Raw genomic sequence first — 57,671 nt, 5'->3', positions numbered from 1 at the left:
TGAAGCGGTGAGGTGGCCGTCCGTGTACCAGAGGACGTCGGACGTCGGCCCTCACCCCGACGCGGCGGCGAACCGTTCCTGCAGCTGGTACTTGAGAATCTTGCCGGTGGCGTTCCGGGGTAGCTCGTCCACGGTCTCGAGTTGTTCCGGGATCTTCTGCACAGCCAGGTCCTGGGCTCTGAGGTAGCCGACCATCTCGTCGAACTCCAGCGGCTTCGCCGGATCGGCGACCGTGACCACCGCGCAGCACCGTTCCCCGGTGCGGGGGTCGGGGAGACCGATCACGGCGACGTCGGCGACCTTCGGGTGCTGGTAGAGCAGGTCCTCGATCTCCTTCGCGCTGATGTTCTCACCCTTCCGGATGATGATCTCCTTCAGCCGGCCGGTGATTCTGACATAGCCACTGTCGTCGATCACCGCGAGATCACCCGAACGGAAGAAGCCTTCGTCGTCGACGGCCGCCGCGTCCAGCGAGGAATCAAGGTAGCCCTGGAACAGCTGGGGAGCCTTGATGCACAACTCGCCCTCCCGGCCTCGCGGCAACGTCTCGCCAGCGGGCCCCCTGGTCACCATCTCCACGCCGGGGCAGGGCAGCCCCTCCGTCGCCCGGCGCGCCTCGTCGGCGTCGCCCAGAAGGCTGTGCGTGACGATCGGTGCTTCGGTCGAGCCGTACGCCGACAGCAGGCCGGCGCCGCCGAACTCGGCCTTGAGCTCGTCGTGCAGCCCCGGTGGCTTGCCGGCGCCACCGCCCACGAACATCCGCACCGCGGGGAGGAGAGGCCGTCGCGGTTCGCGCCGCTGCCGCTCCAGGTAGTGCAGGCAGAAGATCGTTCCGCCGCCGGCGATGGTGAGCCCCTCGCGGGACAGGAAGTCGATGCTGGCCTCCGGGTCGAACGCCTCCACCACGAGATGACGGCACCCGGTCATCAGGCCGGCGGTCAGCCACACCAGACCGCCGACATGCGTGATCGGGAACACGAGCGCCTCGGAGTCGTCGGCTCGGAGCTCCATTCGGCTGGCAAGAGCCCGGCCCGCGGCCATCAGTGTGGAGTCGGTGTGCCGGACACCTTTCGGCTCGGCGGTCGTCCCGGAGGTGTAGTAGAGCCAACGGGTCGGCGCGCAGCCGGCGGCGGGCCCGGGGAAGGGTGGCAGCCCGTCGGGGTCGGATTCGGGTAGTCGCGCGCCGGCTGTGACTACCCGCAGACCAGGGACGTCAGCCGCGACCCGCTGGGCCAGCGCCCCGTAGTCGAACCCGCGCCACATGCCGGGCACCAGGAGCAGGGCCGTCCCGGCCTGGCGGGCGATGAACGTCATCTCGCGGCCTCGGTAGACCGGCAGCATCGGGTTCTGCACCGCGCCGAGGCGCGCGAGCGCGGTGGCCAGCACCAGCGACGTGATCCTCGTCGGGAACTGCCAGGAAACGACGGTTCCCTCCCGGACACCCAGCTCGTACAGTCCCGCGGCGACCCGCTCGGCCCAGTCCCGGTACTGCCGGAAGGTCAGGCTCACGCCTGTGTCGTCGAGAGCCGTCACGGCGTCCGGGGTTGCCGCGGCCCGCCTCTCGACCAGCTGCCACACGGTCGGTGCCTCGATCCCGCACCAGTCTGGGTCCTGACCACCTCGCTCGCCTGTCACCCGCGGCCCCTCGCTCCCACGATCGTGTGTTGCATCGGCATGATCAATATCATATATTGAATTCGGTTTTGCAGCCAAGGTCACATCCGGGGCTCGCCCCCCTCGCCAACACACCTGCTCGATCCAGGTCCAAGATCCGGTCGATGCCCCGGTCGTGATCGCACAGGCGAGGCTGACCGCCTGGCTGTCGGCCGGTCCTGACCAACCGGCAGGTACGCCGACAGCGGTGTGCAGATGAGCTGCATCCGCAGACGACACGAGATGATGGAGTTAAGGGTGAAGGGTCTGTTACGTAGGGCCACGGGTCTTGTGGCCGTGGCCGCAGTGCTGGGAATGACGTCCTGTAGCAGTGGCGGCGGCGGTGCGACCGAGCCGTCGCGTTCCCCGTCGGTGCCGGAGAACGCGTTCGCGGCCGGGCCGACCGACACCTGGAGTGATGCGGGGTTCAAAGTCGATCCGACGAAGCTCGCCTGCGGGGGCGCCGCACAGAACCCGACCCGGGGGATCACCGACACGTCCGTGAAAGTCGGCGGACTGGCCTTCCTGACCAGCCCGAACGGAAGCTCGCTGGCCGGCGCGGACGTCGGTGCCAAGCTCCGCTTCCAGCGCGCGGACGACGAAGGTGGCGTCAACGGTCGCAAGATCGACTTCGTCGGAGTCAGGGACGACGGTCAGGATCCGACCCGCAACGCCCAGCTCGCCAAGTCGCTCGTCCAGCAGGACCAGGTATTCGCCGTCGCGCCGCTGATGACTCTCAACACCGGTTATCTCGACACCCTCTGCAAGAATGTTGTGCCGTTCTTCGGCTGGACCACCAACACCGGCTACTGCGGCAACCTGATCGGCTTCAGCATCATTGGCTGTGGGACGCCGTCCGAGGCGGTCTCCAAGCAGGTGGGCACGCCCGGGATCGGCCTCCTGATGCGAAACCTGTTCAAGGGTGAGACCGGTCGTACCCTGGCGCTGGTCGGCTTTGATACGGAAGTTTCCCAGGTCTCCGTCCGGAACTTCGCCAAGCAGGCGACGCTCGCCGGCTACAAGGTCGTCTACAACAAGACGCCCATCCCCGTCTCCGGACTGACCGACTCGACGGCGGTCGTCAACGCGATCACGACGTCCGACGGCGGCAAGGCGCCGGACGCGATAGTCGACCTGACCGACGTGGCGACCACGGTGAAGCTGACCCAGGCACTGCGAGCCAGCGGCTACAAGGGTAAGCTCCTTGAGCCGGCCGCCTACGACCCACGCCTCAAGGCTATCTCGGAACTCGACGACACCAACGTGATCCTCAGCTGGGCCCCGGCCGAGTCCACGTCGCCGGCTATGACGCGGCTCAAGGCCGACTTCGCCAAGTACGCTCCTGGTCAGCTGCTCACGGTCCCCGCAATGGCGGGCTACTGGTCTGCGGACATGTTCGTCAACGCATTGCAGAAGGCGGGGCGAAAACTGACCGTCGACTCCTTCTTGAAGACGCTCAACAGCGGCTCGTACACGTACGGTGTAGACGACGCGCTGGCGGCGACCAAGTGGCCCCTCAACCACGTTATCCAGAATCCCTGCACGGCGATGGTGACGTTTACCAACAAGCAGTATGTGGAGACCCAGAAGCTCGCCTGCGGTAGTCTCATAAGGCCGTGACGTTCGGGTGTTGGTTACGGGTGATCTGACGATCTCTCGAAAGCCCCGGGCGGTGGACCGGAATCTTTCGGTGGCCGCCCGGGGTGGCCATGCGTCAGATTCTGATACGCGGAATCCCGGCAGGACATCGATGAGGTCGCGGTCGGAGCCGGGGCTCGTGTGGATAAAATATCGAGTATTAGAAATGGGTGATCACGGATGACGCCTGGTGCACTACTTGACGGCAAGGTCGCTGTCATCACTGGTGCGGGTTCGGGGGTGGGTCGGGCCGCGGCGCTGCTCTTCGCGGCTCACGGCGCCCAGGTCCTCTGCGGCGATGTTCGCCGTGCGTGGGTCGACGAGACGGCCCGGCTGGTCGCCGACGCGGGTGGTAAGGCCCTCGCTGCGGTCTGCGACGTCACCGAGGAAGCGCAGGTCCGCGCGCTCATCGACACGGCGGTGAGCGAGTTCGGACGCATCGACGTGGTGTTCAACAACGCCGGCGTCTCCACCCCGGGCCTGTCCATCGGGGACCACGCCGACAGCGACTGGGACCGCCTGACGGGGGTCAACCTCCGAGGTGCGTTCTACGGCTGCAAGTACGCCGTAGAGGTGTTCAAGGAGCAGGGTGGCGGCGGAACAATCATCAATACCAGTTCCGTCGCCGGACTGGTCGGCTTCGGCGGCGTCGTCTACGGGATCACCAAGGGCGGATTGAACGCGCTGACCAAGGCACTCGCCATCGAGGTCGGACCCCACCGCATCCGCGTGAATGCCATCTGCCCGGGGCCGATGCTGACGAACCTGACCCGAAACGAGAACGACGCCTTCACGGCGGCCACCGCCGAGGAACTCACCCGCTATGGCGCGTTGAACCCGCTTCCCGTGGCGGTGATGCCGGAGGACGTGGCCAACGCCGCGCTGTTCCTCGCCTCCGATCTGAGTACCGCCATCACCGGCGTCACCCTTCCCGTCGACTGCGGCTTCACCGCGCGCTGAAATCTCCATCCACACCCCCTGAAATCGAGTCATAAGGAATCACAAGAGGAGTCCGCACGATGTCCCGTACATACAAGGTCATCTCCTCCGACGGCCACCTCGAAGGGCCGCCGGACGACTTCCTGCCCTACGTGGCGCCCAAGTACCGGGAACTGGCGCCCCGTCGGGTGCCGACCCCCGGCGGCGGCGACAGCTGGTTGATCGAGGGCCAGCCGCTGTGGCACACCGGGACCAATCTCGCCGCCGGCGCCAAGCCAAAGCGGCGAGGAAAGTCCTACTGGAACGAGGACGGCACCCGGTCCACCGGCGCCGGTGACGCGGTGCAGCGTCTGCGCGAACAGGACCGCGACGGTCTCGACGCCGAGGTCCTCTTTCCGCCGATTTTCGCGGTCGAGGCGTTGACCGGCATCTCCGACCCCGAGGCGTACCTCGCGATCGTGCAGGGCTACAACACCTATCTGGCCGAGGCCTACTGCCCCGTCGCCCCCGACCGTCTGATCGCCAACGGTGTCATACCCGCTCGCAGCATCGACTCGGCACTCGCCGAACTTGAGCGCTGCGCGCAGCTCGGCCTGCGGACGGTGACACTGTCCGCCTTCCCGAACGGCTCCCCGCACCCGAAGCCCGAGGATGACCGCTTCTGGGAAGCGGCCCTGGCCCTCGGCATGCCGGTATCGGCCCACATCTACTTCGGTGCCCCCTTTCCCCCGACCGTGACCGGGCAGGGGCAGCCGGGGGCCAGCCCCGACGCGATCGCCCTCGCCACCCGGCAGTCGATCGAGCGGCCAACCTACACGCTGGCCCAGGCCATGGTCGCCGGCGTCTTCGACCGCTTCCCGGATCTGAAGCTGTACTTCGCCGAGACCAACGCAAGCTGGCTACCCATCGGGCTTCAGCAGATGGACGAGAACTACAAGCTCTACGAGCACACCTTCGTCCGTAGGCTGCAGAAGCTCCCCAGCGAGTATGTGCGCGACCACGTCTACTTCTGCTTCATCCAGGACCTCGCCGCTCTGCGGATGATAGATATGCTGCCCAGCGACAATCTGATGTGGGGCACCGACTTCCCGCACTCGGTCACCTCGTTCCCGAACTCCCAGGCCTGGCTCGACAATGCCTTCGCGGGCGTTGACGAGGGTGTACGCCGGAAGATTCTGCTGGAGACGCCCGCGGCGTACTTCAAGCTCGACCTCTCGGCGACACTCACCCCGACCCCGGTGGACGCCCCCGCGGGCGTCTGAGAGGGAAGTGCTCTTCGCTCACCGGCGCCGGACCGCCGCGGCGGGGCTCCGGCCATCCGCACGAGGAGAGCACCGACCCACCGGAACGTCGTAAGCATCGATCTGCCGTGAAAGGAGCGGGTGTGGTATCCACTGGACTGAATCACGCTGTCGTCATCGGCAGCAGTTTCGCGGGCATCACCGCCGCGCGCGTGCTCTCAGATCATTTCGCCCGGGTCACCGTGGTGGAACGCGACGAGCTCACCGACGAGAGTGCGGTACGTCGCGGCGTGCCGCAGGGCAGCCACGTGCACGGAATCCTGAAGCTCGGCCGGGAGATCCTTGATGATCTTTTCCCCGGCTTCGTCGAGGAGACCCAGCGCGAGGGAGCGGTCTTCATCGACCAGATCGCCAACGGAGCCGGTTGGACTCCGCACGGCTGGTCGATCGCCCGCGGTCCGACCAGCCTGAAGGGCTACGGCGTCCGCCGGCCGCTGCTCGAGCTGGTGGCCCGCCGACGCCTTTTCGCACTACCTCGGGTGGAGCTGGTACAAGGCCGGGTGCAAGGACTGCGGGCCGCGGGCGGTCGGGTCTGCGGAGTAGTCCTGGACGGTGCCGACGACGGCTCGCGGACGCTCGATGCCGACTTCGTCGTCGACGCGTCCGGACGTGGCTCCGTCGCCCCCGGATGGCTGGAGGAGGCCGGATTCGAGGTCCCGACCGACACGGTAGTCAACGCCTTCGGCGGTTATGCGAGTCGGCTGATCCGCGTGCCCGACGTGTGGCCGGACGGTGTCCGCTTCGCGGCCGCACTTCCCGCGCCCGGCGCCACCAAGGGCGCGATCGTCTATCCGCAGGACAACGGCCTCTACATTGTGTCGCTGTTCGGCCTGTCACGGGACTACCCGCCGGGCAACGAGGAGGGTTTCGACGCCTTCCTGCGCGGCTGCCGGATCCCGCTGATGCACACGATCGTGTCCCAGTCGGAGAAGGTCAACGCGATCCGCACCTCGCGATCCACGGCCAACCGCTGGCGGCACTACGAGAAGCTCGCCGATCCGCCCGTCGGCTTCGTCGCCGTCGGCGACGCGGCCCTCGCCGCCAACCCCATGTACGGCCAGGGGATCTCGACCGCCTGCCTCGGCGCGGTCACACTCGGCCAGACGATCGTCGATGCCGACGGTGACCTCGCCAAGGTGCCGCGTGACTTCTTCGCCCGCCAGGCCACGAACAACGTCTTCCCCTGGGAACTGGCGATCGGCTACGACCTGCGCTTCCCGGACACGGTCGGCCAGCGTCCGCCCCCCACCCCGGAGCTCCTCGAGCGCGGCCGCTACCTGGACACGCTCTCGCAGGTCGCGACCGAGGACCTCGAGGTCAGCGAGGCACTGCTGCTCTCGACACACATCTACGACCGGAGCCGGCTCTTCGAGCCCGACTTCGTGGCCAAGGTGGAGGCCTGGCGGGCCGCCGGCCGCCGCCCACGCTTCACCGACCCCACCCGTCCACCGTGGGAGGCGGCGGCATGAACGGCCTCGTCCCGTCGAGAGCCCCCGCCCTGAGCGGTGAGATCGTGCCCTTCCACGTGGCCGTTCCCGACGACACGCTGACCGATCTGCGCGAACGGCTCGTTCGCACCCGCTGGCCCGAGGCGGAAACGGTCTCCGACTGGTCGCAGGGTGTCCCGCTTGAATACCTGCGGGAGCTGTGCCGCTACTGGTCGGCTGAGTACTCGTGGCGGGCCTGCGAGAAGCGGCTCAACTCCTTCCCTCAGTTCCGCATCCGGATCGACGACGTCGACGTCCATTTTCTGCACGTACGCTCACCGGAGCCGGATGCCCTCCCGCTCGTCCTCACGCACGGCTGGCCGGGCTCGATCGTCGAGTTCCTCGACGTCATCGGGCCGCTCACCGATCCCGCCGCTTACGGCGGCGACCCGCGGGACGCCTTTCACCTGGTCATCCCCTCCCTCCCCGGATTCGGTTTCAGTGGCAAGCCCGAGCGCCCCGGTTGGAATCGCGAGCGCATCGCCGACGCCTGGGCCGCCCTGATGGCTCGACTCGGCTACGACCGGTTCGCGGCACAGGGCGGCGACTGGGGAGCGAGCGTCACGAACCACCTTGCGCTGCGCTATCCGCGGCACCTCGCGGGCATCCATCTGAACCTCGTGTCCGTCAGCCCACCCGCCGACCAGTCCGGCTTCACGGCACAGCAGCGTGCCAGCCTCGCCGCGTATCAGGAGAGGCAGGCGCACCACGCCAGGTGGGAACTCGGGTACGTGCACCAACAACGCACCCGGCCGCAGACGCTGGGCTACGGTCTGACCGACTCGCCCGTCGGCCAGTGTGCGTGGATCCTCGAGAAGTTCAAGGCCTGGTCCGACTGCGCGGACGACCCCATCGGCCCGTTCGGGATCGACCGGATTCTGGACAACATAACCGTGTACTGGCTGACCGCCACTGCCACGTCCTCCGCCCGGCTCTACTGGGAAGCCCAGCCCGCCGGCTTCAGCACCCGGATCGACGTCCCGACCGGAGCCACGATCTTCCCCAAGGAACTGACCCGGCCGCCACGGAGCTGGGCGGCCGAGGTGTACACCGACCTTCGTTACTGGAACGAGGTTGACCGTGGTGGGCACTTCGCCGCGTTCGAGCAACCCGAGCTCTTCGTCGGTGAGCTGCGTAACTGCTTCCGGCTGATGCGTTGACAGGGGTGGGTGTGGAAGCCGCTGATCGACCCGCCGTGGGCGACATGACCGCCGTGATCGCTATCCAGCAGCTCTGTCATCGATACGCGCTCGCGGTGGACTCCCGCGACATCGAGGGCATCGGACGCCTGTTCATCCCCGAGGTACGGGTCGGGCGGAACATGACCGGACGCGCTGCGCTCCGCCAGTCGTTCTCGGCGATGCTCGCGACCTGCGGCGCAACAATCCATTTCATCGGCAATCATACCGTGGACTTCATCGACGACACCCACGCAACGGGGGTGGTCTATTGCCACGAGGAGGTCCAGCCGCTCGGCGGAACCTCCTGGCAGGTCGGCATGCTGCAGTACTGGGATGACTACGAAGCCCGCGACGGCGCATGGCTCTTCGTGCGGCGGCGAGTTCATCGCTGGTACCGGCAGTTTCCGTCCCAGACAGCTACGGCCCAGATTGTTCCCGGGGCGGCCGACTCCACGGAGCGGTCCCTCCCCGAATCATTTCCGACCTGGCAGCGGTTCCACGGGGAAGTCCGCGAGCCTGACCATCACGAAAACGTCTGACAACCATCGAAGGTGAGCAGGAGACCATCATGGAGCTGACTCGTGACGTGAACATCGCGCTGCGATCTCCGGACCGTTTCTACATCGGCGGCGAATGGGTCGAGCCCTCGACGAAGGAGATGTTCGAGGTCATCCAGCCCGCGACCGAGGAGATCTTCCTTCGGGTCGCGATGGCGGGCGCCGACGACATGGACGCCGCGGTCGCGGCGGCACGCGTGGCCTTCGATGAGGGTCCGTGGCCGCGGATGAGCCCGGCCGAACGCGGGCAGTACCTGGCCGCGCTGGCCCAGGGCCTGCGGGACCGCGCTTCGGATATCGCGCTCGGGCATACCAGCGAAGTCGGCGTGCTGCATTCGTTTGCGAAGTACGGCGGTCCCGGTGCCGGCAACACATACGACTACTACGCGAAGCTGGCCGGGGAGTTCTCGTTCATCGAACAACACGCGCCGTCGGCCGGCGCGGAGGTCGCGCTGCTGGTCCGCGAACCCGTCGGTGTCGTGGCCGCGATCATCCCCTGGAACGCCCCGGTGTCGGCGGCGGCCTTCAAGGTCGCTCCGGCGCTTCTGGCGGGCTGCACGGTCGTCCTCAAGTCCTCTCCGGAGGCACCGAGCGCGATGTACGTCCTGGCCGAGATAGCCGAGCAGATCGGGCTGCCTGCCGGCGTCCTCAACTGCGTCACCGCGGACCGGGAGGTCTCCGAACGGCTCGTCACCGACCCGCGCGTGGACAAGGTCGCTTTTACCGGTTCCGTCGCGGCCGGTCGCCGGATCGCCTCGCTGTGCGGAGATCGCATCGCCCGCTACACCCTCGAGCTCGGCGGCAAGTCTCCCGGTGTCATCCTCGACGACTACGATCTCGAGGCCGCCGCCGCCTCGCTGTCGATCTCGTCGCGACGCATGTCCGGCCAGACGTGCGCCTCCCTCACCCGCATCATCGTGAGCCGGCACCGCCACGACGAGTTCGTCGAGCTGCTCGGCGACAAACTCTCGAAGATCCGGGTCGGCGACCCGTTCGACCCCGCGACCGAGATGGGGCCGCTGGCCATGCGTCGCCAGCGTGACCGCGTCGAGCACTACATCTCGAAGGGCCTCGAGGAGGGGGCCCGACTCGTCACCGGCGGAGGCCGGCCCGCCCACCTGCCGCGTGGCTTCTACATCGAGCCCACAGTGTTCGCCGACGTCGACAACTCGTCGACGATCGCGCGTGAGGAGATCTTCGGGCCGGTGCTCAGCGTCATCCCGGCCGATAACGAGGAGCACGCCATCCAGATAGCGAACGACACGCCTTTCGGGCTCAACGCGGTGGTGTTCACCAGTGACGCCGACCGGGCGTTGGCCGTCGCCCGGCGATTCCGTGCGGGAACGGTGGGCCACAATGCCGCCATCTACAATTTCGAGGTCGGGTTCGGCGGCTTCAAACAGTCTGGCGTCGGCAGGGAGGGCGGGCGCGCCGGTCTGCTGCCCTACCTGGAGAGCAAGACGGTCCTGCTCGCAGCCGAACCCACGTCGATCGATTACTGACCAGCGCCGAGGCGCAGCGGCCAGACCGCCGACGAGGCAGACCGCCGACGAGGCAGACCGCCGACGAGGCAGATTGCGGTCTGGCAGCCCGCCGCCGCGGCGAAACCTCGACCGGGGCCGGCCGCCTTCGTACGGCAGACACCGGCCAGGACGGTGGACCAGGATGAGGGACACTCCAGGCGGGATGCGCTGTTCGGCCTCGGCCCGCCATCAGGCGGTCGAACCGGCCGGCACGGCGGGCACCTACGACGGAATCGTGCTCGCCGAGTGGCCGCTGCCGTGGCCCCGCGATGTCGGAGCGATCCCGGCGCTGACCCGGCGGCACCACCGGGCCCAGGCCGCATACGGCGGCCGCTGGCGGCTGCAGGCGATCGTGCCCGTCCCCGCGACCGGCGGAAGTCCCAGGGCATCCGAATCCGGCACCGACTCTGCGTCCGGCACCAACTCTACCGGACCAGGACCCGTGGATTCCACGGAAGTGCTTTGGGAAACCGGTGACGTGCGATTGTACCGGCGCCCGCCAGGGGCATTCTCCGGCTTCGAGCCCGTGGACGCCGGCACCGCCGATCGGGAGGTACTGGTCTGTACCCATGGCAGTCGCGATCGGTGTTGCGGTTCCTTGGGCGCGGCGATGTTCAACAAGCTTCCGACAATTCCCGGCGTTCGGTTCCGGCGAACCAGCCACACGGGCGGGCATCGCTTCGCGCCGACCGCGCTCATATTGCCGGAGGGAACCAGCTGGGCCTATCTCGATGAGGAGAGTCTCACCGCCATCGTGGCGCGGACCGCACCGCTCGACGAGGCGGCGCGACACTACCGAGGTTGCTTCGGACTCGACGGGCCGGAGCTTCAGGTCGCAGATCGAGAGGCGTTGCTCAGGCACGGCTGGGCCTGGCTGGACGCGCCCCGGTCAGGCTCTGTGGTGGCGCGTGACGGCGACCGGATCGGCGTCCGGATCGAGGCTCCCGGCATTGCCCACGAGGTCGAACTCAAGATCCATTGGTCGGCGCCGGTGGTGCGGTCCTGTGGCACGCCGCTCGAGTCCGCAGCCAAGAACGAATCGCAATGGGAGGTCGTGGCCTTCGGATGAAGATCATTCTCTCGATGCGATGCACGGTGTCGCCGACTCGTGCGGACCAGCTGAGAACCTCGCCTTCCCGGCGATGGGTCTGCTGCGCAAGGACGCGGACATCCTGGCTGCGGTCGCTGCCGACGCCGGCATCGACCTCGGCGCCCTCGGGCATGCCACGACCGCCATGCTGAGTCGCGTCGACCCGACGGAAGGAAGAACCCTCGCCCCGTTCGGCCCCCCGAAGGGGTAGCGTGTATCGAACGATAATCGTTCGATACTGACGGACTGACGGGCACGGGCGTGGGGAACCACCTCGCCGCTGCGACCGCGCGCCGGTCCGGCCGGTCCCGTCCAGGGAGCCTGACGAAAGGACGTCGCGATGGCGCGCACGCTCAAGCAGGCGATCGACGAACACAGGCCGCTCGTCGTGCCGTCGATCTATGACGGGATCTCCGCCCTCCTGGTCCGCGACCTGGGCTTCCACGCCGCCTACATTGGCAGTTACGCCACCGGGGCGGCCAAGTACGGCGTCCCCGACATCGGCTATATCGGCCTGGAGGACATGGCGGATCAGGTGCGCCGGCTCGCCCCGGTGGCCGGTGTGCCGATCATCGTGGACGGCGAGGGCGGCTGGGGCAACCCACTGCACGTCGCGCGGTCCGTGCAGGTGCTCGAGCGGGCGGGGGCGGCGGCGACCCACATCGAGGACCACGTCTTCGGCAAGCACCTCATCGGCAAGTCCCACATCCTTCCCGTCGGCCAGGCGGTGGACAAGATCAAGGCGGCGGTTGACGCCCGGGACTCCACCAATTTTATGATCATTGGGCGGACCGACTCGTTCCTGACCGAGGGGCCGGCCGCGGCGGTCGACCGGGTGCTGGCCTACCAGGAGGCGGGGGCCGACGGCGTGTTCGTCGCGGGCTACCTCGATGCCGAGAACCAGTCGCGGCTGCGCGCCGAGGCCCGGGTGCCGATCTTCACGGTCGATCTCCCGACGCGCAGCGCGGCCGATCATGGTGCCGAGGGCGCCGACGTGGTGCTCTACTACGCACTCGCGCACCAGGCGGCAATCAATGGCATCCGGGCCGCGCTCGAGGTCCTCGCCCGCGAAGGCTCGACGACCAGCATCGAAAAGGAACTCGGCTCGGTGGTGGATCTCGACGCCTTCCTCGGCATCGGGCCGGCGCGGGAAAAGGCGCGCAATTATGGGCTTCTGGACTGACCCGGGGCCCGGGGCAGTCGGCGTGGGCCGGCGACGGGCATGATCGAGGAGTCGGCTGCCCGTCGCCGCGGCGGTGGGCGGCCCCGAGACGAGGGTCTGCGGCTGCGGGTTCTTGAGATCGCGGTCGACGTCTACGCCGAGCATGGCTGGAGCGGCTTCAACTTCGAGACGGTATCGAGTGCCGCCGGCGCGGGACGACCCGCGCTCTACCGGCGTTGGGCGGACCGTTCCGCTCTGCTCACCGATGCCATCCTCAGCACCACCCCCGAGGTCGTCGACGTCGATCTCGGCTCGTTGCACGACGAGCTGCTGCGAATCCTGCGCGAGTACCTGCAGGTCCTGGGGGGCAGCCGCGGGCGTGCCGGCCAGCGTCTCTACCTCGATCGCGACGCGATTCCCGACATCGTGGCGGCCGTGCACGAACGGCTCATGGGCCGCCGATTCCAGGTTGTGTGCGCCGCGATGCGCCGCGGCGCGGACCGGGCGGGGCGGCCCGCCGCGATCCCCGATCGGCTGGCGTTCGCGTTTCTGCTCGGCGGCGCACTGATGTGGGGGGGCGGCGATGACCCGCGGCCTGCGGCTGACGCCGAGGCGATCGTGGCCTCGGTCGTCGCGCTGACCGGATTCACCGAACCCTAGCCGTACTCGGTGGTACTCGGGATCCCGCGGTCCGGCCCACCCCGATCTCCATCGGCACGATGAAAGGCGAAGCCATGAGCTCGTCCACGCCCACCCTCCTCCAGGGGGCCCGGGTCCTCGTCGGCGACGGCCGCACCGTGATCGACGATGCGGTGATCCTGGTGCGCGACGGCCTGATTGCCGAGATCGGCCCGGCCGGCTCCGTGGCCGCCCCCGCCGAGGCGGAGCGCGTCGATCTGCGCGGGAAGACCGTCATGCCGACGATCGTCAATCCCCATGGGCACATCGGGTATCTGAAGGGAGCCGTCGCGTCGAAGGAGAACTACTCCCGGGAGAACGTCCTCGACCACCTGCGCCGGCTGGCCTACTACGGGGTCAGCGTCTTCCAGTCCCTCGGCACCGATCGCGAGGACATCGAGATCACGCTGCGCGACGAGCAGCGTGCGGGCACGCTGACCGACCCCGAGCTGGCGCTTCTGCTGACCGCGTCCAGAGGCCTGGTCGCACCGACGCCCGGAAAAGAAAACGGGGGCGCGTTCTTCGCTCCCGACGCGATCCTCGAGGCCGGCACGGCGGACGAGGCACGGGCGCTCGTGCGCGCGGTCGCGGCGAAGAATCCCGATGCGATCAAGTTCTGGGTCGACGACCGGGGGGGCACCAAGGCCAAGTTCGGTCCGGAGGTCTACAGCGCGATCATCGACGAGGGGCACCGGCTGGGCCACATCGTCATCGCTCACATCTTCGAGCTGGCCGACGCCAAGGGGGTCGTGCGGGCCGGGGTCGACGCCATCGCGCACCTGGTCCGCGCGCCCGGCCCCGACGCCGAGCTGATCAAGCTGATGAAGGACCACGACGTCGCCGCGTTCACCTCGATGGGAATCCAGAAGGGCCTGCCCGACATCGCCGACTGGATCGACGAGCCCGCGCTCGCCGAGACGGTTACCGCCGAGGCCCGCGCCGCGCTCCGCGCGCAGGTCATGGCCATGACGGGGGGCGGTCCCTCGGAGGCTCTGACAACGATGAACGCGGCCCTGGACTTCGGCGTGCGGGTCTTCGTCGAGAACGGGGTGCGGGTGCTGATGTCGGCCGACACCGGGGTGCTGATCCAGTTCTTCGGGTTCTCGGAGCATCGCGAGATCGAGGCGATCGTCGACGCCGGCGTGTCCCCCTACCAGGCCATCGCGGCGGCGACCAAGCTGCCCGCCGAGTTCCTCCACCTCGACGACCGCGGCACCCTCGACGTCGGCAAGCGCGCGGACCTGCTCGTCCTCGACGCGAATCCTCTCGACGACATCACCAACACCCGGAAGATCGCCGCCGTCTACCTCGCCGGAATTCCCCTCGACCGGGCGGCACTGCGCGCCCGTTGGGCTGCGGAAGGCACCTGAGTCGGCGACGGAGAGTCAGCGGCGTTCTCGTCGACGCCCTGGCCATCGGCCACCCGCGGGGGCCCGCTGGGTCTGGTTGACGGGTCACGAGTGTTGTTACATGATGAGCTGAACTTGGTTCAGTTTCTGATGGGAAGTCGTTCTCGCAGGTCACAGGCCGGTGGTGCCGTGAGCGCCGCGGGCGAGGCGACGCCTGGACAGGAGGGAGGAGTTGGTGTTGAGTCGTTCACTCGAGGATCATCTCGACGCGTTGGAAGCCGAGAACGCCGCGCTGGCGGCGCGCGTCAGGAGTGTGAAGACGCGCGGGAGATCAATGACATCTTCCGCCGCCGGCACCATTACGTGCGGACCCCTGCGGGCTGGAAGATCAAGCGGCTCTGTCTTCAGTGGCTCTGTCTTCAGGGCGAATACAACACGCCCCTTACGGACCTCGTCGCCATGGTGCGGCGTTCAGCGGTGAAGGAAGTGGCTGGCACATGACCATAGCACCCGCGGATATCGGCCTCCTTCCCAAGCCGGGCCTGCTTATTGGCGACACGAAGCTGACCACCGCCGGCGATGGAGTCTTCGAGCACCGCTACCCGGCGACGGGTGAGATCACGAACGCGGTGCCGATGGCGGGCCCAGCCGACATCGACGCGGCCGTGGCGGCGGCGCGAAAGGCTTTCCCCGCCTGGAAGCGGATGCCCGCCAACAAGCGGCGTCAACTGATGATCGACTACGCTCGCGCCATCCTGTCGGCCGATCACCTGCGCCAGACGATCGTGTTCGAGAACGGGGTGCCCTACGCCGCCACCCCATATGCCCTGTCCTGGGCCTCGGAACTCTTCGAGTTCAACGCCGGGTATGCGGACAAGATCGGCGGCCAGGTGGTCACCACCTTCCCCGGGGACGCGTTCGACTACACGCTGGACGAGCCCTACGGCGTCGTCGCGGTGATCGTGCCCTGGAACGGGCCGTTCATCTCCTACGGCCAGGGGCTGGCCCCGGCCCTGGCGGCCGGGAACACCATCGTGCTCAAGCCGCCGGAGCTCGCGCCCTACACCTGCCTCGCGCTGGCCGAACTGGCGCTCGAGGTGGGCTTCCCACCCGGCGTGATCAATGTCGTGCCCGGCGGTCCGGTCGCAGGCAACGCGCTGGTCAGCCATTCGGGCGTCGACAAGATTCTGTTCACCGGGAGCGGCGCGACGGCCAAGAAGATCATCCAGGCTGCCGCCGCCAACCTCACCCCGACGGCCTTCGAGCTCGGCGGAAAGTCGGCCAGGATCATCTTCGCCGACGCGGACCCGGACGAGGCGGCTCGCCGCTCCCTCATCGGTGCCGGACAGGCCTGCATCGCGGGCAGCCGGGTTCTGGTGCAGGCGTCGATCTACGACGAGGTCGTCGAACTGGCCAAGACCTACGCGCAGCAACAGCGTGTGGGCGACCCCATGGATCCCCAGACCCAGATGGGGCCGGTCATCAACCAGACCGCGGTCGACCGCATCCTGGGATTCGTCACCCGGGCGCAGGAGACGAAGACGGGTCGACTCGTCACCGGCGGCCGTCGGCTCGGGGACGAGCTCGCGGGCGGATTCTTCCTGGCGCCGACGATTCTCGCGGACGTGCCGAACGAGGCCGAGATCGCTCAGGACGAGGTGTTCGGCCCGGTGACCGTCTTCATGAAGTTCGAGACCGAGGAGGAAGCCGTTGGAATTGCCAACGACTCCCTCTACGGCCTGGCCGCCTACCTGCATACCAACGACCTCAAGCGGGCCCACAGGGTTGCCCGCGATCTTGAGTCGGGAATCGTGTGGATCAACGGCTTCCGTGACATTCCGGTGGGTGCCCCGTTCGGCGGCGTGAAGCAGTCGGGCTATGGTCGCCAGGGCGGTATCTACGGCATTCAGGAGTTCACCCGCCCCAAGAACATCTGGATGTCCATCTGATCTCGGGTCACCGTGGGACGCCAGCGACCTGTCGCTGCGCCCATCCGGCCGGGAGATGACGGCGGCAGGTGCCCGACGAGCAGCGGAGGTGACGACATTCCGTCGACTGAGGACAGTGAGTCAGCCCGGACCGGGCTGACGACACTCGGGCTGGCGGCGGACCGGCGCGAGCACCCGGACCGGGCGCCGCGTGGTTCCGGGTCGGATCGTCAGCTGCGGGCGGTCGCCGCCCGACGCTCGATCATGGCGGCCGCGACCGAGGCGTTCGCGTCGATCGGCTACGCGAAGACCTCGATCGCCGAGGTCGCGGTCACGGCCGGCGCGAGCGTCGGCCTGATCTATTACCACTTCAAGAACAAGGAAGGCCTGTTCTTCGCCATCTGGAACGAGTACCAGCACGACCAGGAGCGGAAGATCAGGACGGCGCTGCGAGTCGCGCAGGACGACGGCGTCACCGAACGGTCGCAGCTGCTGGTGCTGTCGGTGCGGACGTACCTGGCAGGGGCGTGGGAGGCGCGCCTCGTCGTGCGGATGGCGCACGTGAACGACACACCCCCGGGGTTCAACGACGAGCGGTCCCTGGCGAACCAGCGATGGATGCGGCGTAACCGCCGCCTTCTCGAGTCGGCCGATCCCTACCTCACGGAGGCGGTGCTGGTGGCCATGCTGGCAAGTATCGGAGCGCTCTGCGGGGCGGTGGCGGCCTGTGCCGACCAGGAGGCCGCCGCCGAGCTGATCGAGCGGGCCGTTCGGGTGGTGCACGGCCTGGTGGGTGTCCTGGAGTCCGTGGACGAGCCCGGCAGACTGGATCTGTAGTGAGCGGCGGGTGGTCGTTGCGCGACCAGTACGCGATCTCCGGTGTTGGAGCCACGGACTTCTCCCGTGACTCCGGGCGGACCCCCCTCACGCTGGCCTGCGAGGCATCGCTTGCCGCCATCGCCGACGCCGGTCTGGCGGTGGAGGACATCGACGGTGTCGTCCGGGCCGACTACGACTCGGTGCAGCCCGGTGATCTGGCCCACGGGTTGGGCCTGCCGAACCTCCGGTACTGGGGTACGAGCGGCATCGGCGGCGCGGCGCCGTGCGGCATGGTCGGCCAGGCAGTCGCCGCCGTCGCCGCCGGCCTCGCTACCAACATCGTCGTCTTCCGGGCCCTCAATGGTCGCTCGGGGCTGCGGCTGGGCCGAGGGAGCGCGGTGCAACGGGCGGCCAGCCGGCCCGTCGGCGGCAACGGCGGCTATGAGGAGTTTTTTCTGCCGTATGGGCTCATCGCTCCCGGTCAGATGTTCGCGTTGCTCGCGCGCAGGCATATGGCGGAGTTCGGCACCGCCGCCGAGGATCTGCGCGCCATCGCGCTCGTGGCCCGTCGGCGGGCCAACGCGAATCCGGCGGCGCAGATGTGCGCCCGGCCGCTCACCGAGGCGGACTACGAGGGTGCACGGATGATCAGCGAGCCGTTGCGGCTGTTCGATTTCTGCCTGGAGACCGACGGCGCGTGCGCCGTCGTCGTCACCTCGACCGAGCGGGCCCTCGACGGCCCGAATCCGCCGGCGCTCGTACGCGCCGTGGCCCAGGGGAGTGGACCGCGACCCCAGGCGGGCACGTTCCTGACGGCGCTCATGCGCGACGAGCTCCTGACGCAGCCCTCGGCCGCCGTCGCCGAGCTGCTTTATCAACGGGGCGGGCTCGGCCCCGCCGACATCGACGTGGCTCAGCTCTACGACTGTTTCACGATCACTGTGCTGCTCCAGCTCGAGGACTACGGATTCTGCGCGAAGGGCGAGGGCGGCCCCTTCGCGTCGAGTGGCGCACTGGACCTCGATGGTTCACTGCCCTTCAACACGGCGGGCGGGAATCTCTCCGAGGGCTACCTCCACGGCATGAGCCACGTGCTCGAAGGGGTCCGCCAGATCCGCGGCACCTCGACCTCTCAGGTGACCGGGGCGCGGACCTGCCTGGTGACCTCCGGGATTCCCGCCGCGACCAGCGCGCTGCTGCTGCGAGCGGCGTGATGACGGCCCACCCGGACGCGCCGGTGCCGGTCACCACCGATCTCGACACCGGCGGGTTCTGGCAGGCGGCGGCACACAACCGCCTGGCCCTGCGCGCCTGCCTCGACTGTGGCACGGTGCTGCACCTGCCCAAGGTGATGTGCCACCGCTGCCGGTCCACGCGCAGCGGCTGGCGGGAGATCGAGCCGGTGGGCACGCTGGCGTCCTGGACGGTGGTGCGGGCTGCCCTCCATCCGGCGTTCCCGCCGCCCTACACCATCGTGCTGGTGGAGCTCGACGCCGCACCGGGAGCCAGGCTGATCGGGTACCTCGACGGTGCGCCGGACCTGGCGATGGGGCAGCCGATGCGGGCGACCTTCCAGCAGGTGCGCGATCAGGTCACCCTGGTGCAGTGGAGTCCGCTGCCCGCGGTGATCTCCGGTCCGTCCCCAGATAGTTTGGTTCCTGACCTATCTTGACTGTGTTCTCGTCGGACGATAACGTCTGCCACATTGAGTGCGTTGGAAGGGCAGCAGGTGTGATGGTGGAGTTCTTACGCCACGCCGGTCCGACCGCTGGCTGTCCGAGTTTCGCGGGCCAGCGATGAGTAAGGACCCGATAATCATCGAACGTGACGTAGAGGTGCCGATGCGCGATGGCACCGTGCTCACCGCCGATGTTTATCGGCGAGCTGAAGGACGATGGCCGACGCTGGTAAACCGGACGCCTTACGGGCGGTCTCCGTATCCGGACAACTTTGTTCTTCTCAACCCTGTGTTCGCCGCCGAGAACGGTTTTGCCGTGGTGGTGCAGGACGTGCGGGGACGGGGTGGATCGGGCGGTGGCTACCGGCCGTTCGACGAAAGCGAAGACGGCTACGACACCGTCCAGTGGGCGGCCTCCCAGCCCTGGTCGACCGGCCGGGTCGGCTCTTTCGGAAGCTCGTACATGGCCGCCACCGCGCTGCAGGCGGCGACCGCCGGACCGCCGGCGCTGTCGGCGTTCGCCGCGTTGCAGGCGAGCTCGGACTACTACGAGGGACGCAGTTACTGGGGCGGGGCGCTGGAGCTCGGTTCCCTGGTCTCGGTGAGTCTCGCCGCGATCGGCAGCGCGACGATGGCCCGTCTCGAGTACTCCGACGAGACCAGGCGCATCCGGGCCAGCTACAAGCAGACTCTGGAAGGTCTCGGCTCCGTCCCGGTCTCGTTCCCGCTCGCCGCCCGCTTCGGTGGCGAGAACGGCGCGCTGAGGCGGCTGACGCCCTGGTTCTATGACTGGCTGGCGCACGACCAGCGCGACGAGTACTGGGACCGGCTCTCCCTCGAGCGCAACTACCCCCGAACCACCGCCGCCGGGCTGCACGTCACCAGCTGGTTCGACGCCATGAAGGACGGCGCGCTGCGCAACTACCTCGGCCTGGTCAACGGCGCCGGCTCCGAGCGGGCGCGGCGTGACCAGCAGCTCGTCATCGGCCCGTGGCATCACTTCGGCCAGCGCGGATACGAGGCGACGACCGTGGGTGAGGTGTCCTTCGGGCTGGCCGCGGCCAGGAACATCGACCAGCTGCAGCTGCGCTGGTTCCGCCAGCACCTCGACGACGCCGGTCCCGCGGGTGGCGACGGCCCGGGACAGAGCCCCGTGAAGATCTTCGTGATGGGGACCAACGTCTGGCGCGACGAGGCGGCCTGGCCGTTGGCGCGCGCGGTCGAGCGCAGGATGTTCCTGGCCAGCGACGGGAATGCCGCGTCGTCGGGGGAGGACGGCCGGCTCGGGTGGGAGTCGCCGTCGCAGGCCGGGGTGGACGAGTTCGACTACGACCCCCGGTATCCCGTGCCCACCATGGGCGGTGCACACCTGCTGCTCGCCACGATCGCCCCCCACGGGCCGGTTGACCAGCGGGCCATCGAGCAGCGGCCGGACGTGGCGGTCTACACCAGCGCCGAACTGAGCGAGCCACTCGAGGTCACCGGGGACGTCGCCGTCGAGCTCTGGGTGAGCACCACGGCGGTCTCGACCGACTTCACGGCGCGCCTGGTCGACGTCCATCCCGACGGTCGGGCCATCTCGGTGTGCGACGGCATCCGCCGGCTCGCCCCCGATGCGTCGCCCGGCGCGGCCGATGTCCGGCGCGTCCGGATCAACCTCGGCGCCACCTCCCAGGCATTCCTGCCGGGCCATCGGATCCGCCTGGACGTCTCCAGCAGCAACTTCCCCCGGTACGACCCCAATCCCAACACCGGTCGGCGCAGCCTCGACGCGCCGCACAGCGTCGTGGCCCGTCAACGCATCCTCTCCGGGCCGCAACGACCGTCCTCGCTGGTACTTCCGGTGGTCGCGCCGTGAGCGCGCGAGCGCACCGGGCCGGCGCCACCACCGGCCAGCAGGCAAACGCGCGAGAAGGGACCGCCGATGCCACTCACCGATGACATGCAGCTGATCTCGGTTGACGACCACCTCATCGAGACCCCCGACATCTGGCAGAAGCGGTTGCCGAGGCGCTACCTCGAGGACGGTCCTCAGGTCATTGAGGCGACGGGGGAGGAGTTCGACCAGTACGGCTTCGGCCAGCGGGTCCCCAAGGGCGCCCAGGTCTGGAAGCTCGAGGGCCGGGTCTACGGCCAGCTTGGGCTCAACGCCGTCGCGGGCAAGCCCTCGGAGGAGATCGGTACCGAGCCGTCCCGGTACGAGGACATGCGTCCGGGGTGCTACGAGCCCGCCGCGCGCGTCGCCGACATGGACGCCGACGGCGTGCAGGCCCAGCTGCTCTTCCCCTCCTTCCCGCGTTTCGCCGGCACCATGTTCAACCAGGTCGAGGACAAGGTCCTGGCGTTGCTGTGCGCCCAGGCATGGAACGACTTCGTGCTTGAGGAGTGGTGCGGTCCCTACCCGGACCGGTTCATCCCGATGATCATCGTTCCGCAGTGGGACGTCGAGCAGTCGGTGGCGGAGATCGAGCGGCTGGCCGACCGGGGCATCCGAGCGGTGTCGTTTCCGGAGAACCCGGCGAAGCTCGGCCTGCCGTCGTTCCACTCGTCCCACTGGGATCGGCTGTTCTCGGCGATCGAGGCGGCCGACCTGGCCCTGTGCATGCACTTCGGCACCTCGGGCCAGGTGACCCGCACCGCGGACGACGCTCCCCTGGTGGTGAGTACCACCCTGATGGGCACGAACTCGATGGCGGCGCTGATCGACCTGCTGTTCTCCCCGGTCTTCCACCGGCACCCGACCCTGCGGGTGGCGCTTTCCGAGGGCGGCGTCGGGTGGATCCCGTGGGCCCTGGAACGCGCGGACACCACGTGGGAACGCCACCGCTACTACCAGAACATCGACCGGACGGTCCGCCCGTCGGACCTGTTCACCAAGCATGTCTGGGGCTGCTTCATCGCCGATCAGGCCGGTGTCGACCAACGCCATGCGATCGGCGTCGGAAACATGACGTGGGAGGGCGACTATCCGCACTCCGACTCGTTCTGGCCCAACAGTCGCAAGATAGTGGCGGAGATGTTCCGTGAAGTGTCGGACGAGGAGACCGCGCGCATCGTCGAACTGAACGCCCGGGAGCTGTACCGGTTCCCGCGTCGGGACCGGTGACGACGATGCGTTTCGGAGTTTCGCTCGTCGCCTCGGGTCAGCGCGAGGGGGCCACGCAGGCCTCGATGATTCGCGAGCGGGTGGAGATGGTCCGGGTCGCCCGCGACGCCGGGTACCACATCGTCTCGGCTGGTCAGCACTACGCGCCGCTCGACGGCATGCTGCCGCAGCCCATGCCGTTGCTCGCCCGCCTGGCGGGTGAGGCCCCGGGCATGGTCTTTCAGACCGGCGTCCTGTTGGGGCCCTTCTACAACCCGGTGACGTTCGCCGAGGAGGCGGCCACCCTGGCCGCCATCACCGGTGACAACTTCAGGGCCGCGATCGGGCTGGGCTATCGGGACGCGGAGTTCGCGATGTTCGGCCAGCGACCCACCGACCGGCTCAAGCGAGTGATCGAACTGATCGGTACCAGTCGCCGACTGCTGCGGGGCGAGACCGTGTCGACCGAGGGCGGGTTCTATCCGCTGAACGCCGTCGCGCTGGCTCCCGGGACGGTCGGTGAGATCCCGGTACCGATCATGATCGGCACCGGTGCGGTGAAGGGCGCGGCCCGCGCGGGCCGGATCGCCGACGGCCTGTACGTCACCGGCTACCTGCCGCCCAGCGACGTCGAGCAGCTCGTGACGACCTACCTCGACAATGCCCAGCGGGCGGGAACCACGGAGCCCATCGTGTCGATCCGCCGCGAGGTGACGGTGGCGGACTCCCGCAAGGCCGCGCTCGCACGGTCCGGCCCCGGCTGGATCCGGACCCTCAGTAGCTACCTCTCCCTGGGATTCGAGCAGCCGTCGCTCGCCCGCATTGTCAGGAGCCTCGAGGAGACGGGCGATGCGGTCGACCTGCCCTTCATTGTCGGCAGCCCGCAGGAGTGCGCGGAGCAGATCGATCTTTACCGGAAGCTGGGCGTGCGGGACATCGTCATCCGGTTCGACCTCAACGAGGCGACACATGCCGCCACGTTGCACGCGATCGAACAGTTCGCCGCGGACGTCATGCCGCTCGTCCCCGCTGACACCGGGCGCTGACGGTGGTTGGCGCGGACAGGAAGCAGGCAGCCATGGAACTGGCCGGAAAACGCATCGTCGTCACGGGTGGCGCGCGGGGGATCGGTGAGGAACTGGTCGCCGCCTTCGTGCACGAGGGCGCCGCGGTGGTCTCCCTGGACGTGCTGGCCGACGCCGGCCGCCAGATCGCGGCCGCGGCGAACAAGGCCGGCCCGGGTACCGCGGAGTTCCTCGTGTGCGACGTCGCGAGCCGGGCCGAGGTCAATGCGGCGATCGACGAGGCGGTCCGCCTCCTCGGTGGGCTCGATGCCCTGGTCCATGTGGCCGGGATCACCCATCAGATCGACACCGAGGACCTGACCGAGGAACAGTGGGACCGCGTCTTCGATGTCAACGTCAAGGGAACCCTGTTCACGAACCAGGCAGCGGTGCGACACCTGAAGGCGTCCGGCGGACGGATTCTTGACTTTGCCTCGGGCGCCGGCCTGATCGGTTATCCGAGACAGTCCCATTACGCGGCCAGCAAGGGCGCCGTGGTGGCCTTCGTGCGCTCGGTGGCCCGCGAGTGGGGAAAGTACGGAATCACCGTCAACGCGATCTGCCCGGCGATGTGGACACCGATGTACGAGGAGGCGCGGGCGCGCCGCAGCCCTGAAGAACTGGCCGCGCACGACGAGGAGCGGAAGGCCTCGATGTGCATCGACGGCCGCATGGGCGACACGCAGCGCGATCTCGCGCCGTTCATGGTCTTCATGGTGGGTGCGGGTTCACGGTTCATCTCCGGCCAGACTCTGGTGGTCGACGGCGGTCGTACCTTCACACGCTGAATGGTTGGAAGGCCAACCTGTCTGGTTGGCTCGGTATCGAGCAGGCGAAGGATCGAGGTGCACATGACTGTCGACGATCCGGATGAATTTCCACTGATTGTCTCGGTCGATGACCACGTCGTCGAACCAGGCGACCTGTGGACACAGCGGCTGCCCGCCCGTTATCGGGAGATCGGGCCGCGCACGGTGCGGGAAAGGATTCCCAAGAAGTCCAACCCCGACGAGGACAAGTGGGCCGACGTCTGGTACTACGAGTCGGTGCGGGTGCCGGTGCCCCGGGGCTTCGCCGCCGTGTCCTTCGAGCCCGACGACCTCGAAGACGATCCGATGACCTTCGACGAGATGCGTCCCGGCTGCTACGGGGTCGCCGACCGGCTGCGGGACATGGACGCCGACGGCGTCGAGGCGAGCGTGTGCTTCCCGAACGCGTTCGTACGGTTCTGCGGTCAGCGGTTCCTGGCCGGCGAGGACCGGGAGCTGGCCCTGCTGAGCGTGCAGGCCTACAACGACTGGCTCGCTGACGAGTGGTGCGGGACGTCGGACGGCCGGCTGCTTGGCGCGGCGATCATCCCCCTGTGGGATGCGACCCTCGCCGCCGCCGAGATTCGCCGGGTGTCCGCGAAGGGGCTCACCTCGGTGGCCTTCTCCGAGATCCCGGCGCGCCTCGGGCTGCCGTCGATGTACAGCGGTTACTGGGACCCGTTCTTCGCGGCCTGCGAGGAGACCCAGACAGTGATCAACCTGCACATCGGGTCCAGCTCGCAGACCCACACCTCCTCGGAGGACGCCCCGCTGGCGGTCCACATCGCGAACCACTTCCAGAACTCCGCGTTCTCGCTTTCGGACTGGCTCGTGAGCGGCGCGTTCACCCGGTTCCCCCAGCTGAAGACGGCGTTCTCCGAGGGGCAGGCGGGCTGGATCCCGTTCCTGCTGAGCCGGCTGGACCAGCTCTGGGACCGCCATGCCCCGCTGCTCGGTCTCCAGACCCTGCCGGAGCGGCCCAGCCACTACGTCCGCGAGCACGTCTACGCGTGCGTGTTCAACGACCCGGCGGCGCTGCACCTGGCGGACCAGGTGGGCAAGCACGACATCTATCAGATCGGTGAGGACAACCTCCTGTTCGAGACCGACTACCCGCACAACGACAGCACGTTTCCGCACTCGGTCGCGAGCGCCCAGCAGCTGACCAGCGGCCTCACCGCGGAGCAGCGGCGCAAGGTCCTGCGGACCAACGCCGCGAAGCTGTACCGGGTGGAGCGGGTTCTCACGGGGGCGTCATGAGCGGCCGGGGTGAGCTGCTGGTCATGTCGGAGGAGCCCGTCTTCGACAACGTCGACGAGGAGCGTCTCTACCGCAAGCAGCATCTCGCGATCGCCTTCCGGGCCTTCGCCCTGCGTGGCTACAACACCGGTTACGGCGGGCACGCGGCGGTACGCGACCCGGCGCAGCCGGACTGGTTCTGGACGAACCCGTTCGGGCGTCCCTTCGAACTGATCAGGACGAGCGATCTGCTCCTCGTCGACAGCGAGGGAGCCCTCGCCGAGGGCGACGGAATCGTGAACCGGGCCGCCTTCGCCATCCACGCCGGTATACACCGGGCTCGGCCGGACGTCGTCGCCTCTGTGCACCTGCACGGGGTCTCGGGCATGGCCTTCTCCGCGCTGGCGGGCCCGCTGCGCCCGATCACGCAGGACTCCTGTGCCTTCTTCGAGGACCACGCGGTGTACGACGAGTTCGACGGGCCCGCCCTCGAGCCCGTCGACGGTCAGCGTATGGCGAAGACACTGGGCCCGGCCAAGGCCATGATCCTGGCCAACCACGGCCTGCTCACGGTCGGCTCGAGCATCGACGCGGCGGCGTTCTGGATGATCCGTCTCCAGACCTGCGCCCAGGTGCAGATGCTCGCCGAGTCCACCGGGCGGCCGGTCCAGGACGTGCCCGCGGACCTGGCGCGGCACACCGCGCAGGCGAGCGGGACCGACCGCTCGGGCTGGTTCGGATTCCAGACTCCATTACAGCTCATCGTCGCCACCCAGCCTGACGTGCTGGAGTGACGGCCACATCGAGAGGGAGAACGCAGTGAACTTCGACGGGGCATTCGACCTCGATTCACACGAGTTCATGCCGACCCACTTCTTCCCAGTGGTGTTCGGGGAGGTCGGCCAGCGGATGATGGAGGTCTACGACACCCGCAGGCGCTTCGACTCCGAACCGCACAAGAACGATCTGAGCCGGCCCGACATCACCGGTGATGTGGCCCCGATCGACCCGGAGACCATCTGGGAGGTCAAGGGTCCGGACTCCCCGGGCGCGATCGACATGGACCGGCGTGTCGGGGTACTCGACGCGATGGGCGTGGACCGCCAGCTCGTCTTCCCCTCGTTCGGCTTCATCGGCCTGCTGCTGGCCTCGCTGAGCGACGAGTTCTACGGCGAGTACTTCGCCCATGAGCCGTTCGACCACCGTGCCCTGGGGCTGGAGGCGATCAATGCCCACAACGAATGGGCGTTGCGCCTGAACTCGCTGGCTGGACGGCAGCGGCACGTGTCCATCGTGCCCACCTGGGACTTCGGCCACATGATGGCGCAGGCGGAGCGTCTCGGCTCGCAGCACGCCGGCGCGATCTGGGTGCCGGCGACCGTCCCGCCGGGTGGTACCTCCCCGGCGAACGAGAAGCTCGACCCGTTCTGGGACATCTTCGAGAAGTACGACATCCCACTGGTGCTGCACCTCAACACCGATCGCTTCACCGAACCGGCGTGGTGGGATCAGCCCCTGTTCCGCCGCCAGCGCAACTCCGTCCTTCCGCAGAGCGCGTTCTTCCAGTCGACCCAGAACTTCGTGGTCGAGAACTACCTGGCCTCCATGGTCATCGGCGGCGTCTTCGAGCGTCACCCGGGCCTGCGGATGGGGATCATCGAGTGCGGGGCGCAGTGGCTCGGTCCGCTGGTCGAGCGGATGGAGATGGTCTGGGACTACTACCCCACGACCAAGAAGTCACTGCCGCGACGCCCGATCGACTACGTCGTCGACCATGTCCGGGTGACACCCTTCTTCATCGAGCCCGTCGACGTCTACCTCGAGCGGTGGCCGCGCCTCGCCGAGGTGTACGCATTCTCCAGCGACTACCCGCACATCGAGGGCGGACAGAGCCCGGTGGATGTCTTCGGCAAGCGGCTCGAGGGGCTCGGCGACGATGTCCTGAAGAAGTTCTTCAGGACGAACGCCGAGCTCATCATGCCGGACCTCAGTCTCGCGACTACCTGACGGCGGGTGTTGTTAGCGTGGTCGCGGTGAGCGACAGGAGAGAACATGGGCCAACGAGTGACGTCGCGCAGGAAGTCCGGCGCGAGCTGGCGAGCCAGCTCGGACTGAGCGTGCTGCGGGCCGCCCGGGTGCTTCGGCAGCTGGGCAGCGATCAGCTCAGCATCACGCAGAGCACGGCGCTCTCGATGATCGAAAAATACGAGCCCATCACCATCAGCGAACTTGCATCGCTGGAGCAGGTCGCTCGCCCGACCGCGTCCGCGGTCGTCAGCCGCCTTGAGGAACTGGGCTACGTCGTCCGGCTGGGCGACCCCGACGATGGCCGGATCTGCCGATTGAAGATCACCCGTAGCGGGCGGGCCCATCTGAAGGTGGCCCGCTCGCGGCGGACCGACTGGCTGGTGGCCCAGCTGGCGAACCACACCGAGGAGGAATTGGCGAGCCTGCACACCGCGATCGCGGTCCTCGACGACATCAGGGCGGGATTCGGGTCGACCGGCGGCGGATCGTCGGCCGATGCCCGACCAGGCGCACGGCCATGACGGTGATGGCGGGCATCCGGGTCCTCGAGGTGGCGAGCTGGACCTTCGTCCCGGCCGCGGGGGCGGTGCTGGCGGACTGGGGCGCGCAGGTCATCAAGGTGGAGCACCCGGGGCGGGGAGATCCGCAGCGAGCGCTGACCTACGGCAGGCACGCCGCGACCCCCGTGCGGTTCATGGCGGAGACGCCGAACCGGGGCAAACGCAGCATCGGCCTCGACATCTCGACGCCCGGCGGGCGGGAGATCCTCTACCGCCTGGCGGCGAGCTGCGATGTCTTCCTCACCAACTTCCTGCCCTCCGCGCGCGCCCGACTGAAGATCGATGTCGAGGACATCCGCCAACATCGGCCCGACGTGGTGTACGCGCGGGGCTCGGGCCAGGGGCCGACCGGCCCGGAGGCCGACGCTCCGGGTTTCGACGGGACCTCGTACTGGGCACGCAGCGGCCTGGCCCATTCGCTGACGCCCGACACACTCGAGGAGTCCCTCCAGGCGACGCCGGCGCTCGGGGATCTGCAGGCGGGCCTGGCGCTGGCCGGCGGGATCGGCACCGCCCTGTTCCAGCGGTCCAGGTCCGGCGGGTCCGTGGAGGTGGACATGAGTCTGCTGGGCGCCGGCCTGTGGGCGCTGGGCTCCTCGATCTCCGGGTCTGGAGTCCTCGGCGGCGCGGATCTGCGGCCGGTGCCTCGGGCGGAGAACCGCAACCCGCTGTCGTTGGCCTACGCCACGAAGGACCGGCGGTACGTGAAGCTCTCCATGCTCGAGAGCGACCGGTACTGGGCGGACCTGTGCCAGCATCTCGACGCCCCCGAGTTGATCGACGATTCCCGGTTCGCGGACTCCGCGGCGCGCGGCGAGAACTCGGCCGCCTGTGTCGCGTGTCTGGATGACGCGTTCGCCCGTCGTTCACTGGCCGAATGGGTCGAGCGGCTGCGTACGGTGCGGGGGCCGTGGGCTGTCGTGCAGACTCCCGCGGAGGTGCTTGATGATCCGCAGGTCGTGGCCAACGGTTACGTGCGGACCGTCCACGACGCGGACGGCCACGAGCTGCCGCTCGTCGCCAGTCCGCTGCAGTTCGACAACCGCTCGCCCGAGCTCGAGCGGGCTCCCCGGCACGGCGAGCACACCGACGAGGTGCTCCTCGAGCTCGGACTGAGCTGGGACGAGATCATCAATGGCAAGATCGACGGGAGCGTGATGTGATGCCGGCTCGGCCCCTCGCCGATGGCGGGCCGCTGGACTTCGGCGCCTCGTCCGTGGTCGTCATCGGCGGATCGAGTGGGATCGGGCTGGGCATCGCCCGTCGTTTCGCCGGGCTGGGAGCCACGGTCACGGTCACGGGGACGGGCGTGAGCCCGGAGGACTACAAGCACGCCGAGGACCTCGTCCCGTTCCGTTACCGGCGGCTCGATGTGACCGACGACGAGGCGGTTGCCTCGTTCGCCGGCGAGATCGACGCGCTCGACGTGCTGGTCTGCAGCCAGGGGACCGTCGCCTACAGCCGGCGTGAATATCAGATGGAGACGTTCCGTCACGTCATCGAGGTCAATCTGGGCGGGACGATGGCGTGTTGCACCGCGCTGCACCGCGCCCTGGCCGCCCGCCGCGGCAGCGTCGTCGCGGTGGGTTCCACCTCCAGTTTCGTCGCCACCCCGGGGCAGCCGGCCTACGGTGCGAGCAAGGGTGGCCTGCGGATGTTGGTGAGCTCGTTGGCCCGGGCGTGGGCCCGCGACGGCATGCGGGTGAACGGGATCGCGCCCGGATTCGTCGAGACCAAACTGACGACGGTGACGCGGGAGCGTCCGTTGGCCTACGAGGAGACCCTCGAGCGCATTCCGCTGGCCCGCTGGGGTCGGCCGGACGAGATGGGAGACGCCGCCGTGTTCCTCGCCTCCTCCATGGCGTCGTACATCACGGGGCAGATGCTCCTCGTCGACGGGGGCCTGACCCTGTGACCGGGACGGGCGAGGCCGCCGCGGCGCTGTGGGATGCCTCGACGCTCGACGCCGCGGCGCTCGAGCCCTGGTTCGATCGCGTCGGGTTGGGTTCCGGGCCGATCACCGGCCTGCGCACGCTCGGCGGCGGCAGCCAGAACACCCTGATCGAGGTGGTGCGCGGCGGTGACACGCTGGTGCTGCGCTTTCCGCCCCGCGGCAGCGGTGAGCGCGGCAACGCCACCATGCGGCGGGAAGCACGTGTCCTCTCGGCACTGCGCGGGACCGACGTCCCTCATCCCGGCCTGCTCGCGCTCGAGAGCGACGCCTCGGTGTTCGGCAGTGCCTTCTACGCCATGGAGACGGTCGACGGATGGAACGTCACCGACGGCAGGCCGCCGCCGTCGGCCGCGTTCGCGTCGGGCCTGGGACCGGCGGTGGCCGACGCCGTCGCTCGGCTCGGCAACGTCGAGCCTGCCTCGGTGGGGCTCGACACCGCGCGGGCGGCCGGGTTCCTGGACCGCCAGGTCGATCGATGGCTCCACCAGATCGAGTCCTACCGGGACCTGCGGAACTACCCGGGCACCGACCTGCCGCACCTGGACGGGATCGCGCGGTGGCTTCGCGGGAACGTTCCGGCCGCGCAGGCTCCGGGAATACTGCACGGGGACATGCATCTGGGCAATGTGATGTTCCGGCGCGACCGGCCGGCCGTCGCCGCGCTCATCGACTGGGAGCTGAGCACCGTCGGGGATCCGTTGGTCGACCTCGGGCAGTTGCTGGTGACCTGGCCTGGTCCCGACGGCGGTTCGGTGGTCGGCCGGTTCGGGTCGGTGGCTGCCGGCACGCGGGTGGGCCCGGAGGCCACGCTCGTCGAGGCGTATCGCCGCCGGACGCGACGTGACCTCACCGCGCTCGCCTGGTACAAGGTGCTCGCCTGTTTCCGGCTGGGCGCGATTCTCGAGGGAACGCACGCCCGGGCGGCCGCGGGGCTCGCGGACGCACAGGTCGGCCTGGAGCTGCACGCCGCCGCTCGGCGGCTTTTCGAGCGGGCCGCCCTCGAGCTTCGCGCGGCCTGACTCGCGGTCCGCGCCCGGCCGGTGACGCCGTCGGTGCGGCCGGCTGAGGCCGTCGGTCCGGTGTGTTGACGCTGCCGGCCCGGTCGGGCAAGACTGGCTGAATCTGGTTCAGTTTCCGGCGGGATGCCGGCTCGAACCCGCAACCGTCCGTGGCACCTGAGAGGAGGCCCGATGTGCTTGCGCTGCTGACCGACGAACAGCGCATGCTCCGCGACGTCGTCCGTGGCGCCGCCGCGGAGATGGGCCTGTCCAGCGCCGATCTGGCCGGCGCCGACCGTGGGCGCGGATGGGCCGAGCTGAGCGCCATCGGCGTGCCCGGGCTCCGGTTGCGCGGGGCGACCGGTGCACCGGCGGCGTCCGGGGTCGAGGTCATGATCGCGGCAGAGGAGCTGGGGAGCCGGCTCGTGCCCCTGCCGTATCTGGGGGCGGCGATCCTGCCCGTCGAGCTGCTCGCCCTCGCCGGCGCGCCGGCGAGAGTGGTGGGGCCGCTGGCGGACGGGTCGACCCGGGCCAGTGTCCTGCTGTCGGCCGATCTCGGCACGTTCGCCGCGCGTCCCGACGAGGGCGGATTCGGGTGGGACTGCGCGGACGCCGGGTTCGCGCTCGGGCTGGTGCCCGCCGCGGCCGGGTGGACGCTTGCCCGGTATGGCGTGACCGAGGTGGAGCCGCTCGAGGCCGCCGATCTGACCCGCACGGTCGCCGGCATCGCCGTCGGCGAGCGCCTCGAGGAGTACCCGCTCGACCAGGACGGTGTCGACCGGTGGTTGGCCCTCGCCCTGACGGCCGCGTCCGCCGACATCGTCGGGGCCATGCGCGGCGCGCTCGCCGGGGCCGTCGACTACTCGAAGGACCGGGTGCAGTTCGGTGTCCCCGTCGGTTCGTTCCAGGCGGTGCAGCACATGTGCGCCGAGGCACTGGTGCGCGTCGAGGGCGCGGCGAGCACGGTGAAGTACGCGGCCTGGGGCGTCGACGAGCTCGCCGTGCCCGAAGCACTTCTCGCCGCCCGGACCGGCAAGGCATACGCTTCCGCGGCCGCCCGGGACGTCCTGGAGACGGTCATGCAGGTCTATGGCGGGATCGGCCAGACCTGGGAGCACCTCGCCCACGTCTACCTCCGCCGGGCGATGCTTTCCGCCCAGGTGCTCGGCGATGAGCGACATCAGCTCGCGGAGATTTCCCATGCCCGGTTAGGGGGTCGGTGATTCGTGGACTACCGAGACACGGCGCAGGAGGCGGCGTTCCGCGCCGAGCTGCGTGCCTGGTTCGGGCAGAACATCCCCCCGGGCTGGCGTGACGTCATCGAGGACCCGGCGGGGCGGACCGAGTTCCGCAAGCAGTGGCACCGCACCCTGCACAAGGCGGGCTATGTCGCGATGTCGTGGCCGGTCGAGTACGGCGGTCGCGGGCTGAGCCCGATCTTCGACGCCATCCTGGGGGAGGAGACCGCCCGCGCCGATGCCCCACCGCTGCCCGGCAACGTGAACTTCCTCGGCCGCGCGATGTGGACGCACGGCACCGAGGAGCAGAAGAAGCGGTTCCTGCCGATGCTGCTGACCGGCGACGCGGTGTGGTGCCAGGGCTTCAGCGAGCCGGAGGCCGGCTCGGATATCGCGGGGCTGCGCACCCGAGCGGTTCTCGAGGGTGACGAGTGGGTGGTCAACGGCCAGAAGATGTGGACCAGCGGCGCGCACGCCGCTGACTGGTGCCTGCTGCTGGTCCGGACCGACCCGGACAAGCCCAAACACAAGGGCATCTCCTGCCTGCTGACGCCCATGAACGTGCCCGGCATCGAGGCCCGGCCGATCTACCTCGCCAACGGCGAGCCGGAGACCAGCGAGGTCTTCTTCGACAACGTCCGGATCCCGCGGGAGAACATGCTCGGCCACCGTGGCGGGGGATGGTCCATCGCCATGACGACACTCGCCTACGAGCGCGGGCCGGGGGACACCGGATTCGTCCCGAAGTACCAGGCGACCCTGCGGCGACTCGAGGAGCTGGCCGCCGAACGCGGCCGACTGGCCGATCCCGCGGTGCGCCCCGCGCTGGCCACGGCGTACATCAAGGGTGAGGCGCTGCGTCTGACCGTCCTCGAGCAGCTCTCGCTGCGGGTGTCGGGACAGCTCGCGGGTGAGGAGGGATCGATAGCGAAGCTGCTCTGGGCCGACGCCGAGCAGTCGATCCAGCATCTCGCGATCGAGCTCCTCGGCCCCGATGTCTGGCTCGGCCGGGCGCCCCAGCGGCTGTCGGCCTATCTCTCGTCGCGGCCGGTGAGTGTGTACGGCGGTAGCTCGCAGATCCAGAAGAACATCCTGGCCCAGCGGGTCCTGCGGATGCCCCGGGCATGACCGGCCAACCCGGCTCCGTGCTGGAGCTCGACCGCTCCGATGGGGTCCTCACCGTCATCCTCAACCGCCCGCAGCGGCTGAACGCCCTGGATTCCGCCCTGGTCGAGGCGCTTGCCGCGGCCTGGTCGGAGGCGGCAGATCCCGACATCCGGGCAGTGATCATCACCGGTGCGGGTCGCGGCTTCTGCGCCGGGGCCGATCTGCGCGCCGACCGGCCGAAGACGAAGCGACCGACCGGCCTGCGGGTGCGCTTCAATCCGCATGTCCTGGCGCTGGCGAGCCTGCGCAAGCCCGTGATCGCGGCCGTCAACGGGGTGGCGGCCGGGGCGGGGCTGGCACTGGCCTGCGCAGCGGACATCCGCATCGCCTCGACCGAGGCCCGGTTCGTGCCGGCGTTCGCCTCGGTCGGGGTGACGCCCGACGCCGGTGCCTCCTACTTCGTGCCCCGCCTGGTCGGGGCGTCCCGCGCGTTCGAGTGGTTCGCCACCGGTCGGCACCTGGACGCGTCGGCCGCCCAGGAATGGGGCCTGGTCTCCGAGATCGTCGAACCATCGCGCCTGCTCCCGGTCGCCCGCGAGCGGGCGCTGCTGCTGGCCGCGGTGCCGGGAGAGGCCCTGGCGCTCACCAAGGCGCTGCTCCAGCGTTCGCTGACGGCAACCCTGCCCGAGCAGCTCGAGTCCGAGGTCGAGAGCCAGCTCGCCGCGATCGCCGCGCCCGGCCGCGAGGAAGCGCGCGCGGCGGTCGTTTCCCGCATTCGTGGCGGTCCCGACGGCGGCGCTCCCGACGGCGGCGCTCCCGAGGGTGACCGTCCCGCAAGAGATGTAGAAGGACGACATGACTGACAGATATGACTATCGCACCCTGAGTGTCGAGCAGCAGGGGCGCCTCCTCGCCGTGACGCTCAATCGGCCCGATTCGCTGAACGCGGTCGGCGACGGCATGCACGAGGAACTGGAGGATTTCTTCTACACGGTCCGTGACGATGCCAGCGTGGGCGCCATTCTGCTCACGGGCGCCGGGCGGCGGGCCTTCAGCTCCGGGGGAGACGTCAAGGGGATGGCGGCCGCCGCGGACGGCGGCGGCGAGGCGATCAGCGACGCGATGCGGGTCGGGAAGCTGCTCGGCAAGGCCAAGCGCCTGGTGACCAACCTGCTCGAGGTCGAACAGCCCATCGTGTGCTCGGTGCGCGGATACGCGCTGGGCCTGGGCGCCACGATCGCGTTGTTCTGCGACATCGTGTTCGCCGCCGACGAGGCGGTGTTCGCCGACACGCACGTGGACATCGGGCTGGTCGCGGGCGACGGCGGAGCGATCATCTGGCCGTTGCTTCTGCCGGTCAACACGGCCAAGTACTACCTGCTGACCGGTGAGCGGATCACCGGGAAGAAGGCGGCCGAGCTGGGCCTGGTCGTCAAGTCGTTCCCGGACGACGAGCTCGACGACGCGGCTCACAAGGTCGCGGACCGGCTCGCGAACGGCCCCGCGCTCGCCACCCGGTGGACCAAGACATCCGTGAACAAGGTGCTGCGCGAACGGGCGAATCTGTTGTTGGACACGTCTCTGCTGCTCGAGGGCGCGACGATGGTGAGCGAGGACCATCGCGAGGCGACGGCTGCCTTCGTCGAGCGGCGATCCCCGGCCTTCCGGGGGCGTTGAGTGAGCGACGTCGAGATCCTCGATCAGAACCTGCGGCCGTATCAGGCCTTCCTGGACGGCCTGGCCGCGGGCTCGCTGCTGTACCAGCGCTGCGGGAAGTGCGCCGCGGCCGTGTTCTACCCCCGGGTGGCCTGCAACGTGTGCGGCAGCGTGGACCTGGCCTTCCAGCGCAGCGCTGGACAGGGGACCGTCTACTCGAACACGGCGGTGGCGTCCACCGGCGGTCCCGCGTACTCGGTGTGCATCGTCGAACTCGACGAGGGGTTCCGGATGATGAGCAGCGTCGTCGACGTGCCGGCCGAGGAGGTGCCGATCGGGTTACGCGTCGTCTGCCGGTTCGAGACCTCGGACGGCGCCGACACCCGGCTGGTCTTCGCCCCGCGGGCGGCCACATGAGTCACGGCGGCCTGCGCGGTGGGACCGCGGTTGTCGGCGTGGCCGAATCGGACCTGGGCGAGGTGGGCGCGGGCCGGTACTCGATCGAGCTGGCGGCCCAGGCCGCCGTGCGTGCCCTCGACGATGCCGGGTTGGGCAAGAACGACGTGGACGGCCTGTTCGGTGTGCTCTCCCGACATGTGCTGCCCTCGGTCGACATCGGGGAGTACCTGGGCATCCGACCTCGATACACCGACAGCACCATGATCGGTGGCAGTTCGTTCGTGTCGTACCTGCACCATGCCGCCCAGGCCCTGATCGCCGGCGCGTGCGATGTGGCGCTCATCGTGTACGGGTCGACGTCGCGCTCCGCGAGCCGGCAGGGGCGGGCGAGCGCCCCGGTGGTCGACGGACCCAACTACGAGCGGGCCTACCGGCCGCGCGGTGCCATGTCGGGCTACGCGCTCGCCGCCGCCCGGCACATGTACCAGTACGGCACGACGCGGGAGCAGCTCGCCGAGGTGGCGGTGGCGGCCCGGGCGTGGGCCCGGCTCAACCCGGTGGCGTTCAAGCGGGGGCCGCTGACCGTCGAGGATGTCCTCGCCCGCCCGATGCTCTCCTCCCCGTTCACCTCGCTCGACTGCTGTCTGACCACCGACGGGGGTGGCGCGGCCGTGATGGTGCGGGCGGAGCGCGCCCGGGACCTGCGCGAGCGACCGGTGTACCTGCTCGGTGCGGGCGAGGCGCACTGGCACAGTTCCATCTCCCAGATGCCTGATCTGACGGTCAGCGCGACGAGGGACTCGGCGGCGCGGGCGTTCACGATGGCCGGTCTGCGGCCCGCCGACATCGACGTCGTCGAGCTCTACGACGCCTTCACCATCAACACGATCATGTTTCTCGAGGACCTGGGTTTCTGCGCGAAAGGCGAGGGTGGCGCGTTCGTGTCGGACGGCCGGATCGCGCCGGGGGGCGAGCTGCCGGTCAACACGAACGGCGGTGGTCTGTCGTACTGCCATCCGGGGATGTACGGGATCTTCACGATCATCGAGGCGGTCCGTCAGATCCGGGGTGAAGCCGGCGTTCGGCAGCAATCAGATGTACACACCGCGGTCGCGCACGGCAACGGAGGCCAGCTTTCGGCCCAGGCGACCGTGATCCTCGGAGACCAGGCCGCACTGTAGCCCGGTTTGGCCCGCAGTTCGGTATCTGCCCGACCACCAGCCCTTGACCTTCGGTTTGTGACGTCGATAATTTCCTGAATCCGATTCAGTTTCCTGAGATCCGCCCGCTCACGTTCACGGCGGAGTACGTCATACCGCCGGCGACGGCCGGGCGGCCAAGTGGTTAGGAGCGAGGATGCTCGGCAGGGTCGAAGGCAAGGTCGTGGTGGTCACCGGGGCCGGTCGCGGGATCGGACGCGGCGAGGCGCTGGAGTTCGCCCGCCACGGTGCGCGCGTGGTGGTCAACGACTACGGCGCGGACCGGGACGGCACGGGTCGTCGCTCCGAGGTGGCCGAAGCCGTCGTCGAAGAGATCAGGTCCGCGGGCGGCGCCGCCGTCGCCAACGCCGACGACATCTCCGACTGGGACGGCGCCCGGAACCTGATCGATTCGGCCATCTCGGAGTTCGGCCGGCTGGACGTCCTGGTGAACAACGCCGGGATCCTGCGGGACCGCACGGTCGCCAACATGTCCATCGAGGAGTGGGACGACGTCATCCGCGTCCACCTCCGGGGCACCTTCGCCACGCTCCGACATTCCGCCGCTTACTGGAAGGATCTCGCCAAGAGCGGCACGGCCCCGGACGCCCGGGTGATCAACACCTCCTCCGGCTCCGGCCTGTTCGGCAATCCCGGGCAGTCCAACTATGGCGCCGCCAAGGCGGGCATCGCGTCGTTGACCATCATCGCGGCGCAGGAGCTCGCGCGCTACGGCGTGCGCGTCAACGCCATCGCGCCGACCGGCCTCACCAGAATGACCGAGGACCGCCCCGTCGCGGCGGCGGCGAAGGCGTTGCGGGACAGCGGATCGAAGGAGTTCATTCCGCTCGATCCCGACAACGTCGCACCCATGGTGGTGTGGCTCGCGAGCGAGGCGGCGAAGGACGTCACGGGCCGGGTGTTCCTCGTTTCGGGTGGCTCCGTCTCGGTGGCCGAGCCATGGGCGCGGGGACCGGCCGAGGACAAGGGCGCCCGCTGGGAGGTCGAGGAGCTCGACGGCGTGATCCCCGGTCTCCTCGCGAAGGCACGGGACAACGTGCAGCTGAAGAAGGTCGGCTGATGGGCTCGCTGCCGCTGGAGGCGGTCTTCCGCCCCGCGTCGATCGCGGTGGTGGGGGCCACGGACAAGCCCGGGGCGCTGGGCGGGCGCGTGTACGGGAACCTGAAGCAGGACTTCAAGGGCCGGCTGTACCCCGTGAACGCACGCAGCCCCGAGGTGTTCGGGGATCGCGCCTATCCCTCCGTGCGCGACCTGCCCGAACCGACGGACCTGATCGTCGTGCTCGTGCCGGCCACGCACGTCGTGGCGGTGATCGAGGACAGCATCGCCGCCGGGCACGGCGGCGTGTACCTCATCAGCTCCGGATTCAGCGAGGTCGGGGGGGAGGGAACACAGATCCAGGAGAGGATCGCCGCGCTGGCCCGGGAGCACGGCTTCCCGGTGGTCGGGCCCAACTGCGTCGGCTACATGAACCAGTACGACAACATCATGGCCACCTTCGCCATCCCTCCCGGCGAACAGCGGCCCAAGCCCGGGCCGGTGGGAATCGTCTCCCAGAGCGGTGGCTTCGGCGCGTTCATCCTCAACCGCGCGGTCAACCGCGGCGTCGGGGTCGGGATGTTCGCCAGCACCGGCAATCAGTGCGACGTGACCCTCTTCGACGTGCTCGAGTACTTCGTCGAGCAGCCGGAGCTCCAGGTGATCGCGATGTTCTCCGAAGGTGTGCGCGATCCCGCCCCGTTCCTCCGGGCGGCGAAACGGGCGATCGAGCTCGGCAAGGTGATCATCAGTGTGAGCCCCGGGACCTCCGAGGCGGTGGCCCGGGCGGTGCTGAGCCACACCGCGTCGATCGTCGGATCGGCCGAGGTGTACCGGGCCGTCTGCGAGCAGTACGGCGTGCTGGAGGCGGACTCGATCGACACGCTGCTCGACTACGCGATCGCCCTGCAGGACGGCCGTCGCATGCGCGGCAACCGGATCGGGATCGTCACGCAGTCCGGCGGGGCCGGCGTGCTCTTCGCCGGCGACGCCGCCAACCACGGACTCGAGGTGCCGGAGCTGGCGGCCGGGACCCAGGAGCGCATCGCCGCGGTGATCCCGGCGTTCGGCAGCGCGCGAAACCCGATCGACACGACGCCGGGCGTCGGTCTCATCACCGGTGAGGTGTACGCGACGATCCTGCGCGAGCTGCTCAGCGACGACAGCATCGACGCCGGAGTGGTCCTCGGGTGGTACGGCGGGGACACGAGGGCGGATGCCATCGTCGAGGTCTACCACTCTCAGGACAAGCCGCTCGTGCCCGTCGTCGCGGTCAACCCCGAGCTGATGCAGGGCCGGGACATCCCGAGCTTCACCGACCCGACCCGGGCGGTCCAGGCGGTGGCCGCGATCGCCCGGACGTCGCGCCGAGTCATGCCCGACGACGGGTTCACCGTCGACGAGCAGCGGGCCGCGCGGAGCAGGCAGGCCCTCGACGAGGCGCGATCCCGACCGTTCGTGCTGGAGACGACGGCGAAGGACGTGCTGGCCCGCTACGGCGTACCTGTCTCCCGCGAGCGGACCTGCTCGAGCGCCGACGAGGCGGTGGCGGCGTTCCGGGAGATCGGATCGAGGGTCGTGCTGAAGGTCATGTCCTACGACCTGCCGCACAAGTCGGACTCCGGCGGCCTGGTGCTCAACCTTCGCAGCGAGCGGGAGGTACTCGAGGCGTTCGACCTCCTCACGGAGCGCTTCCGCGAGGAGCAGCCGTCGGTCACGGTCGACAGCATTCTCGTGCAGGAGATGGTCTCGTCGCGGCTGGAACTCGCGGTGGGCATGCAACGGGACCCGGTCTTCGGGCCGATGGTCGCGGTCGGACTGGGCGGCGTCCTGATCGAGCTGATCGGCGAACCGGTCCTGCTGCGCGCACCGTTCGGTCTCGCGCAGGCGCGCGCCGCGGTCGACCGGATCGCCGGGGGACGCATCGACCACCCGACCCGGGGGCTGCCGAAGGAGTACCGCGAGCAGCTGGCGCAGGTGGTGCTGGGCGTCGGCCAGCTGAGCGTGGAGTGCCCCGAGGTGATGTCCGTCGACGTGAACCCGGTGATGGTGACGGCGGACGGGATCAGAGCCGTCGATGCGCTGATCGTGCTCGACACCCCTGGGTGAGCGGGCGCCGTCACGCTCCCCGCGTTCTGATATTCGACTGTTCGACTCCGGATTGCCCGGTTTGATGCCGAGGCTTCGACGCAAAGGAAAGAGACGAGATGCAGACCCGTGCGGGAATTGCCTGGGAGACCGGAAAGCCCTGGTCGGTGGAGGATGTCGAGCTCGACCCGCCCAAGGCGAACGAGGTGCTGGTCCGGCTCGCGGCGTCCGGACTGTGCCACTCCGATGATCATTCCATTACCGGCGACATGCCGGCGGCTCTTCCGATGGTCGGTGGTCACGAGGGTGCCGGCGTCGTCGAGGAGGTGGGGCCCGGGGTGACGTCCGTGGCACCCGGAGACCACGTGGTGCTGTCCTTCATCCCGTCCTGCGGGCACTGCCGGTGGTGCATGAGCGGGGTCGCCAACATCTGCGATGTCGGTGCTCCCCTGATGGGCGGGTTACCGGCGGACGGGACGTTTCGTACCCACGCCCGCGGCCAGGGGCTGCGGCGGATGACCGGACTCGGCACCTTCAGCCCGTACGCCGTGGTCAACGAGTTCTCCACGATCAAAATACCGGATGATCTGCCACTTGATCTTGCCGCGCTGGTCAGCTGCGGCGTCACCACCGGTTTCGGCTCGGCGGTGAACACCGCCGAGGTGTCCGCGGGTGACACGGTGGTCGTGGTCGGGGTGGGCGGCCTCGGCAGCGCGGCGATCCAGGGAGCCCGGGTGGCCGGAGCCGATCAGATCATCGCCGTGGACCCGGTGGCGTGGAAGCTCGATCAGGCCAAGCTCTTCGGGGCGACGCACGGCGTGGCCTCGATGGAGGAGGCGGTGCCGCTGCTGCGGGAGCTGACCCGTGGAGTGATGGCCGACAGTGCGATTCTGACCGTCGGCGTGGCGCACGGCGACCTGGTCGGACCTCTGCTGGCCCTGGTGCGCAAGGGCGGCATCGCCGTCGTCACCGCGATCACGCCCATGCGCGAGAAGTCGTCCAACCTCGCGTTGTACGAGCTGGTGCTGTGGCAGAAGCAGCTGCGCGGCTCGCTCTACGGGGGGTTCCCGCCGGCGGTGGGGATTCCCCGGCTGCTCAACCTCTACCAGCGCGGACTGCTGCGGCTCGACGAGATGGTGACACGTCGCTACACCCTCGACGAGGTGCAACAGGGCTACGACGACATGCACGCCGGGCGCAACATCCGGGGCCTGGTCGTCTTCGACTGACCGTTGCCACCAGGCCGCGGCACCGACCTGGATCGCCGCCGGCCAGGACGGTGTCCGCCGCCGGCCGGAGGCGTTGGCGGCGAGGTGTGCAACAGCCGGGGAAGGCCGGCGATCAGGGGAATGAGAAGGGCCCGTCTCGGCTGGGGGCCGGCGGAGGGGAATACCCCGACTTCAGCCACCAGGCTTCGCCAATAGAATATTGGATACTCGGACACGCGGGCGAGCGCATCATCAGGGCGTTCACTTTCGATTCCGCTGCCGGGAACGCCTCCGCTCTGGTCCGCGGATCGCCTGGTCAGGTCGCGGGCGCGTACCGGCGCAGCTGCTGACGGGCGAGCGTCATCTTGTGCACCTCGTCCGGCCCGTCGGCCAACTGCAGCATTCTCGCCTGCGCGTAGAGCTGGGCGAGCGGGAAGTCGTCACTGAGCCCGCCGCCACCATGCGCCTGGATCGCCCGGTCTATCACCCAGGTTGCCATCTCGGGGGCGGCGACCTTGATGGCCGCGATCTCCGTGGCCGCACCCCGGTTGCCGACCGTATCCATCAACCAGGCGGTCTTGAGTACCAGCAGCCGCACCATCTCGATCCGGATCCGGGCCTCAGCCACCCAGTCCTGGACGACGCCCTGCTCAGCGAGCCTTCTGCCGAACGCGACACGCTCCTGGACCCGGGCGCACATGAGGTCGAAAGCCCGCTCGGCCATGCCGATCGCCCGCATCGCGTGGTGGATTCGGCCTGGACCCAGTCGTGCCTGGGCGATGGCGAATCCACCGTGCAGTTCGCCGAGCAGGTTCTCGCGGGGCACCCACACGTTGTCGTAATGAATCTCCGCGTGCCCGCCGTGACCGCTGTCGGAGTACCCGAACACGCCGGTGGAACGCAGGATCTCCACACCAGGGGTTTCGAGTGGAACGACAACCAGGCTGTGCGTGCGGTGGCGCGCGCCATCGGGATCCGACCTGCCCATGACGATGGCGACCTGGCACCGGGGGCTCATCGCACCGGTGGCCAACCACTTGCGCCCCGTGATGCGTAGGCCGTCGCTCTCGACGGTGATGCGGGTGTCGATGTTGTTCGCGTCCGAGCTGGCGACCAGCGGCTCGGTCATCGTGTAAGCCGAGCGAATCTCGCCCGCGAGCAGTGGGGTCAGCCAGCGCTCGCGCACTGACTCCGTGGCGAAGTGGGTAAGGATCTCCATGTTGCCCGTGTCGGGGGCTGAGCAGTTCATCGCCTCCGGCATCAGTAAGGGGCTCCGGCCGGAGATCTCGGCGATGGGCGCGTACTCGAGATTGGTCAGTCCGGCCCCGCGCTCGCCCGGAAGAAAGAGGTTCCACAAGCCCGACCTGCGCGCCTCAGTCTTGAGTTCCTCGATGACCGGCGGCGTGTCCCAGGGGCTGATTTCCCGCAGCTGTGCCGCATAGGTCGGCTCGGCAGGAATCACGGCGCGTTCCAGAAAATCCGCGGCCTGCTTCTGCAGGTCCCGAACCTTGGGGCTGAATGCGAAGTCCATAAGATGTCGTCCTTTCATGATCAGGGATGCACATGGCGATATCAGTGATCCACCTCCCCGCGTAGTCGGCAGCCCGATGGCGGCGCGAGCGGGCTGGCGATCTCTTCCCTCATGCGGGACCGGTGAATCCGCTCTCGACCCCCGTTCGCGGCACCGAAATCCAGCAGGGCGCCCGACGGGCCGAGGTCGTCGCTACTGACCGTCACGGTCGGTGTGGTCACCGCGTCGCCGTAACGATCTGTCAACGTATGGTTCGTTTCGGCAAGGGGTCGCCCACACCGAGATGCCTGACGGCGCTTGACTCAGATATAATATACGTTCTCGACCTGGATTGGCTGCGCGGTGGTGGCCGTCACTGAGGACCTCCTGGATGGACGGCATGGACAAGACATGGCTCGACCACGATCCGGACCGCACTCGAGGACAGGGTCCTGCGGGTGACGCCGGCGCGGCCGGAGCGCATGAAGGCGATCAACGGTGTCGTGCGCAAGGAGCTGACGGCGCCCTGTTCCGTGGATGCTGTCGCGTTGGCTCGCAACATCCTCCCGACGTCATCCTCCCGGCGTCCAGTGGAACCCGGCCGGCCCAGAACCAGTGGTACGGGTCTGCTCTGTAGAACCTTGACCATCGTGACGTGGAAAGGTGTGGCTCTCGCTCGCGGCGTTCGCGGACGGGGTGATGGGCAGGCGTTATCGTCGGTCTGTCACCCCTCGATCAGTTCCGGCGGCGGACGATGCGTACTTGGTGGTGTTCGGCGCCAACCTGTGACAGCCGGATGCCGATTCGATCCTGGCGGTGGGTGACCGGATTTCCGGCGTGCCCGAGGTCCATGATCCACGATCGGGCGTGTGGCTTCATCTGGGTCGCGACCGCTGGGCCGCGATCGTGCTCGGAAAGAGGTCACGAACTCGAGCTCCGACGGAGTCCGCACCGGTGCCGCGCTTGGGATGCTGTTGCGGTCGAGAGTACGAGTTTATATAATAAATTGAAAATTTTGGATACTTCTCGACTGATGCGCCGAGTGGGCTCCCACCGATTCCGGCGTGAGCAGACAGGAGACGCGGCGGAATGACTGGGGCGGTGCGGATGACTAAGACGATGATCTACCTTTCCTCGGGCGCTGTGCCGGCCAGCCCGGTGACGGGGCGCGGTCCGGGCTCGGCCCGGCATCTGTCGCTCTGGTCGACGAGTACGTACAGCGTCAGCTGGACCTGTGGCCGCACCGGCGCCGGGTCCGAACGGACGGTCATGGTCGACGAGGCAACCAGGTGTGCACGATGATTCTTCGTCGCTCAGCGCACATCGGCGCGAAGAGCCAGGGTGGACGAAGTCCACGCCGGGCCGTCGTGCCGGACATGGCGGCGACTGTGGCGGACCGTCCGCAGGTCGTTGCCATCATCGATCGTGGCGCCGGCGGTGACCGAGCTTTCGCCTGGGCCTGTGGCTATGTTCGGCGGACACCCAGCGCCGTTCTTGTGGTCGTCGCCATCGACGTGGACTCCGCCGGCGGATTCTATAGCGTAATGGACCCTTGGCTTGGAGCAAGCGTAGTGGCCTGCTCGGACGAGGAAATGTCCCTCGAATTACGCGCCCGAGCACTGCGGGACGAGGCGCGGAGTTATGGCGTCCCAGCGCTTGTGGCCTTAAGCGCCCAACCATCGCGTGAGATACTCGGCGAGGTGCTCGCACAAGGTCCGGATCTGGTCGTTGCCGGATGCGTCAGCCATCGGGAATGGCGACATCTCATACATAGAGCAACCCGCGGCGGGGTACCGCTCGTCGTGATCCCCTGACCACCCTGCCTGCCGGTCGGAACTGAACAAGTCTGGAGTTCCCATGAGTCAATCGGAATCTTCGCGGAACGTCGTCGTCGTGATCGGCACCGGTGGAATGGGAGTGGCCGCCGCGCGGCGTCTCGCCAGTGGGCGTCGCCTGGTGCTGGCCGACAACTCTCCCGAACGCCTGGAATCTGTCGTGGCCGTGCTGCAGAGCGAGGGACACGCGGTCGAGGGGCACCCGGTGGATGTCACGGATCGCAAGTCGGTCGAGGATCTGGCGAACGCGGCCGGGAGCGGGGGCCGGATCGAGGCGGTGGTGCACACTGCCGGCGTCTCGCCCGTGATGGGCACCGCGAGGCAGATCTACGAGGTGGATCTGCTCGGTACCGCCCACGTCATCGACGCGTTCCTCGCCGTCGTGTCCCCGGGCACGTCGCTGATCTGTATCGCCAGTATGGGCGGGCAGCTCACATCGTTGCCCGCGGATTTCGAGCGGCATCTCGCGACCGCACCGTCGGACCAGCTGCTCCTGCACGAGGGAATCGACCTCGACAAGGCCGACTCCGCCACGGCCTACGCGGTGGCCAAGCGCGGCAACCAGCTGCGGGTACAGGGCGCCGCGCAGACCTGGGGACGCAAGGGCGCCCGACTGAACACGATCAGTCCCGGGGTGATCTCCACTCCGATGAGTCTGCTGGAGCTCCAGGGACCGACGGGCGTCTTCATCCAGTCCATGATCGACGCCTCCGGTGCCGGTCGGTTTGGCACCCCTGACGACGTCGCGGGCGTCGTGGCATTCCTCGCCGGGCCGGATTCCAGCTTCATCACCGGAAACGACATCCTGGTGGACGGCGGAACGATCTCCGCATTGCGGTGGAACGCCGAAGCAAAGGCCTGACGTTCGCTGGCCGGTCCGTCAGCGGCACGAAGCGGGGGACCTCGGTCCGAGCCCGAGAGCGAGGCCCCCGCGGGCTGGCCGTGGACCGAGACCTGGGCCTACTGGGGGGCTCGGGGGAGCAGCGTGACGACCGGGACCAGTGCGTTCAGGGTCAGGATGTGCGTGACCGTGGCCACCAGATCCTCGGCGGAGATCAGTCCGTCGTTGAGGCTCCACTCTGTCCAGATCGACATCATCTCGGCGGCCAGCTCCGGGTCCCACTTGCTACCGAACTGGCTGGGCACCACCGAGTCGCCGAGAGTGGGTCCGACGACAAGCCGGGTGAAGGCGATATCGGGATTCTCGACCCGCCACGAGTCCACCAGACGCTCCAGCGCGGCCTTGGTGACACCGTAGACCCCGAGAGCAGGCCAGGGCTTCGAGTAGGGGCCGGCCTGGGACGAGAAGTAGACGGCCTTGCCGTGCGATGTCCGAAGATGGGGGAGCGCGGCCTGCGTCATCAGATTGGCGCCCGTGACGTTGGTGGCGAAGGCGTCCGCCCAGGCCGCCGAGTCGACGTCCTTGAGGTGGACCAGGATATCGACCGCGACGGTATAGACGAGGACGTCGAGTCCACCCATGTGTGCCACGGCATCGTCGACTGCCGCCTGGCACGAGGTTGCGTCCCGGACGTCGCAGGTGAGCCAGAATGCCCTGTCACCGGCTTCCTCGGCCGCCGCCTTGACTAATTCACCGCGCCGGCCGGCCAAGGCGACGTGTGCTCCCTCGCCGGCCAGGGAGATGCCCACGACTCGCCCGAGCCCGCTGGACGCGCCTACCACCAGGACGCGCTGGTCTTTGAGCCGCATGATTCCTCCGGTTGTGACGCACGACTTCCCTGTGGAGCGAGCCGTGCCGGTATCAGATGCCGACATATTTACCCTGTTCATGAGCCGCGTTCAACGTGGTCTGCAGGGCGGTCCCGGAGGATGATCCGGGCTGAGGAGTCCCTCGCACGCCAAGGATCAACGGCTTTGTCACAGGTCCGCGGCGGCGTGCCGCGCTGCGTTCCCGACATCGGGGCGGAGCGAGCACCCGGTTGCATGCGCCGTCATCGGGCGGCTCGAGGTGATGCGCCGCGTGCACGGCGTGAGGTCGTTGGCGATGAGGGTGCCGTCAGGGTCTCCGGCTGTTGGTGGTGAGCCAGGACGTGCCGGGGCGACGTCAGGGGCCGATCGTCCCGGCGACTGTCCCTGGCTCGGGATGCAGCGCTGAGTACAGGGTATCTGGGATCGGGTAGCGGGGTGACCACACTTCATCGCGACCTCCTCTCGGTCACACTGATGGCTGGTCATCACATGCTACTCTGAGGAAAACGTGGTTGTCACCGCGTCGGTTCGCGTGATAGAAAGGCCATTACCAGCCTTGGGTATGGTGCCACTCGGCTGTCGGCGAGGCTCGGCCCTGTTCCGGGCGAGCTTCGATGACGAGGTGGCGCTGCGGGGCTACGGCGCACTCGCCCCGCAGCCCCGCCACAGTGAGCGGGCACTGGATCAACGCTGGTCTGATCAGGGCCTCTGAGCACCGGAAAGGAGCGTCATGGACGTTGCCGCGCTGCCGAAGATCTCGTCCGACGCGCATGTCGACGAGCCGCATGACCTCTGGTACGAACGGCTTCCGGAGTCTCTCCGCGATCGCGCACCGCGCCGTATTCTGGGAAATGCGGAGGGCGGTTGGACGCTCGTCGTCAATGGGGACACGGTGGGCTGGGGTGGGCTCACCGAGGACGAGGCCCGCAAGATGGAGGAGAACCGGCTCGCGGCCATCACTCCAGAGGTCCGGCTCGAGATGATGCGAACGGACAACCTCCGGGGTGAGGTCATCTATCCGACGATCGGCCTCTACGTGTGGTCCGTTCAGAGCGCCGAGGTGGGCGAGGCGTCGGTCCGTATCTACAACGACTGGGTACTGGAGCGGCTCGGCGGGAATCCGCGAATCAAACTCGCCGGAATGATCCCCACCTGGAATGTGGAGAACGCGATCGCGGAGGTTCGCCGACTGGCTCCCCATCCGTCGATCGCCGGGCTGCTGCTGCCGCTGGTCGGCACGCCGGACTGGAACATGCCGCAGTGGGAACCGCTATGGGCGGCGATTGCGGAGACCGGCAAGCCCGCCCTGATGCATCAGGGCACCGGCCATGACATGATGTTCTATCGGGGTTGGGGCAGTCCGACGGCGAATGTTCTCGCTACGCAGTCGATGGCACCGCGGGCGGCGGCTCTGCTGAGCTGCGGAGGCGTCTTCGAGCGTTACCCCGATCTGCATGTGGTCATGGTCGAGGTCAACACCGGTTGGGTCGCCTGGGCGATGAGCACCCTCGATGAGTACTACGAGGCACACCGCGGCTGGTCGAAGCCGAAGCTGGCGGAGATGCCGAGTGCGTATCTGCGCCGACAGCTTCACACGACGTTCCAGGACGATCCCGTCGGTATTCATAATCTGTCGATCACCGGCCGGAATGTTCCCCTGTGGGGAAATGACTATCCACATCCGGAAGGAATCTTTCCGAATTCGGACAAGATCCTGAAGGTGCTGCTGAACGGTGTCTCCTACGAGGACGCTGTCGCGGTGACAAGTGGGAACGCAATGCGTCTTTTCAAGTTTTCTCAGGACGTGCTTGACTCGGCACCGTAATCCACCTGTTGACCGTTGCGCGCGCCCGATCCCGGTGACCTCGATCCGAGAGGTAGGAGATGACTGTCGACTCCCTTGTCACCCAGCCGATCTACTGTGATCCATACGACTACAAGATCGACATAATGCGGACGAGTGCGGTCCGTGGTTTCAGCTCGGTGAAGATCCACCTTGACTGAGATCGAGGAGTTCATCCTGCGCCGCAGTGACTTCTCGCTCAGCGAGGAGCAGACGGCTCTGCGCGACGCCTTCGAGAGCTTCTTCCAACGCAACTGTGTGTCGGAGCGGGTCCGCAAGGCCGAGCCGCTCGGGTGGGACGCCGAACTGTGGGCGGAGATGGCGGAACTTCGGCCGGTCGCCATGGGAGTTCCGCAATCCCGGGGCGGCGACGACGCGGGCCTCGCCGAGCTGGCCCTGGTCACGGAGCAGGCCGGCCGGCGAGCCGCTCCGGTGCCTCTGGTGGAGACCATGGTCGCGGCGCGTCTGCTGGCGAGCGTCGAGACCGATGCTGCGGCGGACGCGCTGGACCGCGTCCTCGCCGGGGAGGTCGCCTCGGTGGTGGTCGGGCCGGCTTCGCCCGCGGGCCGGCTCGTCCCCGCGGGTGCCGTGGCCACGACAGTGCTCGGACTGCGCGGGGACTCGCTGGTCATGTCGACCCGGCAGGAGCCGCCGCCCCCGGTGCGCAACCTGGCCTGCGCACCGCTGGCCTGGTGGCACCTGGCCGATGGCGTCGTTCTGGCCTCCGGCGACCAGGCCCGTTCGACTTTTGCCCGGGCCCAGCGTGAATGGCGGGTACTGACGGCCGCGGCCCTGGTCGGAGTCGGAGCGTCCGCCCTGGACCTGGCGGTGCAATACGCCAAGGACCGCCGGGCCTTCGGGGTTCCCATCGGTTCGTTCCAGTCGATCGCGCACCCGTTGGCGGACGTGCTCACCGGGATCGAGTGCGCCCGGCGGCTCACGTACAAGGCGGCCTGGTTCGCCGACCACGAACCGGGCAACCTCGGTCCGCTGGCGACGATGGCGTTTGTCCAGGCCGCCGAGGCGGCCGAGCAGTCCGGCTCGGTGGCCATCCACACGCAGGGCGGGTTCGGCTTCACGCTCGAGTCGGACGTGCAGCTGTACTTCCGCCGGGCGAAGGGCTGGGCGCTGATCGCGGGTGATCGTCGCCAGGAGTTGCAGGGGATCGCGGACGAGCTGTTCGGACCCGTCCGGCGCTAGCCCGACCGCCGGCCCGCCTCCGGTGGGCGTCGCCGGCTCCGGGCGGGCCAGCAGGCCCGTTCCAGGTAATTCGGCGACAAACGCAGGTATTTGTATCTCAGTGTTTCTTTCTATCAAGATCCGATCTTAGCATGATCCTGCTGGATTCCAGGATAGTTTCCGAGAGGGGCGTCGCGGTGCAGATCGAAGATATGATCATGCTCAGTATCGATGACCATTCGATCGAGCCTCCGAACATGTACGAGGGTCACGTGCCCGCGGCGTACCGGGACAAGGCGCCCAAGGTCGTCCGGAACGACCAGGGCATTGACCAGTGGGTGTTCCAGGGGAAGGCCACGTCCACGCCGTTCGGCATGACGGCCACGGTCGGCTGGCCGAACGAGGCCTGGGGATTTCACCCGGGTCGGTACTCGGAGATGCGACCGGGGTGTTTTGACATTCATCAGCGCGTGCGCGATATGAACGTCAACGGAATCCTGACGTCGATGTGCTTTCCGACGATGGCCGGTTTCAACGCTCGGACCTTCACCGAGTCCGGTGACAAAGAAGTTTCCCTCGTCATGCTCCGGGCGTACAACGACTGGCACATCGATGACTGGTGCGCCACCTATCCGGGTCGGTTCATCCCGCTGGGCATCGTGCCGATGTGGGATGTCGACCTGGCGGTCCAGGAGGTCCATCGGATCGCCAAGAAGGGGTGCCGGGCGATCAGTTTCCTCGAGGCCCCGCACTCGCAGGGATATCCCAGTTTTCTCAGCGGCCACTGGGATCCGATGCTCAAGGCGCTCGTCGACGAGGACATGGTGCTCTGCCTGCACATCGGTGGGGCCTATGGTCTGATCAAGCTCGCTCCCGAGGCTCCGATCGACCACGAGATCGTACTGCCGACACAGGTTTCGATGCTCACCGTGCAGGACCTGCTGTTCGGTCCGACGTTCCGCCGGTTCCCCGGGCTGCGGGTGGCGCTGTCGGAGGGCGGAATCGGCTGGATTCCGCTCTACCTCGAGCGCATCGACCGGCACTTCCAGAACCAGAAGTGGATCGGAAACGACTTCGGCGGCAAGCTTCCGTCGGAGGTGTTCCGCGAGCATGTGCTGGCGTGCTTCATCACCGACAAGAGCGGGCTGAAGCTGCGGGCGGACATCGGCGTCGACATCCTCGCCTGGGAGTGCGACTACCCCCACTCCGACACGACATGGCCCCGGTCACCCGAGGCTCTGTGGGAGGAACTGCGGATCGCGCAGGTCACCGAGGAGGAGACCCACAAGATCACCTGGCAGAACGCTGCCAGGTTCTTCCGCTGGGACCCGTTCAGCCACATCCCGAAGGAGCAGGCGACGGTAGGGGCGCTGCGCGCGTTGGCCCAGGACGTCGACACCAGCCGCATGTCTCCGGCCGCCTGGCGGGAACGCAATGAGGCCGCGGGTATCGGCCTGCTCTGATCGGCGGGCAGGTCTGATCCACCGGCAGGGCGGTCGGAGCCGCCCCGACCGATCTGCTCGGCCGCTCCTGTACCAACTCGCGGAGGACAAAAGATGGCTGGAGCCCACGACAGTCGACTGCTCATTGACGGCAAGCTCGTCGGGCCCGTCGGCAGCGGGACGTTCGACAACATCAATCCGTTCACGGAAGAGGTGATCGGGCCGGTTCCGGACGGTTCCGCCGCGGACATGAAGGCGGCGATCTCCGCCGCCCGGCGGGCCTTCGACGAGACGGATTGGTCGACCGACCGGGCGTTGCGGCAGCGGTGTCTGACGCAGCTTGCCGACGCGTTGGACTCCGAGCGGGAGGAGCTGCGCGGCGAGCTGGTGGAGGAGGTCGGCTGCCCGGTCGCGGTGACCTACGCCGCCCAGCTCGACACCCCGCTCGAGGAGGCGTTGCGCTGGCCGGCGAAGTACATCGACGAGTTCCCCTGGGAGCGCGACCTGGGAACCGGCACGTCCTTCGGCGCCCCGACCCGCCGGATGGTGGCGCAGGAGCCGGTCGGGGTCGTCGGCGCGATCGTCCCCTGGAACTTCCCGCTCGAGGTCACGCTCAACAAGCTGGGTCCCGCTCTGGCCACCGGGAACACGGTGGTGCTCAAGGCGGCGCCGGACACGCCGTACAACGCGTTACGGGTCGCCCGACTGGCGGCCGAACGGACCGATCTGCCGCCGGGCGTCCTCAACGTGGTGACGTCATCCGACCACCTCGTCGGTGAAGTGCTCACGCTCGACCCGCGGGTGGATCTCATCTCCTTCACCGGTTCGACCGCCACCGGGCGACGAATCATGGAGAAGGGCGCGCCGTCGCTGAAGCGCCTCTTCCTCGAGCTGGGTGGCAAGTCGGCTCAGATCCTGCTCGACGACGCGGACCTCGACGCCGTCCTGCCGGGGACGGCCTTCACCTGCATCCACGCCGGTCAGGGCTGTGCCATCAGCACCCGGCTGCTCGTGCCCCGAGCCCGGTACGCCGAGGCCCTGGAGAAGATCAAGGGCGTCTTCGAGGCCATCCCGTACGGCGATCCGGCCGACCCGGGGAACATCATGGGTCCGCTGGTCAGCGCCCGGCAGCGTGAGCGCGTTCTCGGTTACATCGAGAAGGGCAGGGCCGAGGGGGCCACCCTGGTCACCGGCGGCGCTCGCCCGGCGCACCTCGACACCGGCTGGTTCGTCGAGCCGACTGTGTTCGGCGTGCCCGACAACCGGATGACGATCGCCCAGGAGGAGATCTTCGGCCCGGTGCTTTGCGTGATCGCCCATGACGGTGACGACGACGCCGTGCGGATCGCCAACGAGAGCGAGTACGGGTTGGCCGGCGGGGTCGTCTCGGCATCGTTCGACCGGGCGATGAGTGTCGCCCGCCGTGTCCGGGCGGGTGTCGTGGGCGTCAACGGCGGCCTGGCGTTCGGCGCGATGTCCCCGTTCGGCGGCTTCAAGCAGAGCGGCATCGGTCGCCAGGGCGGCCTTGAAGGCTTCGAGCAGTACACCGAGACCAAGGCCTACGGACTGCCGGTCTGATGAACGGGTTGCAGAGCCATGGTTCGGTGTCGGACATGACGGCCGGCTGGCCGCAGAGATGGGCGTGACGATGGCCGCAGCGCGGATTCCGCTGGTCGACTACCTCAGGCTCGCCGACGAGCCTTACCTGGTGGCAAGCGAGTGCGAGGAATGCGCGGCCCGGTATTTCAACCATCGGGTCGCCTGCGCCAACTGCGGCGCCACCGCCTTCAAGGAGGCGCAGGTCCCCGCCGACGGCGTCGTGCGAGCGTTCACCATCGTCAGCTTCGCCGCCCCGGGGATCGAGGTTCCCTTCGTGTCCGCCGTCGTGGACTGCCACGGAACCAGCGTCCGCGCGAATCTGGTCAACGTGGCGCCCGATCCCGAGCACGTGCGGACGGGCATGGCGGTCCGGCTGACGACCTTCCCGATCGGGACAGACTCGACGGGCACCGAGGCGATCGGCTTCGGTTTCGAGCCGGCCGCCGACTGACTGAAAGAGCCGACTGACTGAAAGAGGAGCACGGTGGCTGAGGACGTCTGGATCCTGGGTATCAGGATGACGAAGTTCGGCAAACACCCGGACCGGGACCTGGTCGAACTCGCCGCTGAGGCGTCGATGGGCGCGCTGGCGGACGGCGGCGTGACGATGAAGCAGATGCAGATTCTCGCCTGGGGCAGCATCATGAGCGGCGGGATGGGGCAGCAGCTGCAGAAGCAGATCGGTCAGACCGGTATCCCCGTCTACAACGTGGCCAACGCCTGCGCCACGGGTGCGACGGCGCTGCGCACCGTCATCATGGCCATCAAGGCCGGGGAGGCGGACTTCGGCCTCGCCGTCGGTGTTGAGAAGGTTGCCGGCGCCGGTCTGCTGGCCGGGGGCAGCCGCGGTGTGGACGGCACGACCTGGACCCCCAGGGGACCCGTCGGCGCGGTCGCCCCGCTGGATGGCCGGATCGGGACGGAGACCATGCCTGGGGTGTTCGCCCAGATCGGCCTGGAGTACGGCCACAGGTACGGCGGGACCAGCTTCGAGTTGTTCGCGAAGATCAGCGAGAAGAATCATGCGCACTCGACCCTGAATCCGTTGGCCGCCTACCGCAAGCGGTTCACCCTCGACCAGATCATGAACGACGTCATGATCGCCTACCCGAACACCCGGCCGATGTGCTCGGCCAACGCAGACGGCGCGGCCGCCGCGGTGCTGGTCTCGGACACCAGGCTCAGGACGCTCTCCCTCGAGCAGCAGCACCGGGCGGTCAAGGTGTCGGCCTCGGTGCTGACCAGCGACCCGTGGGAGGAGGCATGTCAGGTCCTGCCCGACGTCAACACGCTGACCCGTAACGCCGCCACGCAGGCCTACGAGGCCGCCGGGATCGGTCCGGCGGACCTCGACCTCGTCGAGCTGCACGACTGCTTCGCCACGGCGGAGCTCGTGCACTACGACAACCTCAAGCTGTGCGAGTCGGGCGGAGCGGTCGACTTCTTCAACAGCGGCGCCACCTGGCGGGACGGGCGCATCCCGGTGAACGTGTCCGGCGGCCTGCAGTCCAAGGGCCATCCGATCTCGGCGACCGGCATCGCGAACGTCTGGGAGATCTGCCATCATCTGCGCGGCGAGGCGGGCGATCGCCAGATCGAGGGGGCCCGGGTCGGCCTCGCCCACGTCATCGGCCTGGGCTCGGCCTGCGGCGTCCACATCCTCGAGAAGGCCGCGGCCTGAGGTGGCGACGGACCCGGGGCCGGAGTCTGCCAGTTCCGACGAAGTGAGCGAGCCGCCGGCGGCGGAGAGGCACCCAGCGACCGGTCTGGATCTCGCCACCGTCGACCGGCTGCTGACGACAACCCGGGCGGTGCGCCGCCGACTCGACCTCACCCGGCCCGTGCCGCGTGAGGTCATCCTGGAGTGCCTGCGGCTCGCGATCCAGGCGCCGACCGGGAGTAACGCGCAGACGTGGCGGTGGCTCGTGGTGACGGACGGGCCCACCCGGGCGGCGATCGCCGGGCTCTACCGCAATCGCGTGGTCATGTCGGCAAGGGCCGTCGCCCCTAGCGACGTGGACCCACAGCAGCAGCGGGTCAACGACTCCGCCGGGTACCTGCGGGACCATCTGGAGGATGTGCCCGTCCTGGTGATCCCCTGCGTGGAGGAGAAGGGCGGCGCCGCCGGCTGGGCGCCGTCGATCTACCCGGCGGTGTGGAGTCTCATGCTCGCGCTGCGCAGCCGAGGGCTGGGCTCGTGCCTGACGACCGCGCATCTGTTTCGCCGGGACGAAGCGGCGACGCTGCTCGGCATTCCCTCGGGATACGCCCAGGCCTGCCTCATTCCCATCGCCTACTACACCGGCGACGATTTCCAGCCCGCCGTCCGGCGTCCGGTGGAGGACCTGACCTACTGGAACCATTGGGGCGCAGACCGGTAACTACGTTTTCCTTCTGCAGAAACACCCCCAGCGCAGCTCCGGCCCGCCGCTGGCCCTTCGAACAATCGTCTGTCGACCGTGGGTGGCGGCGCCCTGCGCGGGCAGCCCCATCCGCCGGATCGGGCTGCCCGCGCAGGGGTTGGATCAGTCGTCGAATCGGGCGATGACCTCGTCGGCGAAGCGCTTCGACCAGTCGATCCGGCCCCCCGCGGTCGGATGGCCCACCGCCTCGGGGTCCGGGAGCATGATGACCCGGGTGGCGCCGGCGTCGCGCAGACGGCGCAGGCCGTCGATGCCGGGGGCGGGAGCGAGCGAGATCGGCACGGTCACCTCGAAGGGACCGGTGCGGCCGGCCTCCTCGCGGGCGTCGAGGACGACCTTGAGCCGGGTCCTGAACTCGTCGAGGTCCTTGGCTCCGATCTCGATCCACCCGTCACCCAGCCGCCCGGCCCGCAGCAGGGCGCCCCGGGCGGCGCCGCCAACCTCGATCGGGATACTCGGCCGCTGCAGGGGCTTGGGCTGGAACTTGACCGGGCCGAAGTCGAAGTGCTCGTCGTGGACCTCGATGACGTCTTCGCTCCAGAGCTGCCGCAGGATTCCGATGATGGCATCGGCCCGCTTGCCGCGGGTTCTGAACGGCTCACGGACGTAGTTGAACTCGTCCTCGAGCCATCCCACCCCCGCGCCGAGGGTCACCCGGCCGCGCGAGAGACGGTCGACGGTGACGACGGAGCGGGCGATTGCCAACGGGTGCCGCAGGGGGAGGACGAACACGTTGGTGGCCAGCCGGATCGTGGTGGTCGTGGCCGCGATGTAGGAGAGCACGGCCCAGGGGTCGTAGGAGTGCGTGTCCGAGGTGACCGGGGGAAGCCCCGGCCCGCCGTCGGCGTAGGGATAGGTCGGTGGCATGTTCGCCGGGAACACCAGGTGCTCGGGAATCCACAGCGACTCGATGCCGTTCTGCTCGAACGCCTGAGCCACCGCCGGGAAATGTCGAAGGCTGATCCCCATGATATGCGAGCCGAATTTCACATCGTCCTCGTTTCGTTCCACCCGCCGGTATGGCGAGGGGACAGCGGCGTTGCGCGTCGCGGGGCTTACCTGGGGGCGAACCGCTGGCCTCCATCGAGACGCATGGTCCCACCGTTGAGCATGGGATTCTCCACGATAGCGAGCGCGAGCCGCGCATACTCCTCGGGTCGTCCCATCCGCTTGGGGAACGCGGCGTCCTTCGTCAGCTTCTCCTCGCCATCGGCCGAGATACCCGCGGTGAGGCCGGTGCTGAAAAGGCTCGGGGCGATGGTGTTAACGCGAATGCCGAACGAGCCGAGATCACGTGCCATCGTGAGGGTCATCCCGGCGATTCCCGCCTTGGCGGCCGAGTAGGCCACCTGACCGATCTGACCCTCGAACGCCGCGATCGAAGCGGTGTTGATGATCACGCCCCGCTCGTCGTTCTCAGGCTCGTTCTCGCGCATGTGCCAGGCCTGGAGCCGGTTGAGGTTGAAGGTGGCGATGAGGTTGAGCTCGATGGTGCGGCGAAACTGATCGAGTGGGTGTGGCCCGGACCGCGAGATCGTTCTCATCCCGACGCCGCCGCCCGCCGTGTTGACGGCGATGTGCAGGCCGCCGAGGGCCTCGACCGCCGACCCGAGCGCGTGCTCGACACCGGCGTCGTCGGTGACATCACAGGGGTGAAAAGTGGTCTTGTCACCCATGGACGCGGCGACCTCTGCTCCCGCAGAGGACGGAAGGTCGAGGATCGCCACCGCCGCCCCTCGCCGGTGAAGAAGCTCCGCAGTCGCCCGGGCCATGCCCGAGGCGCCCCCGACGATCACGGCACCTTTTCCAGTAAGTTCCATTACCTCAGCTCACTTGGGAATTGGGAATCAGGTCGCCGCACATCCTCTTCCCACCGTTGATGGTGACGAAGTCGCTGCCCTTGACCTGGACGAAGTAGAAGCAGAGCTGCTTGTTGGCCTTGCCGAAATGGTCGAACCCGACCGGGCTGGGTAGCAGCCCGTCGGCGTCGTAGCTGGTCACCTTGGTCAGGCCCGAGATGAACGACTCGCGGGTCGGGTCCTTCCCGGCCACCTCGAGACCCTTGATCATGAGATCGGTCGCGAGGTAACCACTGGTCACCCCGAGGCTGGGATATCCGCCCTTGTACTTCGGGGAGTACTGCTTGAGGTTCGCGACGAACGTGTCGACCGCCGGCTTCCCCTGATCGAGGGGGGTCGTGGTGGCGAAGTAGGCGCCCTGAGCGGCGGCCGTGGTCGTCGGGCTCTCGAAGAGGCTTGAATCCGCGTACGACTGAGAGTAAGCCGCCTTCAGGTCCAGCCCCGCCTGTCGGGCGGCGTTGATCATCGCGATGTTCGACGACTGGACGCAATAGCAGACGGCGGCGTCCACGCCGGCCTTCTTCATGGCGAGAATGGGGCCGGTGAAGTCGACCCCCCCGAACGGGAATGACAGGTTCTCATAACCCATCCGCAGACCCTGCGACTCCAGCGACTTCTTGAGGGCCTTGGTCTGGTTCACTGCGGCCGGTGAGATGCCGTAGGCGATGGCGCCGACGTTCGTGACACCGATCGACTTCAGGAACATTCCATGGGTTGTATAGGCCGGAGTGCCTGGATCAAGACCGCCGTTGTACGAGAACATGTTGGTGTTCGGCTTCTGGCCCCACTCCGGGCCGTCGATACCCGGTCCCGTGACCGGGATGCCCTGCTGCTGGAGGTACCGGAAGGCACCGAAGAGCAGGGATGAGTTCGAGACGACCGCGAACACGCCCTTGTTGACGAGATTCTGGGCCGCGGTGAGGGCCTGGGACGGGCTGGAGGCGGCGTCGGCCGTGATCAACTCGAGCTTACGGCCGCACACCCCGCCCTTGGCGTTCTGGGCGTCGAGACGAGCCTGCACCCCCAGCGGGGTGTCCGAGAAGCTCGACGACGCGACACCGGTGAGATCGGCCAGCAGACCGATCCTGACCGTGGTTGCGGTGACACCCTTCGCGCTGCCCTTGCCACCGCTGGTGGCGCAGGCCGCCGCTGCCGTCGCCGCCGAAGGCGAGCCGCTACCGCCGCTACCGCCGCTACCGCTACCGCCGCCGCTCGCGCCCGAGGAGGAGCAGGCGGCGAGGGCTAACGCCGCCACCGCGACCACGGTGCCAACTTTCCACCTTCGACGTTCCATGCAGTGCTGCATCGCCTACTACCCCCTGGATGTTCGATGGCCGTCGATATCGGGCCGTGATTGTTGCATGATGGCTAGTCGAAAACAAGAAGTGTTTTGGTCCGCTGGTGGTTGCGCTGCATGTTCCTACATGGTAAGAATATTTTTCAAAACCGGTATGGAGCTTAACTCAACCGGAGGGAAGCGTCGGAGCAAGATCATCTAGCTTGCCATCGGCCTGCGCGCCCGGCCGTCGACGACCCAGGGGCCCAGGTCGGGCGCCCGAGCGGCCGGCGTCGCACGGCGGGACCGAGACCTGCGGCG

General features: G+C 68.3%; 50 protein-coding genes. 44 read left to right on the top strand and 6 right to left on the bottom strand.

Annotation, left to right across the window (positions count from 1 at the left end):
• Positions 1–51: 51 nt before the first annotated feature.
• Positions 52–1,578, bottom strand: a complete 1,527-nt coding sequence (locus tag NBZ83_RS03245) for an AMP-binding protein (protein WP_261574290.1) — start codon at positions 1,576–1,578, stop codon at positions 52–54.
• A gap of 372 nt (positions 1,579–1,950) precedes the next feature.
• Between NBZ83_RS03245 and NBZ83_RS03240 the strand changes: the two genes are divergently transcribed.
• The 36 genes from NBZ83_RS03240 (at position 1,951) to NBZ83_RS03065 (ending at position 40,695) form a co-directional block, all read left to right on the top strand.
• Positions 1,951–3,273, top strand: coding sequence for an ABC transporter substrate-binding protein (locus NBZ83_RS03240; RefSeq protein WP_261574285.1), 1,323 nt, complete (start codon positions 1,951–1,953; stop codon positions 3,271–3,273).
• A 198-nt stretch (positions 3,274–3,471) separates the two neighbouring features.
• A complete protein-coding gene (locus NBZ83_RS03235) occupies positions 3,472–4,251 on the top strand; it encodes an SDR family NAD(P)-dependent oxidoreductase (protein WP_261566565.1) in 780 nt (259 codons plus the stop codon).
• Positions 4,252–4,310: 59 nt separating this feature from the next.
• A complete protein-coding gene (locus tag NBZ83_RS03230; RefSeq protein ID WP_261574284.1) occupies positions 4,311–5,492 on the top strand; it encodes an amidohydrolase family protein in 1,182 nt (393 codons plus the stop codon).
• A gap of 122 nt (positions 5,493–5,614) precedes the next feature.
• Positions 5,615–7,000 (top strand): NAD(P)/FAD-dependent oxidoreductase, encoded by a 1,386-nt coding sequence (locus NBZ83_RS03225; RefSeq protein WP_261574283.1) that lies wholly within the window; start codon positions 5,615–5,617, stop codon positions 6,998–7,000.
• Positions 6,997–8,178 (top strand): epoxide hydrolase family protein, encoded by a 1,182-nt coding sequence (locus NBZ83_RS03220; protein WP_261566562.1) that lies wholly within the window; start codon positions 6,997–6,999, stop codon positions 8,176–8,178. Before NBZ83_RS03225 ends, NBZ83_RS03220 begins: the two co-directional genes overlap by 4 nt.
• Before the next feature lie 11 nt (positions 8,179–8,189).
• Positions 8,190–8,738, top strand: coding sequence for a nuclear transport factor 2 family protein (locus tag NBZ83_RS03215; RefSeq protein WP_261574282.1), 549 nt, complete (start codon positions 8,190–8,192; stop codon positions 8,736–8,738).
• A 29-nt stretch (positions 8,739–8,767) separates the two neighbouring features.
• Entirely contained in the window at positions 8,768–10,258 is a 1,491-nt protein-coding gene (locus tag NBZ83_RS03210) for an aldehyde dehydrogenase (RefSeq protein ID WP_261574281.1), read from the top strand.
• A gap of 184 nt (positions 10,259–10,442) precedes the next feature.
• Entirely contained in the window at positions 10,443–11,348 is a 906-nt protein-coding gene (locus tag NBZ83_RS03205; RefSeq protein ID WP_261566560.1) for a sucrase ferredoxin, read from the top strand.
• 19 nt (positions 11,349–11,367) lie between these two features.
• On the top strand, positions 11,368–11,580 hold the full coding sequence (locus tag NBZ83_RS03200; RefSeq protein WP_261566559.1) for a hypothetical protein: 213 nt from the start codon (positions 11,368–11,370) through the stop codon (positions 11,578–11,580).
• A gap of 129 nt (positions 11,581–11,709) precedes the next feature.
• Positions 11,710–12,552, top strand: a complete 843-nt coding sequence (locus NBZ83_RS03195) for an isocitrate lyase/PEP mutase family protein (RefSeq protein WP_261574280.1) — start codon at positions 11,710–11,712, stop codon at positions 12,550–12,552.
• Between the two features lie 39 nt (positions 12,553–12,591).
• A complete protein-coding gene (locus NBZ83_RS03190; RefSeq protein WP_261566557.1) occupies positions 12,592–13,191 on the top strand; it encodes a TetR/AcrR family transcriptional regulator in 600 nt (199 codons plus the stop codon).
• Positions 13,192–13,265: 74 nt separating this feature from the next.
• Positions 13,266–14,579, top strand: coding sequence for an amidohydrolase family protein (locus NBZ83_RS03185; protein ID WP_261566556.1), 1,314 nt, complete (start codon positions 13,266–13,268; stop codon positions 14,577–14,579).
• Between the two features lie 476 nt (positions 14,580–15,055).
• Complete coding sequence (locus NBZ83_RS03180; protein WP_261566555.1) at positions 15,056–16,507, top strand: aldehyde dehydrogenase family protein; 1,452 nt, start codon at positions 15,056–15,058, stop codon at positions 16,505–16,507.
• Between the two features lie 243 nt (positions 16,508–16,750).
• Complete coding sequence (locus NBZ83_RS03175; RefSeq protein WP_261574279.1) at positions 16,751–17,323, top strand: TetR/AcrR family transcriptional regulator; 573 nt, start codon at positions 16,751–16,753, stop codon at positions 17,321–17,323.
• On the top strand, positions 17,323–18,519 hold the full coding sequence (locus NBZ83_RS03170; RefSeq protein WP_261566553.1) for a thiolase C-terminal domain-containing protein: 1,197 nt from the start codon (positions 17,323–17,325) through the stop codon (positions 18,517–18,519). Before NBZ83_RS03175 ends, NBZ83_RS03170 begins: the two co-directional genes overlap by 1 nt.
• The gene (locus NBZ83_RS03165) at positions 18,519–18,977 is read left to right on the top strand and encodes a Zn-ribbon domain-containing OB-fold protein (protein ID WP_261566552.1); all 459 of its coding nucleotides are present in this window, start codon (positions 18,519–18,521) and stop codon (positions 18,975–18,977) included. Before NBZ83_RS03170 ends, NBZ83_RS03165 begins: the two co-directional genes overlap by 1 nt.
• 124 nt (positions 18,978–19,101) lie before the next feature.
• On the top strand, positions 19,102–20,841 hold the full coding sequence (locus NBZ83_RS03160; RefSeq protein WP_308203756.1) for a CocE/NonD family hydrolase: 1,740 nt from the start codon (positions 19,102–19,104) through the stop codon (positions 20,839–20,841).
• 66 nt (positions 20,842–20,907) lie between these two features.
• Positions 20,908–22,089 carry an amidohydrolase family protein gene (locus NBZ83_RS03155; RefSeq protein ID WP_261566550.1) on the top strand — a complete coding sequence of 394 codons (1,182 nt, stop codon included), beginning with the start codon at positions 20,908–20,910 and terminating at the stop codon, positions 22,087–22,089.
• A 5-nt stretch (positions 22,090–22,094) separates the two neighbouring features.
• Positions 22,095–23,114 (top strand): LLM class flavin-dependent oxidoreductase, encoded by a 1,020-nt coding sequence (locus NBZ83_RS03150; RefSeq protein WP_261574278.1) that lies wholly within the window; start codon positions 22,095–22,097, stop codon positions 23,112–23,114.
• A 32-nt stretch (positions 23,115–23,146) separates the two neighbouring features.
• Entirely contained in the window at positions 23,147–23,920 is a 774-nt protein-coding gene (locus NBZ83_RS03145) for an SDR family NAD(P)-dependent oxidoreductase (RefSeq protein WP_261566548.1), read from the top strand.
• A 63-nt stretch (positions 23,921–23,983) separates the two neighbouring features.
• Entirely contained in the window at positions 23,984–25,201 is a 1,218-nt protein-coding gene (locus NBZ83_RS03140) for an amidohydrolase family protein (RefSeq protein ID WP_261566547.1), read from the top strand.
• Positions 25,198–25,974, top strand: a complete 777-nt coding sequence (locus NBZ83_RS03135; protein WP_261566546.1) for a class II aldolase/adducin family protein — start codon at positions 25,198–25,200, stop codon at positions 25,972–25,974. Before NBZ83_RS03140 ends, NBZ83_RS03135 begins: the two co-directional genes overlap by 4 nt.
• A gap of 25 nt (positions 25,975–25,999) precedes the next feature.
• Positions 26,000–27,187, top strand: coding sequence for an amidohydrolase family protein (locus tag NBZ83_RS33230; protein WP_261566545.1), 1,188 nt, complete (start codon positions 26,000–26,002; stop codon positions 27,185–27,187).
• 26 nt (positions 27,188–27,213) lie between these two features.
• The gene (locus NBZ83_RS03125) at positions 27,214–27,729 is read left to right on the top strand and encodes a MarR family winged helix-turn-helix transcriptional regulator (RefSeq protein ID WP_261574277.1); all 516 of its coding nucleotides are present in this window, start codon (positions 27,214–27,216) and stop codon (positions 27,727–27,729) included.
• Positions 27,726–28,931, top strand: a complete 1,206-nt coding sequence (locus tag NBZ83_RS03120) for a CaiB/BaiF CoA transferase family protein (RefSeq protein WP_261574276.1) — start codon at positions 27,726–27,728, stop codon at positions 28,929–28,931. Before NBZ83_RS03125 ends, NBZ83_RS03120 begins: the two co-directional genes overlap by 4 nt.
• Positions 28,931–29,683, top strand: a complete 753-nt coding sequence (locus NBZ83_RS03115; protein ID WP_261574275.1) for an SDR family NAD(P)-dependent oxidoreductase — start codon at positions 28,931–28,933, stop codon at positions 29,681–29,683. Before NBZ83_RS03120 ends, NBZ83_RS03115 begins: the two co-directional genes overlap by 1 nt.
• Positions 29,680–30,741 carry a phosphotransferase family protein gene (locus tag NBZ83_RS03110; protein ID WP_261566541.1) on the top strand — a complete coding sequence of 354 codons (1,062 nt, stop codon included), beginning with the start codon at positions 29,680–29,682 and terminating at the stop codon, positions 30,739–30,741. Before NBZ83_RS03115 ends, NBZ83_RS03110 begins: the two co-directional genes overlap by 4 nt.
• A gap of 173 nt (positions 30,742–30,914) precedes the next feature.
• The gene (locus NBZ83_RS03105; protein ID WP_261566540.1) at positions 30,915–31,943 is read left to right on the top strand and encodes an acyl-CoA dehydrogenase family protein; all 1,029 of its coding nucleotides are present in this window, start codon (positions 30,915–30,917) and stop codon (positions 31,941–31,943) included.
• Between the two features lie 3 nt (positions 31,944–31,946).
• Positions 31,947–33,086, top strand: coding sequence for an acyl-CoA dehydrogenase family protein (locus NBZ83_RS03100; protein WP_261566539.1), 1,140 nt, complete (start codon positions 31,947–31,949; stop codon positions 33,084–33,086).
• On the top strand, positions 33,083–33,928 hold the full coding sequence (locus NBZ83_RS03095) for an enoyl-CoA hydratase/isomerase family protein (protein ID WP_261566538.1): 846 nt from the start codon (positions 33,083–33,085) through the stop codon (positions 33,926–33,928). The genes NBZ83_RS03100 and NBZ83_RS03095 overlap by 4 nt, the downstream gene beginning before the upstream one ends.
• Positions 33,921–34,742 (top strand): enoyl-CoA hydratase/isomerase family protein, encoded by an 822-nt coding sequence (locus tag NBZ83_RS03090; RefSeq protein ID WP_261566537.1) that lies wholly within the window; start codon positions 33,921–33,923, stop codon positions 34,740–34,742. Before NBZ83_RS03095 ends, NBZ83_RS03090 begins: the two co-directional genes overlap by 8 nt.
• Complete coding sequence (locus NBZ83_RS03085) at positions 34,743–35,138, top strand: Zn-ribbon domain-containing OB-fold protein (protein ID WP_261566536.1); 396 nt, start codon at positions 34,743–34,745, stop codon at positions 35,136–35,138.
• Positions 35,135–36,301 (top strand): acetyl-CoA acetyltransferase, encoded by a 1,167-nt coding sequence (locus NBZ83_RS03080; RefSeq protein ID WP_261566535.1) that lies wholly within the window; start codon positions 35,135–35,137, stop codon positions 36,299–36,301. The genes NBZ83_RS03085 and NBZ83_RS03080 overlap by 4 nt, the downstream gene beginning before the upstream one ends.
• Positions 36,302–36,476: 175 nt before the next feature.
• Positions 36,477–37,400, top strand: coding sequence for an SDR family oxidoreductase (locus tag NBZ83_RS03075; protein WP_261566534.1), 924 nt, complete (start codon positions 36,477–36,479; stop codon positions 37,398–37,400).
• Positions 37,400–39,487 (top strand): acetate--CoA ligase family protein, encoded by a 2,088-nt coding sequence (locus tag NBZ83_RS03070; RefSeq protein WP_261566533.1) that lies wholly within the window; start codon positions 37,400–37,402, stop codon positions 39,485–39,487. Before NBZ83_RS03075 ends, NBZ83_RS03070 begins: the two co-directional genes overlap by 1 nt.
• A 98-nt stretch (positions 39,488–39,585) precedes the next feature.
• A complete protein-coding gene (locus NBZ83_RS03065) occupies positions 39,586–40,695 on the top strand; it encodes an NDMA-dependent alcohol dehydrogenase (protein WP_261566532.1) in 1,110 nt (369 codons plus the stop codon).
• Positions 40,696–40,990: 295 nt separating this feature from the next.
• Here NBZ83_RS03065 and NBZ83_RS03060 read toward each other — a convergent pair whose 3' ends face one another.
• Positions 40,991–42,205 (bottom strand): acyl-CoA dehydrogenase family protein, encoded by a 1,215-nt coding sequence (locus NBZ83_RS03060; RefSeq protein ID WP_261574274.1) that lies wholly within the window; start codon positions 42,203–42,205, stop codon positions 40,991–40,993.
• 1,836 nt (positions 42,206–44,041) lie between these two features.
• On the opposite strand from NBZ83_RS03060, the gene NBZ83_RS03055 reads away from it, so the two are divergent.
• Positions 44,042–44,881, top strand: a complete 840-nt coding sequence (locus NBZ83_RS03055; RefSeq protein WP_261574273.1) for an SDR family oxidoreductase — start codon at positions 44,042–44,044, stop codon at positions 44,879–44,881.
• 98 nt (positions 44,882–44,979) lie between these two features.
• On the opposite strand, the gene NBZ83_RS03050 is transcribed toward NBZ83_RS03055, so the two are convergent.
• Positions 44,980–45,729 (bottom strand): SDR family oxidoreductase, encoded by a 750-nt coding sequence (locus NBZ83_RS03050; protein WP_261566529.1) that lies wholly within the window; start codon positions 45,727–45,729, stop codon positions 44,980–44,982.
• A gap of 730 nt (positions 45,730–46,459) precedes the next feature.
• Here NBZ83_RS03050 and NBZ83_RS03045 point away from each other — a divergent pair.
• From NBZ83_RS03045 to NBZ83_RS03015, 7 genes are all read left to right on the top strand, one after another.
• Positions 46,460–47,554 carry an amidohydrolase family protein gene (locus NBZ83_RS03045; RefSeq protein ID WP_261566528.1) on the top strand — a complete coding sequence of 365 codons (1,095 nt, stop codon included), beginning with the start codon at positions 46,460–46,462 and terminating at the stop codon, positions 47,552–47,554.
• Positions 47,555–47,725: 171 nt separating this feature from the next.
• Positions 47,726–48,772 (top strand): acyl-CoA dehydrogenase family protein, encoded by a 1,047-nt coding sequence (locus NBZ83_RS03040; protein WP_261566527.1) that lies wholly within the window; start codon positions 47,726–47,728, stop codon positions 48,770–48,772.
• Between the two features lie 176 nt (positions 48,773–48,948).
• A complete protein-coding gene (locus NBZ83_RS03035; RefSeq protein ID WP_261566576.1) occupies positions 48,949–50,214 on the top strand; it encodes an amidohydrolase family protein in 1,266 nt (421 codons plus the stop codon).
• Between the two features lie 93 nt (positions 50,215–50,307).
• Positions 50,308–51,771 (top strand): aldehyde dehydrogenase family protein, encoded by a 1,464-nt coding sequence (locus NBZ83_RS03030; protein ID WP_261566526.1) that lies wholly within the window; start codon positions 50,308–50,310, stop codon positions 51,769–51,771.
• A 70-nt stretch (positions 51,772–51,841) separates the two neighbouring features.
• Positions 51,842–52,243, top strand: a complete 402-nt coding sequence (locus tag NBZ83_RS03025; protein WP_261566575.1) for a Zn-ribbon domain-containing OB-fold protein — start codon at positions 51,842–51,844, stop codon at positions 52,241–52,243.
• A gap of 33 nt (positions 52,244–52,276) precedes the next feature.
• Entirely contained in the window at positions 52,277–53,473 is a 1,197-nt protein-coding gene (locus tag NBZ83_RS03020; protein ID WP_261574272.1) for a thiolase family protein, read from the top strand.
• A 43-nt stretch (positions 53,474–53,516) separates the two neighbouring features.
• On the top strand, positions 53,517–54,173 hold the full coding sequence (locus NBZ83_RS03015) for a nitroreductase family protein (protein ID WP_261566524.1): 657 nt from the start codon (positions 53,517–53,519) through the stop codon (positions 54,171–54,173).
• A 144-nt stretch (positions 54,174–54,317) separates the two neighbouring features.
• On the opposite strand, the gene NBZ83_RS03010 is transcribed toward NBZ83_RS03015, so the two are convergent.
• The 3 genes from NBZ83_RS03010 to NBZ83_RS03000 all read right to left on the bottom strand — a co-directional run bounded on the left by NBZ83_RS03010 (position 54,318) and on the right by NBZ83_RS03000 (position 57,338).
• Positions 54,318–55,184: a TIGR03619 family F420-dependent LLM class oxidoreductase gene (locus tag NBZ83_RS03010; RefSeq protein ID WP_261566523.1), complete on the bottom strand. Its 867-nt coding sequence runs from the start codon at positions 55,182–55,184 to the stop codon at positions 54,318–54,320.
• A gap of 86 nt (positions 55,185–55,270) precedes the next feature.
• The gene (locus NBZ83_RS03005; RefSeq protein ID WP_261566522.1) at positions 55,271–56,035 is read right to left on the bottom strand and encodes an SDR family oxidoreductase; all 765 of its coding nucleotides are present in this window, start codon (positions 56,033–56,035) and stop codon (positions 55,271–55,273) included.
• A 4-nt stretch (positions 56,036–56,039) separates the two neighbouring features.
• The gene (locus NBZ83_RS03000; RefSeq protein WP_261574271.1) at positions 56,040–57,338 is read right to left on the bottom strand and encodes an ABC transporter substrate-binding protein; all 1,299 of its coding nucleotides are present in this window, start codon (positions 57,336–57,338) and stop codon (positions 56,040–56,042) included.
• Between the last annotated feature and the right edge of the window lie 333 nt (positions 57,339–57,671).

The organism is Frankia gtarii (assembly GCF_025403375.1).
Classification (GTDB): Bacteria; Actinomycetota; Actinomycetes; order Frankiales; family Frankiaceae; genus Frankia; species Frankia gtarii.
Note: the sequence above shows the minus strand (reverse complement) of the source record. Positions and strands in the feature narration are given on the sequence as shown.

Bases quoted from the DNA above. Each gene is read 5' to 3' on its own strand.
- NBZ83_RS03235 (WP_261566565.1), top strand. From the start codon at position 3,472: ATGACGCCTGGTGCACTACTTGACGGCAAGGTCGCTGTCATCACTGGT.
- NBZ83_RS03230 (WP_261574284.1), top strand. From the start codon at position 4,311: ATGTCCCGTACATACAAGGTCATCTCCTCCGACGGCCACCTCGAAGGG.
- NBZ83_RS03220 (WP_261566562.1), top strand. From the start codon at position 6,997: ATGAACGGCCTCGTCCCGTCGAGAGCCCCCGCCCTGAGCGGTGAGATC.
- NBZ83_RS03210 (WP_261574281.1), top strand. From the start codon at position 8,768: ATGGAGCTGACTCGTGACGTGAACATCGCGCTGCGATCTCCGGACCGT.
- NBZ83_RS03205 (WP_261566560.1), top strand. From the start codon at position 10,443: ATGCGCTGTTCGGCCTCGGCCCGCCATCAGGCGGTCGAACCGGCCGGC.
- NBZ83_RS03200 (WP_261566559.1), top strand. From the start codon at position 11,368: ATGCACGGTGTCGCCGACTCGTGCGGACCAGCTGAGAACCTCGCCTTC.
- NBZ83_RS03195 (WP_261574280.1), top strand. From the start codon at position 11,710: ATGGCGCGCACGCTCAAGCAGGCGATCGACGAACACAGGCCGCTCGTC.
- NBZ83_RS03190 (WP_261566557.1), top strand. From the start codon at position 12,592: ATGATCGAGGAGTCGGCTGCCCGTCGCCGCGGCGGTGGGCGGCCCCGA.
- NBZ83_RS03185 (WP_261566556.1), top strand. From the start codon at position 13,266: ATGAGCTCGTCCACGCCCACCCTCCTCCAGGGGGCCCGGGTCCTCGTC.
- NBZ83_RS03180 (WP_261566555.1), top strand. From the start codon at position 15,056: ATGACCATAGCACCCGCGGATATCGGCCTCCTTCCCAAGCCGGGCCTG.
- NBZ83_RS03175 (WP_261574279.1), top strand. From the start codon at position 16,751: ATGGCGGCCGCGACCGAGGCGTTCGCGTCGATCGGCTACGCGAAGACC.
- NBZ83_RS03165 (WP_261566552.1), top strand. From the start codon at position 18,519: ATGACGGCCCACCCGGACGCGCCGGTGCCGGTCACCACCGATCTCGAC.
- NBZ83_RS03160 (WP_308203756.1), top strand. From the start codon at position 19,102: ATGAGTAAGGACCCGATAATCATCGAACGTGACGTAGAGGTGCCGATG.
- NBZ83_RS03155 (WP_261566550.1), top strand. From the start codon at position 20,908: ATGCCACTCACCGATGACATGCAGCTGATCTCGGTTGACGACCACCTC.
- NBZ83_RS03150 (WP_261574278.1), top strand. From the start codon at position 22,095: ATGCGTTTCGGAGTTTCGCTCGTCGCCTCGGGTCAGCGCGAGGGGGCC.
- NBZ83_RS03145 (WP_261566548.1), top strand. From the start codon at position 23,147: ATGGAACTGGCCGGAAAACGCATCGTCGTCACGGGTGGCGCGCGGGGG.
- NBZ83_RS03140 (WP_261566547.1), top strand. From the start codon at position 23,984: ATGACTGTCGACGATCCGGATGAATTTCCACTGATTGTCTCGGTCGAT.
- NBZ83_RS03135 (WP_261566546.1), top strand. From the start codon at position 25,198: ATGAGCGGCCGGGGTGAGCTGCTGGTCATGTCGGAGGAGCCCGTCTTC.
- NBZ83_RS03120 (WP_261574276.1), top strand. From the start codon at position 27,726: ATGACGGTGATGGCGGGCATCCGGGTCCTCGAGGTGGCGAGCTGGACC.
- NBZ83_RS03115 (WP_261574275.1), top strand. From the start codon at position 28,931: ATGCCGGCTCGGCCCCTCGCCGATGGCGGGCCGCTGGACTTCGGCGCC.
- NBZ83_RS03095 (WP_261566538.1), top strand. From the start codon at position 33,083: ATGACCGGCCAACCCGGCTCCGTGCTGGAGCTCGACCGCTCCGATGGG.
- NBZ83_RS03090 (WP_261566537.1), top strand. From the start codon at position 33,921: ATGACTGACAGATATGACTATCGCACCCTGAGTGTCGAGCAGCAGGGG.
- NBZ83_RS03080 (WP_261566535.1), top strand. From the start codon at position 35,135: ATGAGTCACGGCGGCCTGCGCGGTGGGACCGCGGTTGTCGGCGTGGCC.
- NBZ83_RS03075 (WP_261566534.1), top strand. From the start codon at position 36,477: ATGCTCGGCAGGGTCGAAGGCAAGGTCGTGGTGGTCACCGGGGCCGGT.
- NBZ83_RS03070 (WP_261566533.1), top strand. From the start codon at position 37,400: ATGGGCTCGCTGCCGCTGGAGGCGGTCTTCCGCCCCGCGTCGATCGCG.
- NBZ83_RS03065 (WP_261566532.1), top strand. From the start codon at position 39,586: ATGCAGACCCGTGCGGGAATTGCCTGGGAGACCGGAAAGCCCTGGTCG.
- NBZ83_RS03060 (WP_261574274.1), bottom strand. From the start codon at position 42,205: ATGGACTTCGCATTCAGCCCCAAGGTTCGGGACCTGCAGAAGCAGGCC.
- NBZ83_RS03055 (WP_261574273.1), top strand. From the start codon at position 44,042: ATGAGTCAATCGGAATCTTCGCGGAACGTCGTCGTCGTGATCGGCACC.
- NBZ83_RS03050 (WP_261566529.1), bottom strand. From the start codon at position 45,729: ATGCGGCTCAAAGACCAGCGCGTCCTGGTGGTAGGCGCGTCCAGCGGG.
- NBZ83_RS03045 (WP_261566528.1), top strand. From the start codon at position 46,460: ATGGACGTTGCCGCGCTGCCGAAGATCTCGTCCGACGCGCATGTCGAC.
- NBZ83_RS03030 (WP_261566526.1), top strand. From the start codon at position 50,308: ATGGCTGGAGCCCACGACAGTCGACTGCTCATTGACGGCAAGCTCGTC.
- NBZ83_RS03025 (WP_261566575.1), top strand. From the start codon at position 51,842: ATGGCCGCAGCGCGGATTCCGCTGGTCGACTACCTCAGGCTCGCCGAC.
- NBZ83_RS03010 (WP_261566523.1), bottom strand. From the start codon at position 55,184: ATGGGGATCAGCCTTCGACATTTCCCGGCGGTGGCTCAGGCGTTCGAG.
- NBZ83_RS03005 (WP_261566522.1), bottom strand. From the start codon at position 56,035: ATGGAACTTACTGGAAAAGGTGCCGTGATCGTCGGGGGCGCCTCGGGC.